This is a genomic window from Streptomyces sp. NPDC002265, from assembly GCF_040296125.1.
Classification (GTDB): Bacteria; Actinomycetota; Actinomycetes; order Streptomycetales; family Streptomycetaceae; genus Streptomyces.
In genome coordinates, this window is the sequence record NZ_JBEOWS010000029.1 from 1 (window position 1) to 47,343 (window position 47,343).

Below are 47,343 nucleotides of genomic sequence, written 5' to 3' on the forward strand. Positions count from 1 at the left end.
ACGGCGAAGGTGCCGGAATCCCGGTCGTAGGCCGCGGCCTTGACCGTGGCGTCCGCGCCCGACGCCTGCACCGGGTGCAGGCGGTAGCCCTTGCCGGCGAGCGCGTCGACGGTCTGCCGCTGGGCGGTCGGCGTCGCGTTGAACACGACGACCAGGTCACCCAGCTTCATGGTGATCACACCGGGCGTCTCGCTCTTCCCGGACAGCGGGAAGGACAGGTCCGACTGCACCTGCGCGGTGCTGCCGAGGGAGAACGCCGGCTCGGTGGTACGGATCCGCAGCAGGTCCTGGTACGCGGCCGAGGCCCCGGTGATCTGCGGGCAGCCCACGCTGACGGAGCTCAACAGCGGCTTGGCGTACGGCCACTTGGAGGCGTTGTCGGCCGCCGGCGGCAGCCCGCGCCCGAAGCCGTTGCCGTCGGCGCAGTTCCAGTGGATGGCGTTGAACCAGTCGCCGCTGTCGAAGGAGTTGCGGTCCAGCGACTTGGAGCGCAGCAGGTCCGAGCCCGCCTGGGACAGGGACGGCCCCTGGGAGAGGGCGGCCGTGGCCATGGCGAGGACCTGCATCCGGGCCCGGTCGGACGCGGAGGTGCCCTGGGGCAGCTTGTAGGTCAGGGCATCGAACAGCGACTCGTTGTCGTGGGCGTCCGTGTAGGCGAGGGCGTCGCCGGGGGCGTCCGCGTAGCCGGCGGGCGCGCCGTTGTAGTCGACCTCGGCGCCGGTGACGTCGTGGCCGTCGGTGTCGGTGAAGCGGTACTTGGCGAGGTTGCCGGTCAGACCGACCTTGATCAGGTCCTGGTAGTGGAGGAGGCGGGCCTTCTGCTCGGCCTCGGTCCCGTTGGCGGTGGAGGAGTTCGGGTCGGTGTAGAGACCGGACGCGAAGCCCTGGATGCCGGGGTCGGAGTCGAACGGACCGCCGCCGCGCACCGCGTCGCGGGCCCGGTCGGAGAAGGTCGCGATGCCGGTGCCGGCCATGTTCTGCTGGGTGGCCTGCACGAACCGGGCGTCGTTGGCGACCTCGCCGAAGTTCCAGCCCTCGCCGTAGAGGATGATCTTCTTGCCGTCGACGCCGTCCTTCGCGAGGGTCAGCGCGTCCAGCGCCTTGCGCACGGCGAGGATGTTCGCCTTGGGGTGGTGGCCCATCAGGTCGAAGCGGAAGCCGTCGACCTTGTACTCCTTGGCCCAGGTGACGATGGAGTCGACGACCAGCTTGCCCATCATGGCGTTCTCGGGCGCGGTGTTCGAGCAGCAGGTGCTGTTGGCCACCGAGCCGTCGGCCAGCAGCCGCTGGTAGTAGCCGGGCACGACCTTGTCGAGCACGGAGGTGTCGGCCTGGCCGCTGGCCGCGGTGTGGTTGTAGACGACGTCCATCACGACCCGCAGGCCGTCGTCGTTGATCGCCTTGACCATGCTGCGGAACTGGACCGTACGGGCGGTGCCGTCCGGGTCGGTGGCGTACGAGCCCTCGGGGACCGTGTAGTGGTACGGGTCGTAGCCCCAGTTGTAGGCGTCCTTCGCGGCGGTCTTCGCCACGCACTCCTGCTGCTGGTCGGAGTCGGCCGGGTAGGCGGCGAGGTCACAGCCGGGGGTGGCCTGGTCGGCCTTCTTCTCGGGGATGGTGGCGATGTCGAAGGCGGGCAGCAGATGCACGTACGAGGTGCCGGCCCCGGCCAGCTCGCGCAGGTGCTTCGAGCCGTCGCTGTTCTTGTCGGTGAAGGCCAGGTAGGTGCCCTGGTCCTTGGCCGGGACGGTCGAGTCGGCGACGGAGAAGTCCCGGATGTGCAGTTCCTGGATCTGCGCGTCCTTCAGCGGTACGGCCTTGGGCTTGACCAGGGTCGACCAGCCGCCGGGGGCGAGGGCCTTGTCGTTCAGGTCGACGACCAGGCTGCGCTCGGAGTTCGCGCTCAGCGCGACCGAGTACGGGTCGGTGACCTTGTTCGTCACGATCTTGCGGACGCTGGGGGCCCAGACCTTCACCACGTACCGGTAGGGCTTGCCCTTCCAGGAGGCGGGGCCGGTGACGGACCAGACGCCGGTCGCCGCGTCGCGGTGCATGGGCACCGTCGCGCCGGCCAGCTCCAGGGAGACGTTCTGTGCGGTGGGCGCCCAGACGGACAGGGTCGGCTTCCCGTCGCGGAAGACCGGGCCCAGGTTCGCCCTGGTCGCGTCGTACAGGTCGTCGAGCACGCCGGCGACCTGGACGCCGGTCGCGGACAGCACCGCGCCGTTGGCGGCGAGCTGGGAGGCCACGAGCTGGCCGCTCAGCGCCTCGCGCACCCGGGCGCGGTCGCGCGGGTCGACGGTCCAGGCGGTGTAGTCCTTCAGGTGCGGGAACTTCGCCTTCTGGGCGTCGGTGAGGGTGGTCTTCGTCAGTCGCAGCCAGCGCTCGTCGTCGCTGGTGAGGGCGCCGTCCTTGACGGTGATCGAGCCGTCGTGGGAGTAGCGCAGCTGGGTGGAGGCGGCCGCGTCGGAGCCGTTCCAGGCGAGGGTGTCCCGGTCGATCCAGACCGCCTTGGAGGTGGTCAGGTCGAGGGCGGCCGCGGAGCCTGCGGGCTGCGGCAGCAGGTACTTCTCCTGGCCGTTCAACAGCCACACCTCGTAGCCGTTGGCCTTGAGGTCCAGGGACTGGTCGGCGGGCAGGTCCTTGTTGTCGCCGTTGTGGATGATGTAGCTGAGGCTGGTGGCACCGTCGGTGAGCGGTACCTCGAAGACCGCGCCATAGGCGTCAGTCTTCACCGGCTTCAGGGGGCTCGGCCAGTCGGTGGGGTTCGCGGCGCCCGTCCAGACGTGCAGGCCCCAGCCGTCGTAGTCGCCGTCGGCGCGGTGGTAGTGGATGACCGCCTTGGTCTTGTCCTGCGCGGGGGCGGCGGGGTTCGCGGTCAGTACGTCCGGCTTCCCCTGCTCGATCCAGACCTCGCCCGTCTTGGTGACGTCGATGCTCCGGTCGGACGCGACGTCCTTGTTGCCGTCCTTGTCGATGACCAGGAAGCCGACGTTCGAGGCACCGGGCTTGAGCTTGACGTAGGCGAAGGCGCCGTAGGCGTCGCGGCCCGTGAAGGGGTGGCTGGCCGGCCAGTCGGTGGCCTCGCCGTCGGCGAGGTCGCCCCAGGCGTACAGGCCCCAGTCCGTGTAGTCGCCGTCCGTGCGCTTGTAGTGGACGACCGCGTAGTCGCGGGAGGACGCGGTGGGGATCTCCGGGGCGGGCGCGGTGCCCGTGCTGGAGCTCGCGGTGGCGCTCGCGGTCCTCCCGGCGGAGTCGATCACGACCGCCTTGTAGCGCAGCGCGGTGCCGGCCGGTACGTCCTTGCCGATGGTCTGGGTGACCTTGTACGGGGCGTGGTCGGCGGAGCCGAGCGTGACCCACTTGCCGTTGCCGGTCTGGGCGGCGAAGACGACCCGGTCGAGCTGGCCGCCCGTGACGTCGGCGGTGAGCTCGACGGTCCCGGTGGCGCCGGCGTCCGGGGCCTTGAGGGTGACCGTCGGCCCGGTGGCGGGCTTGGCGAGGCGTCCGGCCGCCTTGAGGACGACGGCGGATCCGGCGGGGACGGTGACGGTGACCTTGCGGTCGGCGTCCGAGGCGACGACGGCGCCGGTGCCGTACACGCCCCGGTAGGCCATGCGGGCCGAGCCGGTGGCGAAGGTGGCGCTCTGCGCCGTGCCGGCGTTGTTGAAGGCGACGACGTACTCGGCGCCGGTCTTCGCGTCGGTGCGGGTGAAGGCGTAGACGCCGGGGCCGTCGGCCGCGTACCGCTGGGTCTGGACGCCGTCGGTGAGCGCCGGGTTGTCCTTGCGCAGCTTCGAGAGGGCGCTGATCTGCTTGTAGAGCGGCGCGCTCGTGTCGTAGGCGTCGCTCGCGTGGGTACGGGCGGTGCCGATCTCGTCGTCGTCGAGGTAGTCGGCGACCTTGGAGGCGAACATCGTCTGGCGGGCGTCCTTGTCGCCGCCGGAGCCGGTGAAGCCCTGCTCGTCGCCGTAGTAGACGACGGGGTTGCCGCGGCTGAGGAACATCAGCTCGTTGGCGAGCTTGTCCTTCTTGAGCAGTTCGGCGTCGGTGGCCTTCGGGTTGTCCTGGTTCAGGAAGTACCCGATGCGGCCCATGTCGTGGTTGCCGAGGAAGGTGACCTGCTCGTAGGCGTTGGCCTTGTCGGTCGTGTACTTGTAGTCGTCGCCGAAGACGGTGGCCAGCTTCTGCGCGCTGCCGCCCTGGGAGGCGTACTGGCGGGCCGCGTCCTGGAAGGGGAAGTCGAGGGTGGCGTCGAGCCGGCCCTGGGTGACGTACGGTGAGGTGATCGAGGTGTCGGCGGAGTAGACCTCGCCGAACATGAAGAAGTTCTTACGGCCGTGCGCGGCCGCGTACGCGTCCAGCGCGGTCGCCCACTGCGTCCAGAACTCCATGTCCACGTGCTTGACGGTGTCGATCCGGAAGCCGTCGACGCCGAAGTCCCGCACCCAGCGCTGGTAGATCTTCTCCATGCCGCTGACGACCTCGGGACGCTCGGTCCACAGGTCGTCCAGGCCGGAGAAGTCGCCGTAGGTGGCGTTCTCGCCGGCGTACGTCGAGTCGCCCCGGTTGTGGTACATCGTCGGGTCGTTGAGCCAGGACGGCACCTTGGCGTTCTTGTCCGCGGCGGCGACGGTCGGCGTGCGCGGGAAGGACCCGGTGCCGACGGCCGGGAACTTCCGTCCGCCGGCCGCGTAGTCGGCGTCGTCGAAGGGCTGTCCGTCCTTCGTCAGATAGGGGAAGGCGCCCTTGGACAGGTAGTCGTAGGACTTCTCCTGGTAGTCGACGACGTCGGCGGTGTGGTTGGTGATGACGTCGAAGAAGACCTTCATGCCCTTGGCGTGCGCCTTGGCGATGAGGGTGGCGAGGTCCTTGTTGGTCCCGAAGTGCGGGTCGACCTGGGTGAAGTCGGTGATCCAGTAGCCGTGGTAGCCGGCCGAGGCATCGGCGCCGGTCCCCTGCACGGGCCGGTTCTTGAAAATGGGGGCCATCCAGATGGCCGTGGTGCCCAGGTTCTTGATGTAGTCGAGCCGGTCGGTCAGGCCCTTGAGGTCACCGCCCTGGTAGAAGCCCTTGTCGGTGGGGTCGTAGCCGGTGCTCAGGCGGGAGCCGGTCAGTCCGCCCTTGTCGTTGGAGCGGTCGCCGTTGGCGAACCGGTCCGGCATGACGAAGTAGAACTGCTCCCGGGTGTCGTCGTGCCGGGCGGGCTCGGCGGCGAGCCTGGCGTCCGAGGGAGGTGCGGGCGGGGCGGCCGCGTGCGCGGCCAGGGGCTGCACCAGCGCTGCGGCGAGGGTCACGGCGGCGACGGCCGCGACCCGTCTGGCTCTGCGGATTCGGCGCGTCCCGGGCGCCGGCCAACTCGGTATCACAGGCGTGAACTCCTTGCGATTACGGCTCATTTGGGTCCGACCCCAACACCGCGGCTCGGCTTCGATGCCGGGCGCCCGCGCGACCGTATCGCTAACGAAAGGTTTACAGCAAGAGGCTTGAAACTCACAGCAAGAACTTTCACCGGCTGCCTTGACGCCCCTTCCCAACTGCCGCACTCTCCACGGTTGTTGAAGCACGTACCCTTCGTGACCTCATTTCCGGAGCCGCACATGACCAGATTTCGACGCTCGTCCCGGCCGCCCGGCACCCTGCGTCGCACCGGTACCGCGGTGGCCGCCGGCGCCCTCGCGCTGGCCGGGGCGGTGGCCCTGCCGGCCGCCCCGGCGCGGGCCGACGCCTCCGCCAAGGGCGATGTGATCGCCAACCTGTGGGAGTGGAACTGGGACTCGATCGCGTCCGAGTGCACGAACGTGCTCGGCCCGGCCGGGTACGGCGCGGTCCAGGTCGCACCGCCCGCCGAGTCCCTCAAGCAGTCCAGCTACTACTGGTGGGACGTCTACCAGCCGTACGCGTACAACCTGAACAGCCGCTTCGGGACGGCGGCGAAGTTCGCGTCCATGGTGAGCACCTGCCACGCGGCGGGCGTGAAGGTGTACACGGACGCGGTGATCAACCACACCGCCGCCCAGACCGGCACCGGCTACAACGGCACCACGGTGACCAGCAAGTACGACACCCCGGACTGGGACCGCGCGGACTACCACGACTCCACCTCGTGCCCCACGTCCGACCTGACCATCCAGGACTACTCCAGCCTCACCCAGGTGCAGAACTGCGAGCTGCTGGGGCTGCCCGACCTCAAGACCGGTTCCGACACGGTCCGCGCAGGCATCGCCGACTTCCTGAACGACCAGCTCGCGCTCGGTGTCGACGGCTTCCGCGTCGACGCGTCCAAGCACATCCCCGAGGCCGACCTCGCCGCCATCGAGGCGAAGCTGACCGACACCACCTCCGGCAAGGACCCGTACGTCTTCCAGGAGATCTACCCGGGTTCGACCCCGCAGCCGGCCGACTACTACGCCTCCGGCGACGTCCTGGACTTCACCTACGCGAGCAGGCTGAAGTCCGCCTTCCAGGGCAATGTCTCCGATCTCGCCTCGCTCGGGAGCAGCGGCATCCTGCCCGCCGCGAACTCGGTGTCGTTCGTGACCAACCACGACACCGAGCGCAACGGTCTGCACCTGAGCTACAAGGACGGCGACACCTACAAGCTCGCCAACCTCTTCCAGCTCGCCTACAAGTGGTCGACGCCGACCGTGTACGCCGGCTGGGAGTGGACCCAGAGCGACCAGGCCCCGCCGAACTCCGCCGGGTTCGTGACCAACACGGACTGTTCCAGTGGCTCCTGGTACTGCCTGGACCGGGACACCGCCGTGGTCGGCATGGTCGCCTGGCACAACGCGGCCGACACGGCCGCCGTGTCCGACTGGCAGACCAAGTCCTCCGGTGTGATCGGCTTCGGCCGCGGCGGCGCGGGCTTCTTCGCCCTCAACAACGGTTCCTCGGCGGCCACTTACACCTTCACCACGAGCATGGCCGACGGCACGTACAAGAACGTGATCGACGGCGGCGCGAGCACGGTGACGGTGTCGGGCGGCAGCGCGTCGATCACCGTCCCGGCGAAGAGCGCGGTCGCCTTCTACAACTCCTCCTACACCTGCACGGTGGGCTGCGACGACACCGGCGGCGGTGACGGCGGCTCGGCCGCCACGGTCAGCGCCACCTTCGACGAGTACGCGTCCACCACCAGCGGTACCGGCGTCTACGTGGTCGGCTCGCTGCCGGCGCTGGGCGGCTGGGACACCTCCAAGGCGGTCCCGCTCTCGTCCGCCGGGTACCCGGTCTGGTCCGGGGAGGTGAGCGTGCCGATCAACACGTCCTTCACGTTCAAGTACATCAAGAAGGACGCCTCGGGCAATGTCACCTGGGAGTCGAACGCCGACCGGTCGGCCTCCGCGGGGACTTCGGCGATCACCGTGAACAGCTCCTGGAACGTGGCGACAGCCGACGCCACCGACGTCACCTTCAACGAGTACGCGACGACCGACTGGGGCACCAACGTCTACGTCGTCGGCTCCATCGCCTCGCTCGGTTCCTGGAACACGAGCGACGCGATCCCGCTGTCGTCCGCCGCGTACCCGACCTGGAGCAGGCTGGTCATCGTCCCCAGGAGCACGGCCTTCACGTACAAGTACATCAAGAAGGACGGCTCCGGGAACGTGACCTGGGAGTCCGGCACGAACCGCTCGTACACGACGGGCAGTTCGTCCGGCTACACCACGAGTGACACGTGGAAGTGACCTGCCCGGCTCAGCAGCCCGACTTGCCGGAGTAGATCGCCAGGGCCGTGTTGGCGGCCAGGGTGGCGGTGAACTGCCCGCTGGAGTTCACCGCCACCGTCGTGTTGTTCTGCACGTTGCAGTACGTGCCCGCCGCCAGCGACGTCTGGTAGGTCCGGGTGAGGGACGAGGTCTCGTGGTTGATGGCCACGAAGCCCTTGCTGCCGCGGCCGAAGGCGATCGCGTCGTTTCCGTCGTCCCACCAGTTGGAGACGGCCTGGCCCCGGGTCGCGTTGCGGAAGGCGACCATCGACTTGATCTCGGGCCAGGCGTGCTGGCACTTCCAGCCGTCCTGCCAGCAGGCGTTGACCGTGCCGCCGTTGGGCGGGCCGGCGTCCACGTCCGACCACTCGTAGCCGGAGTTGATGTCCGGGGCGCCGTAGGGGTAGGCGAGCATGAAGACGTTGGCGAGGGTGTAGTTCGCGCCGTCCTTGTAGTTGAGCGTCGAGCCGTTGCGCTCGGTGTCGTGGTTGTCGACGAACACCCCGGCCACCGAGCTGCTCATGTAGCCCCAGCCCTCGCCGTAGTTCTTCAGGTAGGCGAGGTTCTCGTTGTTGAAGACCCGCTTGAGGTCGTAGGCGTAGCGGAACTCCTGGACGTCGCCGTTGCCGGTGTACTCGGTGGGCTGGACCGCCTCGCCCGAGCCGTAGATGACCTCCTGCTTCCAGTACACCGAGGGGTTGGTCAGCCGGGACTTGATGTTGGCGAGGTCGGCGCTGTCGATGTGCTTGGCCGCGTCGATGCGGAAACCGTCCACGCCCAGGGTGAGCAGGTCGTTCAGATAGCCGGCGATGGTCTTGCGGACGTACTCCTCGCCGGTGTCGAGGTCGGCGAGGCCGACGAGTTCGCAGTGCTGCACGTTCCAGCGGTCGCTGTAGTTGCTGACCTGGGAGGTGCAGTCGTCGAAGTCGTAGGAGGAGTACAGGCCGGGGTAGTTGTACTTCGTGTACGACGAGCCGCCGGTGCCGGTGCTGCCGGTGCCCGCCGACATGTGGTTCACGACGCTGTCGACGACCACCTTCACCCCCGCCGCGTGGCAGGTGTTCACCATGTTCTGGAACGCGGTGCGGTCGCCGAGCCGGCCGGCGATCTTGTACGACACCGGCTGGTACGAGGTCCACCACTGCGAGCCCTGTATGTGCTCGGCGGGCGGCGAGACCTGGACGTACCCGTAGCCCGCGGGGCCCAGGGTGTTGGTGCACTCCTTGGCGACCGAGGCGAACTTCCACTCGAAGAGGACGGCGGTGACGTCCTTGGTGCCGGGCGGGGAGGCCTGTGCCATGGTCGGGGTCATGACAAGGGTGGTGGCGGCGAGGGCCAGCGCCCCCGAGAGGATTCTGCGTGCCATGTGGGGTTCCTTCGTCACTGAAGGTTCTTGCTGAAAAGTTTCCGCAAACTTGCGGTGACGAAGATGTTAAAGGCCCGCTGCCTGAAAAGGCAGCGGGCCGTGTGAAGTTGATGCAAGAACTTTCGGTGCGGCCGGTCAGGCCGTGGCGAACCAGACGGTCGTGTCGGCCGGCACCTTCGTCTCGCCGCCGGCCTCGGTCACCTCACCGCTGGCCAGCAGGACCCGTCCGTACGCCGGGACGTTCACCGACTCGCCCGTGGTGTTGGTGACGCACACGAACTTCCCGCGCCGGAAGGCGAGAGCGCCCTCGGGGGCTCGCAGCCACTCCACCGTGTCGCCCTCGCCCAGGTCGGCCTGGCCGCGCCGGACGGCGAGCGCGCTGCGGTACAGCTCCAGGGTGGAGCCGGGCACGCCCTGCTGGGCCTCGACGCTCAGCTCGCCCCAGGAGTCGGGCTGCGGCAGCCAGCTGCCGCCGCTGCCGAAGCCGTACGAGGAGCCCTCGCGGGTCCACGGGATCGGCACCCGGCAGCCGTCGCGGAAGCCGTCCTGGCCCGCGCCGCGGAAGAACGCCGGGTCCTGGCGCACCTCGTCCGGCAGGTCCACGACGTCCGGCAGACCGAGCTCCTCGCCCTGGTAGACGTAGGCGGAACCGGGCAGCGCCAGCATCAGCAGCGTGGCCGCCCGGGCCCGGCGCAGACCGAGCTCGCGGTCGCCGGCCGTGCGGATCTGGGTGCCGAGGCCGGGCGGGTTGGCGAACCGGGTGGCGTGCCGGGTGACGTCGTGGTTGGACAGCACCCAGGTGGCGGGGGCGCCGACCGGGCGCATGGCCTCCAGGGTGCGGTCGACGACCTTGCGCAGCTCGGCCGCGTCCCACTCGGTGCCCAGGTACTGGAAGTTGAAGGCCTGGTGCAGCTCGTCGGGGCGGACGTAGTTCGCGGTGCGCTCGACGGTCGGGGTCCACGCCTCGGCGACGAGGATGCGCTCGCCCGCGTACTCGTCGACGACCGTGCGCCACTGCCGGTAGATGGCGTGCACGCCGTCCTGGTCGAAGAACGGCATGACATCGTTGCCCAGCAGCTTGAGCTGATCGTGGGAGCCGAGGTCGGGCAGACCGGGCGCCTTGACCAGGCCGTGGGCGACGTCGATGCGGAACCCGTCGACGCCCATGTCCAGCCAGAAGCGCAGGATCGAGCGGAACTCGTCGCCCACCGCCGGGTGGTCCCAGTTGAAGTCGGGCTGCTCGGGGGCGAACAGGTGCAGGTACCACTCGCCGTCCGCGACCCGGGTCCAGGCCGGTCCGCCGAAGATGGACTCCCAGTCGTTGGGCGGCAGTTCGCCGTTCTCGCCCTTGCCGGGGCGGAAGTGGTAGCGCTCGCGCAGCGGGGAGCCGGGGCCCTCCTCCAGCGCGCGCTTGAACCACTCGTGCTGGTCGGAGGAGTGGTTGGGGACCAGGTCGACGATGATCCTGAGACCGAGCGCACGGGCGTCGCGGATCAGCGCGTCGGCGTCCAGGAGGTTGCCGAACATGGGGTCCACCGCGCGGTAGTCGGCGACGTCGTAGCCGGCGTCGGCCTGCGGCGAGGCGTAGAAGGGGCTGAGCCAGACGGCGTCGACACCGAGGTCGCGCAGGTACGGAAGTCTGGCGCGTACGCCCTCCAGGTCCCCCATGCCGTCGCCGTTGCTGTCGGCGAAGCTGCGCGGATAGACCTGGTAGATGACCGCGTCCCGCCACCAGTCGCGGCTCTGGGCGACGGTGGCGACGGCGGTGCTTTCGGCCGGGTCGGCGGAGTGCTGGCTCATGGCGTCCTTGATGCGATCGGAGTCCCCCCCTCAAGCGGAGCCGAGTGCGGGGGAGGTTCGGGTCGACGGGTCGGTGCTGGTGGGGGGTGACGAGGCGGCCGCGGTGCCTGCGGGGTCGGATGGGGCACCGCGGCCGCCACCCGCGCGGTCAGGCGCGCGGGAGCCGTGGGGGCGTCGAGGGCGTCAGCCCTTCGTGCCGCCCGCGGTGAGGCCGGTCACCAGGTTCTTCTGCACGAGGTAGAAGAACGCGGCGGCCGGTATCGCGATCAGCACGGCGGTCGCTGCCATCAGGTTGCGCTGGGCGTCGTGCTCGCTGACGAAGGACTGGAGGCCGACGGCGAGGGTGTACTTGTCGTCGCTCAGCATGAACGTCGAGGCGAAGGCGACCTCGCTGAAGGCGGTGAGGAAGTTGTAGAAGGCGGCCACCGCGAGTCCCGGCTTGGCCAGCGGCAGGATGAGCCGGAAGAAGGTGCCGAAGGGGGTGAGCCCGTCGACGCGTCCGGCCTCGTCGATCTCGAAGGGGATGGTGTCGAAGTACCCCTTGAGCAGCCAGGCGCTGTACGGGATGACGGTCGTGCAGTACACGAGGATCAGACCGAAGTAGCTGTCGATGAGACCCAGGTCCGAGAGGATCTGGTACATCGGCACCATCAGGACCGCGACCGGGAACATCTGCGTGACCAGCAGGATCCACATGAACTTCTTGTAGCCGGGGAAGCGCATGCGGGAGACCGCGTAGCCGGTGGTGGCGGCGATCAGCACACCGATGAGCGTGGTGCCGAGCGTGACGATCAGCGAGCTCTTCAGCCAGTCGAAGAACTGCGTGTGCTCCAGGACGAACGTGTAGTTGTCGAACGTCATCTTGCCCCAGATGCCGCCGGGGTGGAGGTAGTCGTCCTTGTCCGGTCCGAGGGACAGATAGACCAGCCAGCCGATCGGGAAGAGCGCGATCAGGCTCGCGACGGTCAGCACACCGTGGGAGGCGAGGGAGCCGGCGAGGCTGGTCTCGCCCCGGCGCCGGGTCTTCTTGCGGGGGGCCGCGGCCGGGGTCTGCTCGGTCACCGGGGCGGAGGTCTCGACTGTGGTCGTACTCATGGGATCTCCTGCCTCAGATCGCGAGCTGCTGCTCGTTGCGGTTCAGCCAGCGACGGTAGAACGAGGTGAAAACGATCAGGATGGCCAGCAGCAGGATGCCGTAGGCCGCCGACTGCGCGAAGTCGCGCGGCTGCTGTCCGAAGCCGAGGAAGTAGGCCCAGGTAACGAGGATCTGGGCGTCGGGGGCGGTGTTGCCGAACAGCAGGAAGATCACGGCGAACTGGTTGAAGGTCCAAATGATGCCGAGCAGCACGACGGTGGAGCTGACCGAGCGCAGACCCGGCAGGGTCACGTACCGGAAGCGCTGCCAGGTGCTCGCCCCGTCCATCTCCGCGGCCTCGTACAGGGAGGCGTCGATGGACTGGAGGCCGCCGAGCAGGGAGACCATCATGAACGGCACACCGCACCAGGTGTTGACCATGATCGCGGCGAACCGCTGCCAGAAGGTGTCCTCCAGCCACAGGGGCGAGGGCAGGTGCAGGGCGTCCAGGGCGGAGTTGATGATGCCGCCGTCGGCGAGCATGAAGCGCCAGCCGAAGACGGTGACGAAGGTGGGCACGGCCCACGGCAGGACCAGCACCAGCCGGTAGAGGGTGCGCCCGCGCAGCTTCTGGTTCAGCAGCAGCGCGAGGCCGAGGCCGACGGTGTAGTGCAGCGCCACGCACAGCGCGGTCCACACGATCGTCCAGACGAAGTGCGACCAGAAGCGGTCGTACGCCGTCGGGCCGAACAGGATGTCCTTGTAGTTGTCCAGCCCGATGAACTTGTAGGTGGCGTCGATGTGGTTGACGCCGATCGTGCGGGCCGTGTTGAGGCTGTTGGCGTCGGTCAGGGTGAGGTAGAGGCCGTACACCAGGGGGTAGAGCACGAGGACGCCGAGCACGACGGCCACGGGGGCGATCATCGCGTACGCGTACCAGTGCTTGTGGTATCCGTGCTTCAGGCGTTGGCCCAGCCCGGGCCGTGGCGCGCGGTCACCGTGGCGCTTGCCGGTGGCGCGGTCGATGGCGACTGTCATGTTCGACACCTTCTGGAAGTTCTACGGCTCTGGGAAGCGGCTGGGCGGGGCGGACCGGCCTCGGCCGGTGCAGGCCGGTGGCCGCCGGATCCTTCCCCTGCTTTCACAGGGGGATCCGGCGGCCACTGGTCATCACTTGCTGAAGTCCGGCACCAGCTTGGCGATCGCCAGCTCGACGTTGCTCAGACCCTTGTCGAGGGACTCCTTGCCACCCGCGATCTTGGGCAGCTCGGTGTCCAGCGGACCCCACAGGGAGCTGTACTCGGGCAGCGCGGGGCGCGGCTGGGCGGCGGCGAGGACCGTGCCGTAGCCGGCGATGCCCGGGTCGGCCTTGACCTGGTCGGTGTAGGCGTCGTCACGCGTGGGCAGCGTGGAGTTCTTCAGCGCGATGGTCGACTGGCTCTTGGCCGAGGTCATGAAGTTCACGAACTTCAGCGCGGCGTCCTGGTGGGCCTTGTCCGAACCGGCGTAGACCGAGAGGTTGTGGCCACCGGTCGGGGCGCCCGCCTTGCCGGCGGAGCCGGCCGGGACGGTGGCGATGCCGAGGTTGGACTTGTCGGAGAACGCCGAACCCTTGTAGAAGTTCGTGATCTCCCACGGACCCTGGACGATCGCAGCGACCTTGCCGTTGACGAACGCGTCCTGGATGTGGGCGTAGGCGTCGGCGGTGGTGTCCGCCTTGTGCAGGCCCTTGCCGGAGAACAGGCCGAGCCAGGTGCCGTACGCCTTCTTCGCGGCGTCCGAGTTCACCGTGATCTTCTTGGCGGCGGCGTCGACGGTGTCGGTGCCCTCGCCGTAGAGGAAGCTCTGGGCGTAGTAGGCCTGGGTGGAGCCCCAGTAGCCGTCGACACCGGTCTTGGCCTTGATGGTGGCCGCGTCCTTCTTCAGGTCGTCCCAGGTCTTGGGCGCCTCGGTGATGCCGGCCTTGGTGAAGAGCTGCTTGTTGTAGACCAGCGCGAGGGTGTCGGTGACCAGCGGCACGCCGTAGGTCTTGCCCTCGTACTGGGCCTGCGTGACCAGGTTGGACTTGAACTTGGCCTGGTCCTTGAGGGCCTCGGTGCCGTCCAGCGGCAGGAAGTAGCCCTTCTTGGCGAAGGCGGGGGTCCAGCCGACCTCGGAGCGCAGGACGTCCGGGGCGCCGGAGGCACCGGCGGCCGTGTCGAACTTGTTCTGCGCCTGGTCGAAGGGCACGTTGACGTACTTGACCTTGATGTTCTTGTTGGCGGCCTCGAACTCCTTGACCAAGGCCTGGTACGTCGGCGCCTCGTTGGTGGCGTTGGACGTGTCCCACCAGGTGATGGTGACCGGACCGCCGGCCTTGTCGCCACTGCTGTCGCCACCGCCGCAGGCCGTCGCCGCGAGGGCGAAGGACGCCACCAGCGCGCTGGCCGCTATGCCACGCCGCATGAGTTCTCCTTGAGGGTTAAGCCCGTGTACTGACAGGTGGCGGTCCCGTCCGCCGCCCCTGCCGACTTGCCGACTGCGCCGTTGCGGCCGCCGGGCGACGAGAACGTAACAGCCATGTAAGCGTTGCGAAAGACCTTGCAGAAAAAAAGCGCAAGAGGTCACAGAAGTTACTCCGCCGTGACCTCTCCTCGACCGGCGCGAGACCGCTGTATTGCGGGGCTGAGCGGGAAGCGACCCGGTTGTGCAAGACTCTGCAAGCTCTTGCCATCCATTTCCGGCACGGGGATTATCCGTTGCGGGAACAGGACGCCGACCAGAACTCGAGGACCCGATGACGCAGCAGCCCGCAGGGCGCCGTCCGACCACCCGCTCACGGCGTCCGATTGGTGTGCAAGGTGAGATCCGACCGGTACAGTCCAGTGCCGTGACCACCAGGCTTGCCGACATCGCCGCACAGGCGGGAGTGAGCGAAGCGACCGTCAGCCGCGTCCTCAACGGGAAGCCGGGCGTCGCCGCCACCACCCGCCAGTCCGTGCTGGCCGCACTCGACGTACTGGGCTACGAACGCCCGGTGCGGCTGCGCCAGCGCAGCGCGGGCCTGGTGGGCCTGATCACCCCGGAGCTGGAGAACCCCATATTCCCGGCCCTCGCCCAGGTCATCGGGCAGGCGCTGACCAGGCAGGGCTACACCCCGGTGCTCGCCACCCAGACCCCCGGCGGGTCGACGGAGGACGAGCTGACCGAGATGCTCGTCGACCGCGGGGTCGCCGGCATCATCTACGTCTCCGGACTCCACGCCGACACCACCGCCGACATGCAGCGCTACGAGCAGCTGCGGGCGCAGGGCGTGCCGTTCGTGCTCGTCGACGGCTTCTCGCCCAAGGTGCAGGCGCCGTTCATCTCCCCCGACGACCGGGCCGCCATGACGCTGGCGGTCACGCATCTGGTGTCGCTGGGCCACACCAGGATCGGGCTCGCGCTCGGCCCCAAGCGGTTCGTACCGGTCCAGCGGAAGATCGACGGATTCGTCCGGGCGGTGCAGGACCAGCTGGGCCTGCACGCCGAGACGATCGAGTCCGAGCTCGTCCAGCACTCGCTGTACACCCTGGAGGGCGGCCAGGCCGCCACCAACGCGCTCATCGAGCGGGACTGCACGGCGATCGTCTGCGCCAGCGACATGATGGCGCTCGGTGCGATACGGGCGGCGCGGCAGCGGGGGCTGAGCGTCCCGCAGGACGTGTCGGTGGTCGGCTTCGACGACTCCCCGCTGATCGCGTTCACCGACCCGCCGCTGACCACGGTCCGCAAGCCGGTCCCGGCGATGGGGCAGGCCGCGGTGCGCACGCTGCTGGAGGAGATCGGCGGGACGCCCGCGCCGCACAGCGAGTTCGTGTTCATGCCGGAACTGGTGGTGCGGGGATCGACCGCGTCGGCCCCCGGCGAGCGCAACCGCCCGTAGCCGAGCGCGCCGGATCGGGGCGCACGCCGTCGGGCGCCCCGGCAGGCCCCGCACCCAGAACATGCGCCCCCGCCCCGACCAGCGGATGAGCGGGGGCGGATCCCTTTTCTGGCAGACTTTGCGGTTATGGGCGAACCGACCGTGACGACACAGGAAGGCCGCGAACGGGCGGTTGTTCCGAAGTCGGTCACGGACGGGGCCGTGGCGGATCTGCTGCGCCGGCTGCGCACCCCGCGCCGGCCCCGGCTGTGGTTCGAGATCCTGCTGATCGGCGTGAGCTACTGGACGTACTCACTGATCCGCAACGCCGTGCCCGAGCAGCGGGCGCAGGCCCTGCGCAACGCCGACTGGATCTGGCGGACCGAGCACCGGCTGGGCGTCGCCGTCGAGGAGTCGGTCAACCATGCCGTGAACTCGGTGAATTGGCTGATCGTCGGCATGAACTACTACTACGCGACACTGCACTTCGCGGTGACGCTGGGTGTGCTGGTGTGGCTGTACCGGTGGCATCCCGGCCGCTACGCGGCAACCCGTCTCGCCCTGTTCGCGACGACGGGCGTGGCGCTGGTCGGTTACTACCTGTATCCGCTGGCGCCGCCCCGGCTGATGAAGGGCGCGGGCTTCGTCGACACCGTCATGGTGCACCACACCTGGGGCTCGATGGCGTCCGGCGACCTCAAGCACATGTCGAACCAGTACGCCGCGATGCCGTCGATGCACATCGGCTGGTCGCTGTGGTGCGGGCTGACGGTCTTCGCGCTGGCCCGGGTCCCGTGGGCGCGGCTGCTGGGGCTGCTCTACCCGGCGACGACACTGGGCGTCATCGTCGCCACCGCCAACCACTTCTGGCTGGACGCGGTGGGCGGTCTGCTCTGCCTGGTGTTCGGCTTCGCACTGACACGTGTGTGGTACGGAGAGCTGCCGTACGGTCTCCCGCGCGAACGGGAACGCGAGCGGGAGCCGGAACGGGAGCACCCGGGGGCACGGGAACGCGAGCGGGAGCGGCGCCGGGCCGCCCGGCCGGCCGGGACAGCCGGGGCGGCGGGGACAGCCGGGGCAGCCGGTACGGCCGCGACCGAGACGGCCGGGACGGCCGACGGACCGGCGGACGGCAGCGGCTGACCGGGCCGTCCGGACGTCGGCCACCGACCGGGCCGGGCCGCAAGGCGGCAGCGGCACACCGGGCCGTCCGGCCGTCAGCGCGGCTGCCGCGCGGGCGCGGTCACCGTCACCGCTCGCCCGCAGCCCCGTAGAACAGCTCCTCGACCACGGCCCGCGCCCTGCGTGTCGTACGCCGGTAGTCGTCGAGCATGTCGCCCGCGTGACCGGGGCTGTAGCCCAGGTAGCGGCCGACCGCGGCCAGCTCGCGGGGGTCGGAGGGGAAGGTGTCCCCGGCCCGGCCGCGTACCAGCATGACGGCGTTGCGCACCCGGGTCGCCAGGATCCACGCCTCGTCGAGGATGGCGGCGTCCTCGCCGCCGAGCAGCTCGGCGGCGCGGGCTGCGGCCAGCGCCTCCCGGGTGCGGGTGGTGCGCAGACCCGGCTCCGCCCAGCCGTGCCGCAGCTGGAGCAGTTGCACGGTCCACTCGACGTCGGACAGCCCGCCGGGACCGAGCTTGGTGTGCAGCTTGGGGTCGGCGCCACGCGGCAGCCGCTCGGACTCCATCCGGGCCTTCAGCCGCCGGATCTCGCGCACCGCCTCGTCGCCGAGCCCCTCCGCCGGGTAGCGCAGCGGGTCGACGAGGTCGAGGAAGCGGAGGCCCAGCTCCGGGTCCCCGGCGACCTGCTCGGCCCGCAGCAGGGCCTGCGACTCCCAGACCAGGGACCAGCGGCGGTAGTAGGCCTCGTAGGACTTCAGCGTCCGCACCAGCGGGCCGGACTTGCCCTCCGGGCGCAGGTCGGCGTCGATGAGCAGGGGCGGGTCGGCGCTGGGGACCTGGAGCAGCCTGCGCATCTCGGAGACGACCTTGTTGGCCGCGTCGGCGGCCTCGCGCTCGTCGACGCCCTCGCGCGGCTCGTGCACGAACAGCACGTCGGCGTCGGAGCCGTAGCCCAGTTCGTGGCCGCCGAAGCGGCCCATGCCGATGATCGCGAAGCGGGTGGGCAGCTGATCGCCCCAGCCCTCGCGCACCACCGCGCGCAGGGTGCCGGCCAGCGTCGCCGCGGTCAGGTCCGACACCGCGCCGCCCACCCGGTCCACCAGGGCGCCCTGGTCGGCCTCGGCCGGCTGGGTCTCGGTGCCGTAGGAGCCGACGATGTCGGCGGCGCACGTACGGAACAGTTCTCGGCGGCGGACACCGCGGGCGGCCCGGACACCGTCCTCGGCGTTCTCGGCCCGGCCGACCGCGGCCAGGGTCTCCTGTTCCAGGTGGGCGCGGGGGCGGGGTTCGAGTCCGCCGCCGTCGCCGTCGCCGAGCAGGGCCACCGCCTCGGGCGCGCGCATCAGCAGGTCCGGGGCGAGGCGGCCGGCGGACAGCACCCGTGCGAGGTTCTCGGCGGCGGCGCCCTCGTCGCGCAACAGCCGCAGGTACCAAGGGGTCTTGCCGAGCGCGTCGGAGACGTTGCGGAAGTTGAGCAGACCCGCGTCCGGTTCGGCGGAGTCCGCGAACCAGCCCAACAGGACGGGCAGCAGGGTGCGTTGGATGGCGGCCTTGCGGGTGACGCCGGAGGCGAGGGCCTCCAGGTGGCGCAGGGCCGCGGCCGGGTCGGCGTAACCGAGCGCGACCAGCCGTTCGCGTGCCGCCTCGGGGCTCAACCGGGTCTCGCCCGGCGCGAGTTGGGCGACCGCGTCGAGCAGCGGCCGGTAGAAGAGCTTCTCGTGCAGACGGCGTACGACGCTGGTGTGCCGCTTCCACTCACGGATCAGCTCGGCGGCCGGGTCGGTGCGCAGGCCCAGGGAGCGGCCGAGGCGGCGCAGGTCGGCCTCGGCCTCCGGGACGAGGTGGGTGCGGCGCAGCCGGTGGAGCTGGATGCGGTGTTCCATGGAGCGCAGGAAGCGGTAGGCCTCGTCGAGCTGGACGGCGTCCGCGCGGCCGACGTAGCCGCCCGCGGCCAGCGCGTGCAGGGCGTGCAGGGTGGTGCCGCTGCGCAGCGAGACGTCCGCCCGCCCGTGCACCAGCTGGAGCAGCTGGACGGCGAACTCGACGTCCCGCAGGCCGCCGGGACCGAGCTTCAGCTCGCGGTCGACCTCGGCGGCGGGGATGTTCTCGACCACCCGGCGGCGCATCTTCTGCACGTCGGCGACGAAGTTCTCGCGCTCGGCGACCTGCCAGACCAGGGGTTCGAGGGCTTCGACGTACGCCTCGCCGAGCGCGAGGTCCCCGGCGACCGGGCGGGCCTTGAGCAGCGCCTGGAACTCCCAGGTCTTGGCCCAGCGCTGGTAGTAGGCCAGATGGCTGGCGAGGGTGCGCACCAGCGGACCGTTTCTGCCCTCGGGGCGCAGATTGGCGTCGACGGGCCAGATGGAGCCCTCGACGGTGGTCTCGGAGCAGATCCGCATCATGTGCGAGGCCAGTCTGGTCGCCGACCTGAGGGCCTTGCCCTCGTCGGCGGCTCCGTCGGCCGCCTCGCCGACGAAGATGACGTCGACGTCGGAGACGTAGTTGAGCTCGTGACCGCCGCACTTGCCCATCGCGATCACCGCGAGCCGGCACGCGGCGGCGTCCTCGGGCGCGGCGGCACCGGCGATGCGCAGGGCGGCGCGCAGCGTCGCGGTGGCCAGGTCGGCGAGCTCGGCGGCGGTCTCGGCCAGCTCGGTGGTGCCGCACACGTCACGGGCGGCGATGGACAGCAGGCAGCGGCGGTAGGCGACGCGCAGCGAGACGGGGTCCACGGCCTGCGCCAGGCCGCGTTCGAACTCCTCGACCCCGGGGTGGAGATCGCGCGGCTCGTAGGTGACGAGCTCCTCCCAGTCGCGCGGGTGCCGGGCGAGGTGGTCGGCTAGCGCGGCGGAGGCGCCGAGCACGCCGAGCAGCCGGTCGCGCAGCGGCTTGGCCGCTATCAGCGTGTCGAGCAGCTCGCGGCGGGCCGCGGGGCCGGGCTGCGCCTCCAGCATCCGGACGAGGCCGTGCAGCGCGAGGTCGGGGTCGGCGGTCACGCCCAGCGCCTCCAGGAGCACCGGGTCGTCGCGGACGCCCGCGAGCTCGGGGCTGTCCAGAAGCCGTTCCGCGGCCGAGGGATCGGTGAAGCCGTGCCGCAGCAGCCTGGTGAAGGTGCTGCTCCTGCGCCCCGGCGCCGTCATCCCCGGCCTCCCGTCGGATCGAGCCATCGGATCAAGGTCGTACTGGCCCGAGCCTAACCGGAGTCCCTGGCCGAAGCTCCGGGGCCGACGCCTGCGAGTCACGCCGACGGGCGGTGTGCGCCCGCCCGGGGGAGGATCGTGACCGGATTCCGGCGCCCCGGCCGGAGGGCTCGATTCCGTAATGGCCGCAGTAGTTCATCCGATCTTCATCCACCGGGTTTCACGCCGTGGGACAGGGGAATTTTGGCGTGCGCATGCTCTGTCCGCACCGCCACCCCGTTCCTTCCCATCGGAGGTAGATGTGTCCGGCAGTTCCGTGTACCGCCGCAGTCGCGCCGCCGTGGCGTCCGGGCTGGCCCTCGCGGCCGCCGCGGTCGGCCTGTGGACCGGCCTCGGCGGCTCCTCGACCGCGCAGGCCGCGGCCTCGGTGCCGACCCCGGACCACGTGGTCGTGGTGGTCTTCGAGAACCACGCCTACAGCCAGGTCATCGGCTCCTCGAGCGCCCCCTACATCAACTCGCTCAGGACGGGCGGCGCCAACCTCAGCCAGTCCTACGCCATGACCCACCCGAGCCAGCCGAACTACTTCGCCCTGTTCTCCGGCTCCACCCAGGGCATCACGGACGACAGCTGCTACACGCCCGGCTTCTCCTCGGCCGCCAACCTGGCCTCGGAGGTGATCGCGGCCGGCCGCACCTGGGCCAGCTACAACGAGACGCTGCCCAGCCAGGGCTCGACCACGTGCAGCAGTGGCAACTACGCCCGCAAGCACAACCCGTGGTTCGGCTTCAGCAACGTCCCGACCTCGACGGCGAAGACCTTCGCCCAGTTCCCCACCGACTACACCACCCTGCCGAACGTCTCCTTCGTCGTCCCCAACCTGTGCAGCGACATGCACGACTGCTCGGTGGCGACCGGTGACACCTGGCTGAAGAACAACCTGAGCGCGTACGCCACCTGGGCCAAGACCCACAACAGCCTGCTCGTCGTCACCTTCGACGAGGACAACCGGCTGGCAGGCAACCGCATCCCGACGGTGCTGTACGGGCAGCCGGTGACGGCCGGGTCCAGCTCGTCGACCACGTACAACCACTACAACCTGCTGCGCACCCTGGAGGACTCGCAGGGGCTGAGCGCCCACGCGGGCAACGCGGCCTCCGCAGCGGACATCACGGGCATCTGGGCGTCCTGACATGTACGTCGCGGACAGCCGCGCCGGGGCTCCCGGCGCGCCGGTGTCCGCGGACGGCGCCGTCCGGCCTTCCGCCGGGCGGCGCCGCGCCGCGGTCGCCCCCACGGTGCTGGCCCTCGGCACGGTCAGCCTGATCACCGACGTGTCCTCGGAGATGGTGACGGCGGTCCTGCCGCTGTACCTGGTGGCGGGCCTCGGCCTGTCCCCGCTCGGCTTCGGGCTCCTGGACGGCGTCTACAACGGCTTCTCGGCCCTGGTGCGGCTGGCCGGCGGGCATCTGGCCGACCGGGGCGGGGGCCGCCACAAGTGGGTGGCGGGCATCGGCTACGGCCTCTCGGCCCTGTGCAAGCCGCTGCTGCTGCTGGCGCACACGCTCACCCCCATCGGCCTGGTGCTGGCCGCCGACCGCACCGGCAAGGGGCTGCGCACCGCCCCGCGCGACGCGCTGATCTCGCTGTCCAGCACGCCCGAGACCCGCGGCCGCGCCTTCGGCGTGCACCGGGCGATGGACACGGCGGGCGCGCTGCTCGGTCCGCTGGTGGCGTTCCTGATCCTGCGGGCGACGGTGGACGGCTACGACGCCGTGTTCACCGTGAGCTTCTGTGTGGCGGTGACCGGGGTGCTGGTCCTGGTCCTGTTCGTGCCGAACGGCGCTCCGGCGCCCCCGACGGCTCCCCCGGCACCACAGCCCGCCACGACCACCCCGGCACCGCAGTCCACCACAGCCGGCCCGGCATCGCAGCCCGCCCCGGCCGAGCGTCCCACCCTGCGGGCCGCCCTGGGCCTGCTGCGTCGGCGCGACCTGCGCCGGATCACGCTCTGCGCCCTGCTGCTGGGCCTGGCCACGGTCAGCGACTCCTTCGTCTACCTGCTGCTGCAACGCCGTCTGGGCGTCCCCGACCGCTGGTTCGCGCTGCTGCCGCTGGGCACCGCGGCGGCCTTCCTGCTGCTGGCGGTGCCGCTGGGCCGGCTGGCGGACCGGGTGGGCGGCCGCCGGGTGTTCCTGGCCGGACACGGCGCGCTGCTCCTGGCGTACGGCGTCCTGCTCTCCCCCTGGCACGGCACCGCGCTGCCGTACGCCGTCCTGCTGCTGCACGGCGGTTTCTACGCGGCCACCGACGGGGTGCTGATGGCGGCGGCCTCGGAGAGCGTGCCGCCGGCCCTGCGCTCCTCCGGTCTGGCCCTGGTCCAGACGGGCCAGGCACTCGCCCGTTTCACCTGTTCCCTGGGGTTCGGGGCGGCCTGGACACTGTGGGGCGACCGGACGGCGCTGCTGGCGTCGACGGTGGCGCTGGCGGTGTGCGCGGGCTGCTGCGCCCTGGCCCTGCGTCCCGCCCGGAAGGGCACCTCATGACCGTACGCAACCGCATCCTGGTGCTGCTCTCGGCCGTCGCCGTGCTGGCGGCGGTGGCGGCGGGCGCGGTCCTGCACGCCTCGGCCCGGGCGGAGCGCCGGGACCGGACCCAGGCGGGCGGCCCCACGGTGACGCCCGGCCCGGTCACCCTGACCGCCCGCGGCCGCCTGGTCTTCCGCAACATGGCCTGGGGCCCGCACCGCGACGAGCTCACCGCCGTCCCGGCGTCGGCCCCGGCCGGGGCGCGGACCGCCTCGGGCGTCAAGTGCCTGCGCTTCTACGCCGCCGCCGGCACCGGCGTGTGCCTCCAGGCGGTGCACGGCGCGGTCTCGGACACCTACCGCGCGCTGATCCTGGACGCCCGGCTGAAGGAGACCGCCCGCTACGACGTCCCCGGCATCCCCTCCCGCGCCCGGGTCTCCCCCAGCGGCCGCTTCGCCGCCTGGACGGCGTTCGTCGGCGGCGACTCGTACGCCGGTACGAACTTCTCCACCCGGGCGGCGATCGTGGACACCAGGACGGGGAGGCTGATCCCGTCGCTGGAGGAGTTCGGGATCGAGAAGGACGGCCGGCGCTACCGGGCGGCCGACGCGAACTTCTGGGGCGTGACCTTCGCGGCGGACGACCGCACGTTCTACGCGACGATGGCGACGAAGGGGAAGACCTACCTGGTCCGCGGCGACCTGGGGGCCCGTACCGTGACGACCGTGCGGACGAACGTGGAGTGCCCGTCGCTCTCCCCCGACGGCACCCGGATCGCCTTCAAGAAGCGCGTCGCCGGCCTGCCCGCCGACGCCCCCTGGCGGCTGTACGTCCTCGACCTGCGCACCCTGCGCGAGACCCCGCTCGCCGAGTCCCGCAGCGTGGACGACCAGGCGGTCTGGCAGGACGCCCGCACGCTCGTCTACGCCCTGCCGGGCGACTACGGGGCGGACCTGTACACCGTCCCGGCCGACGGCACGGGCCGCCCCCACCGGATCAGCACGGCGGCGGTGTCCCCCGCCTACCTCGGCTGACCGACCGGAGCCGGATCGGCTGGCCGGGCCACGTGACCCCTGCTACACCAGAGGGGAAGGAGGTACGCATGCCTCGTGGCCCAGTCAAGGGGTTGACCTCGCTCCTTGTGGCAATCGCAGTCCCACTCGCCGTGTGCGCGCTCCTGGCGACCGACCGGGCCACCTTGTCCCAGGCGAACGTGGCCCTGATCCTGATGTTCGTCGTCGCGGCCGTGGCCGCCCTCGGCCACCGGTGGGTCGCGGTCCTCACGGCACTCTCCGCCTCCGCATGGTTCGTCTACTTCTTCACGACTCCGTACAGAAGCTTCGTCCACTTCAACAACGCGGACGACGTCGTCACCGCCGGGCTGCTGCTCGTCGTCGGCCTGGCGGTCTCGCAACTGGCCCGCCGCTACACCCGCGAGCACTCCATCGCCACCACGTTGCAGCGCAGCCTGCTGCCCCGTGAGCTGCCGGAGTCCAGCACCGTCCGGTCGGCGTTCCGGTACGTGCCCGCCGAGGCGGAGGTCGGCGGGGACTGGTTCGACGTGATCCCCCTCCCGGGATTCCGCACCGCCCTGGTGGTCGGGGACGTGGTCGGCCACGGCCTGAGCTCCGCGGTCACGATGGGGCGGCTGCGCACCGCGGTCCGCAATTTCTCCACCCTCGACCTGCCGCCCGACGAGCTGCTGGCCCGCCTCGACGACCTGGTCCTCCAGATGGACGCGGAGGCGGGCGACTGCGAGGAGGGAATCGTCGCGGCCACGTGTCTGTATGCGATCTACGACCCGGTCTCCCGTGACTGCACGATGGCCAGAGCCGGTCATTTCCCGCCCGCCCTCGCCTATCCGGACGGCCGCGTGGAGCTGGTCGATCTGCCCGCAGGCCCCCCGCTCGGCGTAGGCGGCCTGCGTTTCGAGTGCGCCGGCCGGAAGCTGCCGGAGGACACGCAGCTCGTGCTCTACACCGACGGGCTCATCCACAACCGTCACCGCGACATCGGGTCCGGCCTGGAGCTGCTGAGCGACACGCTCTCCGGGGTGGGACCGGAGCCGGAGAAGACGTGCGAGACGATCCTGGAGGCGGTACTGCCCGCCCGTGCGATCGACGACGCCGCTCTCCTGGTCGCCCGGACCCGCGCGTTCCCCCGGGACCGTGTCGCCGAATGGGAGATCCCGGCCGAGCCGGCCGCGGTGTCCGCCCTGCGCACCGAGGTGCTGGCGAAGCTGGCCGACTGGAACCTGGAGGAGACCGCGTTCGCCACCGAGCTGATCCTCAGCGAGCTGGTCACCAACGCCGTCCGCTACGGGACGCCCCCCATGCGCCTTCGCCTGCTGCGCGACACGAGCCTGGTCGTGGAGGTCAGCGACGGCAGCAGCACCACCCCGCATCTGCGCTACGCGACGGACACGGACGAGGGAGGCCGCGGGATCTTCATCGTCGCCCAGCTCGCCGACCGGTGGGGAACCCGCTTCACCCCCACCGGGAAGATCGTCTGGGCCGAGCAGTCGGTCCCGTCGGTTCCCGTCGGTCCCGTCCTGGCATCGGTCGCGTGACCCCGAGTCGACCTCACACCATCGCAATGCCGGCAGCACTGATAGCCGCCCAGGCAGTCGTCCAAGGTCGTCGTCGGTCGCTGTGGGTCCCACTCCGAACGAGCAGAGGGATCGTCAGCAAGCTGACGATCCCTCATGCAAGATCGAGCCTGCCGACACCCCTTCGACTGCGTCGGGCCCTTCTGCGTGAAAGGCCGAGCCCGACCGGGGCGGGGCCCGACGGCGAACTGTCGATCAGCGTGACGCGGGCGGGATGCTCTGCTCGTACTGGAAGACGTTGTAGGGGTCGTACTTCGCCTTGATCTCGCGCAGCCGCTCGAAGTGGCGTCTCCCCCAGTAGGCGGTCTCCCACTCCTGCATGCCGACGTTCGGCACGTTGACGTAGGCGCCGTCCACGAATCTGCGCATCGCCTGGCTGAATTCGGCCGTCCAGGCCTGGCACGTCGAGGTGAGCGGGTCGCAGACGCCTGGTGTCGTTGAAGGAGTCCCCCAGGCTGCGCCGATCTCGCCGTAGAAGATCGCGTCGCGGTGCACGAACGCGGTGCCGCCACGGGGCTCCTTCTTGATGGCACCGCCGAAGGCATCGACGAAGTAGTTGCTGTCCTCCGTGGGAGCGTGTCGCATGTAGTGGCCGATGACGTCGATCGCCTTCTTCGGGAACAGCTTCTTGGCGAACTGCGAGAAGAACTTGACGTTGGCGGGCTCCTGCGAGCGCGGGACCTGGGCTCCGGCAAAGATGGGGCCCCAGTTACCGACCTGCACCTTCACATCGGGCGTGCCGATCGACAGGATCGGGGCCAGCAACTTCTTGGCCTCTGCCGCCGTCCCCTCCGCGAGCCACGCGAACAGCAGGATCTGGGACTTGTGGATCTCGACCTCGGATCCGAGGCGGTTGTCGGCGAACGGTACCGTGCGCTGCCATGCGTCGAAGATCCCATGCAGGTCCCTCAGACCGTCCCAGGTCGCCTGCACGTAGGCGATGCGCTTGAGCGGGTGCACCTTGTAGGTGAGTTGCGTGACGATTCCGAAGTTGCCGTTTCCCGCCCCACGGAGCGCCCAGAGCAGGTCTGAGTGGTCCTTCATGTCGGCACGGATCACCTTGGCGCATTCGCGACCCGACGGGACGACGACCTCGGTCCCGATCAGGCTGTCGCAGGCCATGCCGAGGTAGCGGTTGAGGGGGCCGAGGCCGCCGCCGACCGTCGCACCGACCAGGCCGACGCTGCCCTCGCTTCCGGTCGTGACCGCGAGGTCCTGCTTGGCGAGCGCCGTCACCGCTTCCTGCTGGGTCAGGCCGGCGCCGACCGTCGCGATACGAGCGTCGGCGTCGATGTGGACCGACTTGAGCTGGCTGACGTCGATCACGATGCCGTTGTCGATGTTCGACCAGCCCTCCAGGGCATGGCGGCCGCTGCGTACCCGCAGTGCGACGTTGTGCTGCCGCGCCCAGGTGAGGGCGTTCACCACGTCCTGGGTCTTCTGGGCGAAGACGATGACCAGCGGGTAGTGGGAGAACAGCTGGTCGTAGTCGATGCGATCATCCGTGTACGAGGCGTCACCGGGGCGGACGATGCGACCGGTCAGCTTCGCCGGCCGACATCCCGACGACCCTTTGGTCGGGTCGCTCGCGGCCAGAAGGTCCAAGGTGCTCGCGGCCGCAATGTCCGGCGCGCCTGCGGCCGTAAGGCCCGGGACGACGACCGCCCCGGCGCCGGCGGCCGCCGACGCCCTGAGCAGGTAGCGGCGGGAAAAATCGCTCAAGGTCCAGATCCTCTCGATCGGGCTACACCGGTATGCGGCTGAGGGAGCCTTTACCCGCCAGCCGCCGGGCAGTCCTTTGTGGTCGACCTCCGCACGGTAACGGGGCGACCATGCGGTGTTTCCCGACACGCCAATTGAGGACGATGACGACAGCCTGAAGGCGTAACTCGGCGGGATCCCGTCATAACCGGTTTGGGATGCACCGGATCCCGCTCGAAGCCAATCCCTGGTCCAGGCGGTCAGAATGCGCGGGTGCTCTCAAAGATGACGGGCTCGCCGATCTCGCTGGTCAGACCGGCATCTCGCAATGGCCCGGCGAACCACCTTTCTGATAAGAATTTGTGGGCGAACCCCGGAATATCCTGCTCCTACTTCCCGCGTTGTCAGTGAGCGCCTATACGATCCCGAGCTTTCCCCACGGCTACTGATTCCCAATGCGGTTGTCAACGTCGGTGTGAACGATGGCCCAGCGTGTTGGACCGATGGCGATGCCGAACGAGTTCTCCGGGATGTCGGCGCCCCGCCACAGAAAGACGCCGGCCAAATAATCGGTTCCGTTTGCGCGGTAGAGCTGCGCGGCCCGGTCCGCGTGCGCGACGACCTCCGCGATGTCTGTCACATGGCATCCGATCTCCAACCGGTCGGTCGGCTGCCAGTACCTGAGGCTCCCGGACCGCGCAGAACAGCGCGTCAAGGCTCCGAGCAGCTACCTCGGGCACAACGATCCGGGCTTCACGCTCCGTGTCCACACGCACCTCATGCCGAGCAGCGAGGCGCGGGCCCGGAAGGCCGTCGACGACCGGAAGGCCGTCGACGACCTCTACGACGGCGCCGTTCCGGGGCCGGACGGCCCAGGGACGGCCCACGAACGGCCCAGGGCCGGTGAGACGCGGCGGGGCCGACGGTCCACGACCGTCGGCCCCGTTCGTCGCATCGGCGGGAAACCCGCCCCGACCGGCGCTTACAGCACCGGCAGGTTCTTGCGCAGCTCGAAGGCGGTGACCTCGCTGCGGTACTCCTCCCACTCCTGGCGCTTGTTGCGCAGGAAGAAGTCGAAGACGTGCTCGCCGAGGGTCTCCGCGAGGAGGTCGCTGCGCTCCATCAGGCTCAGGGCCTCGCCGAGGTTCTGCGGGAGGGGCTCGATGCCCATCGCGCGCCGCTCGGCGTCGGACAGCGCCCAGACGTCGTCCTCGGCGCCGGGCGGCAGCTCGTAGCCCTCCTCGATGCCCTTGAGGCCGGCCGCCAGGAGCACGGCGTAGGCCAGGTAGGGGTTGGTGCCGGAGTCGAGGGAGCGAACCTCGACGCGGGCGGAACCGGTCTTGCCGGGCTTGTACATCGGGACGCGGACCAGGGCCGAGCGGTTGTTGTGGCCCCAGCAGATGTACGAGGGGGCCTCGCCGCCGGCGCCCGCGGTGCGCTCGGAGCCGCCCCAGATGCGCTTGTAGGAGTTGACCCACTGGTTGGTGACGGCGGAGATCTCCGCGGCGTGCCGCAGCAGGCCCGCGATGAAGGAGCGGCCGACCTTGGAGAGCTGGTACTCGGCGCCGGACTCGTAGAACGCGTTGCGGTCGCCCTCGAAGAGGGAGAGGTGGGTGTGCATGCCGCTGCCCGGGTACTCCGAGAACGGCTTCGGCATGAAGGTGGCCTGCACGCCCTGCTCCAGCGCGACCTGCTTCATGATCAGCCGGAAGGTCATGATGTTGTCGGCCGTGGAGAGCGCGTCGGCGTAGCGCAGGTCGATCTCCTGCTGGCCGGGGGCGCCCTCGTGGTGGCTGAACTCGACCGAGATGCCCATCGACTCCAGCATGGTGATGGCCTGGCGGCGGAAGTCCTGGCCGACGTTCTGCGGGGTGTGGTCGAAGTAGCCGGAGTTGTCGGCCGGGGTCGGGCGGGAGCCGTCGAGGGGCTTGTTCTTCAGCAGGAAGAACTCGATCTCGGGATGGGTGTAGAAGGTGAAGCCCAGGTCGGAGGCGCGGGCCAGGGCGCGCTTGAGGACGTAGCGCGGGTCGGCGAAGGACGGGGAGCCGTCCGGCATCAGGATGTCGCAGAACATCCGGGCGGTGCCCGGGGCCTCGGCGCGCCACGGCAGGACCTGGAAGGTGGACGGGTCCGGCTTGGCGATCATGTCGGACTCGTAGACCCGGGCGAAACCCTCGATCGCGGAGCCGTCGAAGCCGATGCCCTCGTCGAAGGCCTGCTCGAGCTCGGCAGGGGCCACGGCCACGGACTTGAGGAAACCCAGTACGTCCGTGAACCACAGCCGTACGAACCGGATGTCGCGCTCCTCCAAGGTCCGGAGCACGAACTCCTGCTGCTTGTCCATCTTCCGCTTCCCCATCCTTGCTGGTCAGGCCGCCTGTCCCCCGCATCGCGGGAAGCGGTCGGGCACCTGAGCATCCCACCACAACACCATTTCATGCGCGTTGCAGACCTTGATCGTCCCGTCGTCATCGGGCTGAACGCCTCACGTACAGCAGATGTACTGCTCTGAAGCCCATCTTGCCTGCTCGGGGCGACATCCGTAATGGCCGCCCCCGGTCGTCTCGAATCCGGGCCCTAAATTTGCATCTCAAATGCAAGTTTTACTACCGTGTGCCACACAGCCGAGCGATCGATCATCGATTCCGAGGAGTACCCGATGCTGTCCGAACAGTCCGCCGCCACCGTCCGCGCCACTCTGCCCGCCGTGGGCGCGTCCCTCGGCGAGATCACCGACCGCTTCTACACCGGGCTGTTCGCCGCCCACCCCGAGCTGCTGCGCGACCTGTTCAACCGCGGCAACCAGGCCGCGGGCACCCAGCGCCAGGCGCTGGCCGGGTCCATCGCCGCCTTCGCGACGCACCTCCTGGAGCACCCGGACCGGCGGCCGGACGCCATGCTGGGCCGCATCGCCCACAAGCACGCCTCACTGGGCGTCAAGCCCGAGCAGTACGCGGTCGTCCACGAGCACCTCTTCGCCGCCATCGCGGGCGTGCTCGGCGAGGCCGTCACCCCCGAGGTCGCGGCCGCCTGGACCGAGGTCTACTGGCTGATGGCGAACGCGCTGATCGCGATCGAGCGACGGCTGTACGAGGAGAGCGGCACCGCCGAGTGGCGGACGTGGGAGGTCGTGGAGCGCGTCGCGGAGACGGAGGACGTCGTCACCTTCCGGCTGCGCCCGCTCGACGGGGGCCCGGTGCGCGACTTCCGGGCCGGCCAGTACGTCTCCGTCCGCGTCGGACTCCCCGACGGCGCCCGTCAGATACGCCAGTACAGCCTCTCGGGCGCGCCCGGCTCCGGCACCCTGCGCCAGATCAGCGTCAAGCGGGTCCCGGGCGACGCCACGACGCCGCAGGGCGAGGTCTCGAACCACCTGCACGCGCACGTGCGGGAGGGCGACACCCTGGAGCTCTCGGAGCCGTACGGCGACCTGGTGCTCGACGGCGCCGCGGACACGCCCCTGCTGCTCGCCTCGGCCGGCATCGGCGTGACCCCGATCGTCGCGATGCTGGGCCGGCTGGCGGAGACGGGCCACAGCGCCCCGGTCACGGTCGTCCACGGGGACCGCTCCCCGGCGCACCACGCCCTGCGCACCGAGCACGAGGCGTACGCGGCGAAGCTCCCGCAGGCGCCCGTGCACTTCTGGTACGAGAGCCAGGCTCCGGAGGGGACCGCCCGCACCGGCCTGGTCGACCTCACGGACGTGACCGTCCCGGCGGGCACGCACGCGTACCTGTGCGGGCCGCTGCCGTTCATGCGGGCGGTGCGCAGCCAGCTGATCGAGAAGGGCGTGGCCGCGGCGGACATCCACTACGAGGTGTTCGGGCCGGACCTGTGGCTCGCGGGGGCCTGAGCGGCGGAACCGGGGCGGGCCTGCCTCCGGGGCCGGCCCGCCCTGCCGGTCCGGCCCGTCGGTCCGTCCCGTCGCACTGTGCCGCGTCCGGCCCTGCGGGCCTGTCGAACAGAGATAGTGACTCGCCATCAGGTTTTGTCGTTGACCGGCGGGCCCGGGCTGCGCAAGGTGGGTGGATCAACGGCTCGTCCGCTCGTCGCCTCACCGCCCCAGGGGGACCACACGCATGAGGAAGATCCTCTACACCGCGCACATCTACATGATCGTCGGAGTGCTCAGCGGCCTGTACTACCGCGAGCTCACCAAGGCCGAGGACTTCACCGGCGACACCCAGCTCGGCGTCGTGCACACGCATCTGCTGACCCTCGGCATGCTGTTCTTCCTGATCGTGCTGGCCCTGGAGAAGCAGTTCGACCTGACCTCGCACCGGCTGTTCGGGTGGTTCTTCTGGATCTACAACGCCGGTCTCGTGGTGACGTGCACCATGATGACCCTGCACGGCACCCTGACGGTGCTGGGGCACGCGAGCAACGAGGGGATCGCCGTCGTCGCCGGGATCGGCCACATCCTGCTCACCGCCGGTCTGGTGCTCCTGTTCATCACCCTGGGCAAGCGCCTGCCCGCCTCGTCCGCGGCAGCCAGGGCCGGCGGCGAAGCCGACGGCACCCCGCTCCCGGTCGCGGTGGGCCCCGAGGGCTCCTGACCGCCCCGGTCAGCCCGGCCTGGAGATCTGCAGCAGCAGCGGCCCGGTCGGCCCGGCGATGATGTCCTGCATGGTGAGCGGGTCCAGGGTGGCGTAGAAGGCCTCCTGGGCCCGGCGCAGGGCCCCGCGCAACCGGCAGGCGGTGTTGAGGGGGCAGGGCGTGGCGCCCTCGCACTCCACGACGTCGCCCTCGCCCTCGAAGCTGCGCACGACGGCGCCCACCGACACCGTGCGGCCCTTCTCGGTGAGCGAGAGTCCGCCGCCGCGGCCGCGGCGGGCGTCGAGCAGCCCCATGTGCTGGAGCTCGGCCACGATCTTCGCGGTGTGGGTGTAGGGGACGCCCATGTCCTCGGCGACCTCGCGGGTCGTGGGTGTGGGCCCGCCGACGACGGCCAGGCGCATCAGAACGCGCAGAGCCAGGTCGGTGGAGCGCAGCAGCCTCATGCGCCCAGGGTAGATAATACGCATCCAGGCTTCAAATTATCTGGCCGGATCGTATCGTTCCGGCCTTTCCCGTGCCCTCGCTACGAGAGCGGGCATCTCTCCCCTTACGATCGGCGCACCCGAACGGTCTCACCGTCCCGCCCCCCTTTCCCCAGAAGGACAGATCTCATGGCTTCCGCCAAGAAGAGCAGCGGCGCGGCGCGCCAGGCCCGTATAGCGGAGATGCGGCGCGCCGAGCAGGCCCGCGAGCGGCGCAACCGGATCCTCGTGATCGCGGCTTCCGCGGTGGTCGTCGCGGGGCTGGTGGCCGGCGGTGTCTTCGTCGTGCGGTCGCAGTCCGACGACACCGCGGCGGCCGGCGCGAAGACCTCGGGGCACTTCACCACCGGCAAGGACGGCGTGCAGACGTGGCAGGGCAAGCTGGGCCGCACCCATGTCGCCAAGACCGTCACGTACCCGGTGGAGCCGCCGGTCGGCGGGGACCACAACCAGGTGTGGATGAACTGCAACGGCGACGTCTACGACAAGGCGCTGAACAACATGAACGCCGTGCACTCGCTGGAGCACGGCGCGGTGTGGGTGACGTACAACAGCAAGGCCGCCAAGGCCGATGTGGACGCGCTCGCGGCGAAGGTGAAGAAGACGCCGTACACGCTGATGAGCCCGGACGACAAGCAGAAGGACCCGATCATGCTGACGGCATGGGCGCACCAGCGCACGGTCAAGAGCGCGAGCGACCCGGACGTCGACGCCTTCTTCGCGAAGTTCGTCCAGGGCGAGCAGACCCCGGAGCCGGGTGCCGCCTGCACGGGCGGGCTGTCGCAGTGAGGCACGTCGGACTGATCGCGGGGGCCGCGGCGGCGGCCCTCGTCGCGGCCGGCGCGATCACCTACGCGGTCGCCGAGGACCACGGCCCCACCGCCGCCACGCCCTTGGCCGGCTCCGCGGACGCCGGGTTCGCGCGGGACATGGCGGTCCACCACCAGCAGGCCGTCGAGATGTCGTACATCGTGCGCGACCGCACGGAGGACCCGGAAGTACGGCGCCTCGCCTACGACATCGCGCAGACGCAGGCCAACCAGCGCGGCATGCTGCTGGGCTGGCTCGACCTGTGGGGGCTGCCGAAGGTCTCCGCCGACGCCCCGATGACCTGGATGGGCATGGGCGACATGGCCTCCGGCAAGGACGGCTCGCTGATGCCGGGCATGGCGACGAACACCGAGATGAAGAAGCTCGGCACGCTCGACGGCAAGCAGGCGGAGGTCTTCTACCTCCAGCTGATGACGGACCATCACAAGGGCGGCATCCACATGGCCGAGGGCTGTGTCTCGGCGTGCACGGTCGGGGTGGAGAAGCGGCTCGCGCAGGGCATGGTCGACGCGCAGCAGTCCGAGATCGCCCTGATGGCGGACATGCTCAAGGCGCGGGGTGCGCAGGCGCGTCCATAACCGCGTCCGTAACACGCGGGGGGCGTGGTCCGTGGTCGGGCCGGCGGATCTACGCCCCAAATCCCTCCGGACAGAGCGTCCTTGGGATCTTCTTGGCCTTTTCATTCCCCTGGCATGAACGGTTCATCGAAAGAGTGGGCCCATCGTGTGATCCATTCGCGGGCCGAACGCCGCGGGCTCCGCGCGGATCGCATGACGGCCAACCACTACATGCATGCGAACCGCAATGCAGGGGGTTCTATGAGATCCAACCGCGCCAAGATGCGCGCCGGAGCGAGCCTGGCGGCGACACTGCCGATGCTCGCGGGCGCGCTGGCGTTCGGCATACCCGCGGCACACGCCGTGGACAACCCGGGCCGCGACACGCTCGCGGGCACCAAGCCCCTCTGGGCCACGGCCAAGGCGGACAAGGGCGCGACCGCGGACACCGCGCAGGTCTCCGCCCGGGTCTACCTGGCCGGCCGGAACGCGGCCGGCCTCGCGGCCTACGCGAAGGCGGTGTCCGACCCCGCCTCCGCCGCCTACGGCAGGTACCTGAGCGCCGACGAGGCCCAGGCCCGCTTCGGCGCGACCGAGGCCCAGGTGAAGGCGGTCAAGGCCTGGCTGGCCTCGGCCGGGCTGAAGGTCACGGGCACCACGGCGCACTACGTCTCCGTCAGCGGTGACGTGGCCGCCGCCGAGAAGGCGTTCGGCACCCAGCTGCACAACTACGCCAAGGGCTCGAAGACCTACCGCGCGCCGTCGAAGACGGCCTCCGCGCCGGAGAGCCTCCAGGGCGCCGTCCTGACCGTCACCGGCCTGGACAACGCCCCGCACCGGGCCAGCGCCAAGGAGCAACTGCCTCCGCCGGACGCCGTGTTCAAGAACTCCGGGCCGTTCTCCTCGTACTACGGCTCGAACACCGCGAAGACGCTGCCGGACGCGTACGGCAAGAAGATCCCGTACGCCGTGGAGGGCTACACCGGCAAGCAGCTGCGTGCCGCGTACGGCGCGGGCGACTACACCGGCCAGGGCGTGCGCGTCGCCATCACCGACGCCTACGCCTCGCCGACCATCGCCTTCGACGCGGCCACCTACGCGAAGCAACACGGCGACGCCGCGTGGAAGACCGGGCAGCTGCGCCAGGTGCTGCCCAAGAACTACACGAAGACCGAGGAGTGCGGGGCGGCCGGCTGGTACGGCGAGGAGACCCTCGACGTCGAGGCCGTGCACGCGGTCGCGCCGGACGCCCAGATCACCTACGTGGGCGGGGCGTCCTGCTACGACGACGATCTGCTCGACTCGCTCAGCAAGGTCGTGGACAACCACCTGGCCGACATCGTCTCCAACTCCTGGGGCGACATCGAGGCCAACCAGACGCCCGACCTCGCGGCCGCCTACGACCAGGTCTTCCAGTTCGGCGCGGTCGAGGGCATCGGCTTCTACTTCTCCTCCGGCGACAACGGCGACGAGGTCGCCAACACCGGTACGAAGCAGGTCGACACCCCGGCCAACTCGGCGTGGGTGACCGCGGTCGGCGGTACCTCGCTGGCGGTCGGCAAGGGCGACAAGTACCTGTGGGAGACCGGCTGGGGCACCCAGAAGGCCGTGCTGTCCGCGGACGGCAAGAGCTGGACGGACTTCCCCGGCGCGTTCACCTCGGGCGCGGGCGGCGGCACCAGCGCGACGGTGGCGCAGCCCTTCTACCAGAAGGGTGTCGTCCCGGACTCGCTCGCCAAGGCGAACAACGCCGCCGGCAACCGCGTCGTCCCGGACATCTCCGCGATCGCCGACCCGAACACCGGCTTCAAGGTGGGCCAGACGCAGACCCAGGCGGACGGCACCGAGGCGTACAGCGAGTACCGCATCGGCGGCACCTCGCTGGCCGCGCCGGTCATCGCGGCCGTGCAGGCGCTGGCGCAGCAGGCCGGCGGCGGCAAGGCGCTCGGCTTCGCCAACCCGGCGATCTACGCCAAGTACGGCACGAAGGCCTACCACGACGTCACGGACAACCCGACCGGCTCCGGCCTGGCCGTGGCCCGCGTCGACTTCGTGAACGGCTACGACGCCGCCGACGGCCAGGTCGTCTCGGTCCGCAGCCTCGGCAAGGACAGCTCGCTGTCGGCCGTGAAGGGCTACGACGACGTGACCGGCGTGGGCACGCCGGCGGACGGCTACGTCCGCTCGTTCGGCCGCCGCTGAGGCACCGGCAGTACGCGTGAAGGGACACGGGAACTGAGCTGTTCCGTGTCCCTTCCGCACGGCGGGGGCGGGCCACGGCCCGCCCCCACCCCCCATCGTGTCGCTCTGACGATTACACTGGGTCCGTGCCTCCTCTGAACTTCAGGTCGCTCTACCAGCACGGCTTCGCACGCGTCGCCGCCTGCACGGGCCACACCGCCATTGCGGACCCGCACGCCAACGCCGAGGCGGTCCTGCGCCAGGCGCGCAGTTGCGCCGAGGACGGTGTCGCCGTCGCCGTCTTCCCGGAGATGGTGCTGTGCGGCTACTCGATCGAGGACCTGCTGCTCCAGGACGCGCTGCTCGACCGGGTCGAGGAGGCGCTGCGGACGGTGGTGGCGGGGTCGGCCGACCTGCTGCCGGTCCTGGTCGTGGGCGCCCCGCTGCGCCACCGCAACCGGGTCTACAACTGCGCGGTGACCGTGCACCGCGGCCGGGTCCTGGGTGTCGTGCCCAAGTCGTACCCGCCGAACTACCGGGAGTTCTACGAGCAGCGGCAGATCGCCGCGGGCGACGACGAGCGCGGCGGCACCATCCGGGTCGGCGGCGAGCAGGTGCCGTTCGGCGTGGACCTGCTGTTCGCCGCGGACGACGTCCCGGGGCTGGTGCTGCACACGGAGATCTGCGAGGACATGTGGGTGCCGGTGCCGCCGAGCGCCGAGGCGGCCCTGGCGGGCGCCACCGTCCTCGCCAACCTCTCCGGCAGCCCAATCACCGTCGGCCGGGCCGAGGACCGCAAGCTGATGTGCCGCTCGGCGTCCTCGCGCTGCATCGCCGCGTACGTGTACGCGGCGGCCGGTCTCGGCGAGTCGACCACCGACCTGTCCTGGGACGGCCAGACCATGATCTACGAGAACGGGGCGCTGCTGGCCGAGTCCGGCCGCTTCCCGCTCGGGGACCAGTCCGCGATGGCCGACGTCGACCTCGATCTGCTGCGCCAGGAGCGCAGCCGCACGGGCACCTTCGACGACAACCGGCGCACCCACGGCGCCCGCACCGCCGGTTTCCGCACGGTGCCGTTCCGGCTGGACCCGCCGGCCGCCGACCTGGGCCTGCGGCGGCGCGTCGAGCGCTTCCCGTTCGTGCCCGCCGACCCCGAACGGCTGGCCCTGGACTGCTACGAGGCGTACAACATCCAGGTCGCGGGGCTCCAGCAGCGGCTCGCGGCGATCGGTGACCCGAAGGTGGTCATCGGGGTGTCCGGCGGTCTCGACTCCACGCACGCGCTGATCGTCGCCGCCCGCGCGATGGACCGGGCGGGCCGGCCGCGCAGCGACATCCTGGCCTGGACCCTGCCCGGCTTCGCCACCAGCGACCACACCAAGGGCAACGCGCACGACCTGATGCGCTCGCTCGGCGTCACCGCGGCCGAACTGGACATCACGCCGACCGCCCGGCTGATGCTGGAGGAGATGGACCACCCCTTCGCCGCGGGCGAACCGGTGTACGACGTCACCTTCGAAAACGTGCAGGCCGGACTGCGCACCGACTACCTGTTCCGGCTCGCCAACCAGCGCGGCGGCATCGTGCTGGGCACCGGCGACCTGTCGGAGCTGGCGCTCGGCTGGTCCACGTACGGCGTGGGCGACCAGATGAGCCACTACAACGTCAACTCGGGTGTGCCGAAGACGCTGATCCAGCATCTGATCCGCTGGGTCATCGGCAGCCACCAGTTCGACGAGGACACCGACCGCACGCTCGCCGCGATCCTCGACACCGAGATCAGCCCCGAGCTCGTGCCGGGCGAGGAGATGCAGTCCACCGAGTCGAAGATCGGCCCGTACGCGCTGCACGACTTCACCCTCTTCCACGTGCTGCGCTACGGCTTCCGGCCGTCGAAGATCGCCTTCCTGGCCTGGCACGCCTGGCACGACCCGGACACCGGCGCCTGGCCGCCCGGCTTCCCCGAGGCCGAGCGGGTGGCGTACGACCTGCCGGAGATCCGGCGCTGGCTGGAGGTGTTCTGCCGCCGCTTCTTCGGGTTCGCGCAGTTCAAGCGCTCGGCCATGCCGAATGGGCCGAAGGTCTCGGCCGGCGGTTCACTCTCGCCGCGCGGCGACTGGCGCGCGCCGTCCGACAGCACGGCCCGCTCCTGGCTGCTCGACCTGGCCCGCTTCGACCCCGCCGGGCCCGGTCACTGACCGGCCGCCGGCCGCCACGGAAACCGGCCCCGGCCCCGGCCCCGGCCCCGGCCCCGCGACTTCCGTTCTAGTGGTCGTCGCAACACCCCAGCTCAGGGGGTGCGATGGACTTCAGGATTCGGGAGAACCGGCAGGAAGTCGTGGGCCGTAAGGCCCTGGTCCGTGAGCGAGCTGAATACTTCCGGCTCATGGACCAGGGCTTCACCAACGCAGAGGCTTGCCGGATCGTCGGGATCAACCGGCGGACTGGCAAGCGATGGCGGCACGGCCGCCGGGCCACGGGAGTGACACGGGGTGCTCCACCGGTCCGTAGACCGCTGGCGCCCGACAGGCCGTCCCGGTATCTGCGGGAACCCGAGCGCATCCACATAGCCGATCGGCTGCGAGACAGGGCGTCGATCCGGCAGATAGCCGCTGAACTGGGCCGCAGTCCGTCGACGATCAGCCGGGAGATACGCCGCAACGGCATGCCGGTGCGCAAGGGCACCTCACGCTGGGCCTACCGGCCACACGCCGCGCAGTCCCGTGCCGATGCCCGGCGGCCTCGCCCAAAGCCGGGAAAGATCGGCCAGAACCCCGAACTGCGCGACTTCATCCAGGAACACCTCGCGCGCCGCTGGAGTCCGGAACAGATCTGCCAGACGTTGCGGACTCACTTCCCCGACCGGCCGGAGATGCACGTGGCCCACGAGACCATCTATCAGGCCCTCTACGTCCAAGGCCGCGGAGAACTCCGCCGCGAGCTGGCCAAAGCACTGCGCACCGGACGGGCCATGCGCCGGTCACACCGCCAGTCCTACAAACGCCAGCCGCGCATGTCCAAGAACATGGTGATGATCAGCGAACGGCCGGCCGAGGCCGCCGACCGGGCGATCCCAGGTCACTGGGAGGGCGACCTCATCATCGGCAAGGCTCACAAGTCCGCAATCGGCACCCTGGTCGAGCGTTCCAGCCGCTTCGTCACACTCGTCCATCTCCCCGAGGGCCGTCAGCCTGCCCAGATGCGCGACGCGCTCATACAGACCGTCTCCGCCCTTCCCGCCCAGCTGCGACGCTCTCTCACCTGGGACCAGGGCTCCGAGATGCATCTCCACCAGGACTTCAGCACTGCCACGGACATGCCGGTCTACTTCTGCGACCCGGGCAGTCCGTGGCAGCGCGGGTCCAACGAAAACACCAACGGCCTGCTGCGGCAGTACTTCCCCAAGGGCACTGATCTGGCCCGCTACGGGCGTACGGAGCTGGACGCCGTGGCTGCCGAGCTGAACAGCCGCCCACGCAAGACGCTCGGCTGGGAAACCCCAGCCGAGCGTCTCGCTAAGCTCCTGGCCACAGCCAGTTGATCACTTGTGTTGCAACGACCTCTGGAATTCGCCCGAACGGGGGCGGGGCCGGTTCCGGTGGTGCGGGGCGCCGCCCGCTCAGTGGTGCAGGGCGCCGGGGCGGTCGAGCAGGTGGGTGGCGACGACGCGCTCCCGCCCGGCCGCCGGGGCCGCGCGCCGGACGTCCACCAGGTGGGCGACGGCCGCCACCGCGAGGCCGAGCAGCGCGAGACCCGCGCCCGCGAGGGCCGGTGACGTCACGCCGAAGCCGGCGGCCAGGGCCAGGCCGCCGATCCACGCGCCGCCCGCGTTGGCCAGGTTGAACGCGGCCTGGTTGGCGGAGGAGGCCAGGGACGGGGCCGCCGACGCCTTCTCCATGACCATCAGCTGGAGCGGCGAGCCGGTGACGAACGCGGCGACGCCGAGCAGGACGACCGCGAGTCCCGCGCTCCACCCGGTGCGCATCAGCAGCGGGAAGACCGCCAGGACGACGGCCAGCGAGACCAGACCGCCGAAGAGGGTACGGCGCATGGCGTGGTCCGCGAGGCGTCCGCCGAGCAGGTTGCCCACGGTGGCGCCCACGCCGAACAGGGCCAGCAGCAGCGTCACGCTGGAGTCGGCGTACCCGGCGGCGCCGGTGAGCATCGGGGTGATGTAGCTGTACGCGGCGAACAGCGCGCCGAAGCCCGCGACCGTGGTGCCGAGCGCCAGCCACACCGGCAGCGACCGCAGCGCGGCCAGTTCGCCGCGCAGCCCGCTCGCGGGGGTGTGGGTGCGCTCGTGCGGGATCAGCAGCGCCAGCGCGACGATCGCCGCGAGGCCGATCGCGCTGACGCCGAGGAAGGTGGCACGCCAGCCCAGGTGCTGGCCCATGAGGGTGGCGACCGGGACGCCCGCGACGTTGGCGACGGTCAGTCCGAGGAACATCAGCGAGACCGAGCGGGCCTTGCGATCCGGGGCGACCAGGCCCGTCGCGACGACCGCGCCGACGCCGAAGAAGGCGCCGTGCGGAAGGCCGCTGAGGAAGCGGGCGGCCAGCAGCCAGTCGTAGTCGGGGGCGAGGGCGGAGAGGGCGTTGCCGGCCACGAACAGGGCCATCAGGGCGATGAGGACCCGGCGGCGGGACAGCCGCGCGGTGGCCGCGGCCAGCAGGGGGGCGCCGACGACGACACCGAGGGCGTAGGCGGAGACGAGATGTCCGGCGCCGGGTATGGAGATGCGCAGGTCGTCCGCGACGTCGGGGAGCAGCCCCATCATCACGAACTCGGTCGTACCGATGCCGAAGGCGCCGACAGCGAGGGCGAGCAGGGCCAGGGGCATGAGGAGCCTTTCCGAACGAAGTTGCGTCCATCTTATGTTCAATGACGGAACAAAGTCTCGCGCGTCCGGTATTCCTCAGGATGAAGACGAGGTTACGAAGGGTCGCGGCGGCCCCGGGAACCGTGCGGGGCGGCCTCGGAAACCGCACTCGGTGGCTCAGGAGACCGCTCGCGGCGGCCGTGACGGCCCTTCAGGGGCGGCTCGGAGCAGCCCTGTCAGGAGCCGCTCGTGGCGAGGTCCACCCGCGCGGCGACCGGCAGATGGTCGCTGCCGGTGGCCGGCAGCGTCCACGAGCTCACCGGGTCGACGCCCTGCACCATGATCTGGTCGATCCGCGCCATCGGGAACGACGCCGGCCAGCTGAACCCGAAGCCGCTGCCCGCCGCGCCCTGAGTGGAGCGCATCTGGGAGGTGACGGCGTTCAGGGCGCGGTCGTTCATGGTGCCGTTCAGGTCGCCGAGCAGGATCTTCCGGTCGAGCCGCTCGTCGGCGATGGCCTCGCCGAGCGCGTCGGCGCTCTTGTCGCGCTCGCGGGCGGTGAACCCGGCGTTCATCTTCACCCGCACCGACGGCATATGGGCGACGTAGACGGCGACGTCGCCGGCCGGGGTCGCCACGGTCGCCCGCATCGCCCGGGTCCAGCCCAGCTTGATGTCGACGGCCGCGACGGACGAGAGCGGGTACTTGCTCCACAGCCCGACCGTGCCCTGCACCGAGTGGTACGCGTACGTCGGGGCCAGCGCCTTCTCGTAGGTCCCGACCTCGGACGCCTTCAGCTCCTCCAGGGCCAGGACGTCCGCGCCGGACGCGGCGACGGCGCGGGCGGTGCCCGAGGGGTCGGCATTGTCGGCGTTGACGTTGTGGGTGGCCACCACGAGGTCCCCGCCGGTGCCCGCCTTGTCCGTGAGCAGCCCCCCGAACAGGTTCAGCCACACGATCGCCGGCAGCAGCACCGCGATCAGCGCGGTCGCCGACCTGCGCACCAGCGCCAGCACCAGCAGCACCGGCACGAGCAGGCCGCACCAGGGCAGGAAGGTCTCCGTGAGGGAGCCGAGGTTGCCGACGGTGTTCGGGATCCGCGAGTGCAGCAGCATCACCAGGGCCAGCAGCAGCGCGATCGCCGCGAGGACGATGCCGCGCCGCCAGATCCGCGGGTCGCCGCGCCAGCCGCCGAGCAGACGCCCCGTCAGGCGGCGGAGCCGGGAGCCCGGACGCTCGTCTTCCGAGACACCGTCGTCCGTCTCCGTCACATACGCCTGCTGCGCCATACCGTCGCCTCACTACCCGCCAGCACACCGTCGTCCCCTACGTCCCTATGACCCTAGGGGATGATCGGCTCCGATCCCCGCCGCCCCATGACGGCCGTACGGGCACGAGGACGTCCGTGGCGGCACCGGGAGTTCCGCTTGCGGACCGGGGCGAGCGGTCTGTGACGAAACGCGCACATTCGGGCGGTGGGCACAGCGCCTAGGAGACGGACGAGCCGGCCGGGCGCAGTCCCTCCAGCAGGGTGTCGACCACCCGCTCCGCGAGGTCCTCGGGGAGGTCGCTGTCCGGCCGCATGACGGACCGGACGAGGAGCGGGCCCACGAAGATGTCGTTGGCCAGCTCCACGTCGACGTCGGCGCGCAGTTCGCCGTTGCGCTGGCCGCGGCGCAGGATCTCCAGGCCGAGCCGGCGCCGGGGCGCTATCACCGTGCTGTCGTAGACGGCCCAGAGCTTCGGGCTGCTCTTCATCTGGACGTGGACGTTGTGCAGGATCGCCGAGGAGCGGCTGGCCAGGCCGCGCAGGCGCAGCGACTCCAGCAGGACGATCAGGTCGTCGCGCATGGAGGTGCCGGGGAGTTCGGGGTCGGGGGGCTCGGCGGCGCGCAGCACGTCGACGAACAGCTCCTCCTTGCCGCTCCAGCGACGGTAGATGGTGGCCTTGCCGACCCCGGCCGTCCGGGCGATGCGCTCGATGGAGAGCTCCGCCAGGGGCACGCCGTCCTCCAGGAGTTTCATCGCTCCTTCGAGGATGGCGCGCTCCACGGCCTCGCTGCGGGGGCGTCCCCTCACGGGTGCTCCCGAAGCGTTGATGTCGGCGAGGCTCACTGTCGTCCGTCCCTTCGTTGCGCTGGGGTGAATTCTCCGTGATCCCCCGCCCCCCGGGTCTGCTCCCCCTCCCGACGCCTTTCTACTCCGCGGCCACCACCAGCTCCGGCTCCGGCTCGCCCTGCTGACCGGCCTTGGGCCGGCCCGGCAGGAACACCGCGACCACGACGGCGCCGACTAGGGCGATGACGGAGCCGCACAGCGCGGTGACGTGCATCGCGTGCAGGAACGCGTCGTCGGCGGGCTTGACCAGGGCCTGGCCCCGGGCGCCCAGCTTGGCGGCGATGCCCAGCGTGGCCTCGATGGACTCGCCCGCGGTGTCGCGCAGCCCGGCCGGCAGCGCGCCGAGGCTGTCCTCGACGCCGCTGCGGTAGGACGCCGACAGGACCGAACCGAGGACGGCGATGCCGAGCGCGCCGCCGACCTGCCGGAAGGTGTTGCTCAGCGCGGAGGCGGAGCCGGCCTTCTCACGGGGCAGCGCCTGCATGATCACGACGCTGGTCGGCGTCATGATGTGCGCCATGCCGGTGCCCATGAGGAAGAAGACGACCTCCAGCAGCCAGATCGGGGTGTCCTTCTCGAACGAGGCGAACGCGGCGAGCGTCGCGGCGATCAGGAGCATGCCGCCGGTGGTCGTGGCCTTGACGCCGAAGCGGTCGACGACCAGCCGGGCCCGCGGCGCGAAGATCATCTGGGCGGCGGCGAGCGGCAGCATCAGCAGGCCGGTCTGGAGCGGCGAGTAGCCGCGCACGCTCTGGGTGTAGAAGACGGAGAAGAAGGTCACGCCCATCAGGGCGAAGAAGACCAGCGCGATGACCGCGATCGCGGCCGAGAAGACCTTGTTCTGGAAGTACGTGATGTCGATGGACGGGTGGTCGCTGCGCTTCTCGACCACCACGAAGAGGGCGAGGACGGCGAGACCCGCGGCGATGGTCGCCAGCACGGTGGCATCGGTGAAGTCGGCGAGCTGGCCGCCCTTGATGATGCCGTAGACGAGCAGGACCAGGCCGACGACGGACAGGACCACGCCGGCGGGGTCGATGCGGCCGGGGTTGGGGTCGCGGGAGTCCGGCACCAGCCACACCATCAGCGCGATCGCGAGCAGCACGATGGGCACGTTGATGAGGAAGACGGAGCCCCACCAGAAGTGGTCGAGCAGCAGACCGCCGGTGATCGGGCCGATGGCGATGGCGAGGCCGACGCCGCCGGCCCAGATGCCGATGGCCTTCGGCTGCTCGTCGCGCTCGAAGACGTTCATGAGGACGGCGAGGGTCGCGGGCATCACGAAGGCGGCGCCCAGACCCATCACCGCGCGGAAGACGATCAGCTCGGTCGGCGAGCCGGACTCGGCGGCGAGCGCCGAGCCGATGCCGAAGACGGCGAGCCCGCCGAGCAGGACCAGCTTGCGGCCGAGCCGGTCGCCGAGCAGACCCGCGGTGAAGAGCAGACCCGCGAAGACGAGCGTGTAGGCGTTGATCGCCCACTCCAGCTCGCTCTGCGTCGCGCCCAGACCGGTCGGGGCGGGGGTCGAGATCGTCTTGATGGCGACGTTCAGGATGGAGTTGTCGAGGACGACGATCAGCAGGCTGAGCATCAGCACGCCGAGGATCGCCCAGCGGCGCCGGTGCACCTCTTCCGGTATCCGGGAGGCAGGGACGGCAGGAGTAGTCATGGGGACGAGCCTAGATTCTTTCCGATACGAGACCGTCTCGTATCGGAAATCCTTTACCGAGACCTTACGCGCGGGGAATGTCACGCGGGGTGCCCTGGCCCTCACCGGCACGAGGTGCCACCATGGATGCGGTCCGGGGACACCGTGAGGGTGCCTCGAGATGACATAAGGAGTTCGTTCCCATGACGCAGCTCTCGGCTGCCCAGACAACGCCTTCAGGCGGCAGCAACGCACTGTACGGGGGCAAGGGCACCCGCCGTGTCACCGTCCGCGACATCGCCCTCGCCAAGGAACGCGGCGAGAAGTGGCCCATGCTCACCGCGTACGACGCGATGACCGCGTCCGTCTTCGACGAGGCCGGGATCCCGGTCATGCTCGTCGGCGACTCCGCGGGCAACTGCCACCTCGGTTACGAGACCACCGTCCCCGTCACCCTCGACGAGATGACCGTGCTGTCGGCCGCGGTCGTGCGCGGCACCCGGCGGGCCCTCATCGTCGGCGACCTCCCCTTCGGTTCCTACCAGGAGGGCCCGGTCCAGGCGCTGCGCTCGGCCACCCGGCTGGTCAAGGAGGCGGGGGTCGGCGCCGTCAAGCTGGAGGGCGGCGAGAGGTCCCACGAGCAGATCCGGCTCCTCGTGGAGTCCGGCATCCCGGTGATGGCCCACATCGGCCTCACCCCCCAGTCCGTCAACGCCATGGGCTACCGGGTCCAGGGCCGCGGCGAGGAGGCCGCCCAGCAGCTGCTGCGCGACGCCAAGGCCGTCCAGGACGCGGGCGCGTTCGCGGTCGTGCTGGAGCTGGTCCCGGCGGAGCTGGCGGCCGAGGTGACCCGGGTCCTGCACATCCCGACGGTCGGTATCGGCGCGGGCCCCGAGACGGACGCCCAGGTGCTGGTGTGGACGGACATGATGGGGCTGACCGGCGGCCGGGTGCCGAAGTTCGTCAAGAAGTACGCCGACCTGCGCGAGGTCATGGGCAACGCGGCGAAGGCGTTCGCCGAGGACGTCGTCGGCGGGACCTTCCCGCTGGAGGAGCACTCCGTCCACTGAGCCACTGCCGCACCACGCAGCCCCGCCGATCTTCCCCCGTCGGCGGGGCTGCGCCTTTTGCACGGGCCGGCAACCCCCGGCCGTACCGATGACGACCGCCGGTGAATCCCGCCCGTATCGATAACGACTGTCGGCGACTGTCGTTCGAGTGTCGGCGACTGTCGGTGGAATGTCGGCGGCTGTAGGCCGGGTGTCGGTGGTTTGTCGGTCGGGGCTGGCACCGTCGTCTGCATGACGCGAATCGACAAGAACCCCCACGGCGGAGGCGCCGCCGTCACCGTCCGGGGGCTGGTGAAGCACTTCGGGGAGACCAAGGCGCTGGACGGCGTCGACCTGGACGTGCGGGAGGGCACCGTGATGGGGGTGCTCGGGCCGAACGGCGCCGGGAAGACCACCCTCGTCCGCATCCTGTCCACGCTCACCGCCCCCGACGCCGGACACGCCGTCGTCGCCGGCTACGACGTCGTACGGCAGCCGCGGCAGCTGCGCCGGGTGATCGGACTGACCGGCCAGTACGCCTCCGTGGACGAGAAGCTCCCCGGCTGGGAGAACCTCTACCTGATCGGCCGCCTGCTCGACCTGTCCCGCAAGGACGCCCGCGCCCGCGCCGACGAGCTGCTCGAGCGGTTCTCGCTCACCGAGGCGGCCAAGCGGCCGGCGGGCACGTACTCCGGCGGTATGCGCCGCCGGCTGGACCTCGCGGCCTCCATGATCGGCCGGCCGGCCGTCCTCTACCTGGACGAGCCGACCACCGGGCTCGACCCGCGCACCCGCAACGAGGTGTGGACCGAGGTCAAGACCATGGTCGGCGACGGCGTCACCGTCCTGCTGACCACCCAGTACATGGAGGAGGCGGAGCAGCTCGCCACCGAGCTGACCGTCGTCGACCGCGGCAAGGTCATCGCCGGCGGCGCCATCGACGAGCTCAAGGCCCGGGTGGGCGGACGCACCCTGCGCGTACGGCCGCTCGACCCGCTGGAGCTGCGCCCGCTCGCCGGGATGCTCGACGAGCTGGGCATCACCGGGCTCGCCGCGACGACCGTCGACACCCAGAACGGCGATCTGCTCGTACCGATCCTGAGCGACGAGCAGCTGACCGCCGTGGTAGGCGCGGTCACCGCACGCGGGATCACGATCTCCTCCATCAGCACCGAACTGCCCAGCCTGGACGAGGTGTTCCTGTCGCTGACCGGCCACCGCGCCAGTGCCCCGCAGGACGCCACGCCCGCCGAAGACCGCGAGGAGGTCGCCGTATGAGCGCCACCACTCTGCCCCCGACCGCCCTCCAGGCCGACGCGCCGATCACGCTGCGCGCCCATCTGCGCCACACCGGCGCGCTGATCCGCCGCAACCTGCTGTGGATCCGCCAGGACCCGGAGTCGATGTTCGACGCGATCCTGTTCCCGGTCATCTTCACGCTGCTGTTCGTCTACGTCTTCGGCGGCTCCATCGGGCAGTCGCTCGGCGGCGGACAGCAGGCGTACGTGCAGTACGTCGTGCCCGGCCTGATGGCCATGATGGGCATGAACATGGCCCAGGGTGTGGGCACCGGCTTCAACACCGACTTCAACTCCGGTGTCATGGACCGGTTCCGGTCCCTGCCGATCGGACGCGGCTCGGTGCTGTTCGCCAAGATCGCCGTCGAGGTGATGCGGATGCTGATCGCGACCGCGGTCCTCATGGTCGTCGGTGTCCTGGTCGGCTTCGACATCACCAACTGGCCCGGTCTGTTCGCCTCCGTGGGCCTGTCGGCGATATTCGGCTCCGCCCTGATGTGGGTGTTCCTCACCCTCGGCGTGATCATGAAGAGCGCGCAGTCCGTGCAGGCGATGGGCTTCCTGGTGCTGATGCCGCTCCAGTTCGGCTCGTCGATCTTCGCGCCGACCAGGTCGATGCCGGGCTGGCTGCAGAACTTCACCGAGTACAACCCGCTGTCCTCCCTCGCGGACGCGGCACGCGGGCTGATGGTGGGCGGCCCGGTCGCGCACGGCCTGTGGGTGACGCTCGGCTGGTCGCTGGCGCTCACCCTGGTGATGGCGCCGATCGCGATCCACAAGTTCCGTACCAAGAGCTGACGCCCGTCCGGCACCAGGACGCGCGTCCGCTGCGCACCGAGCCGTGCCGCCCTGACCCGAGTCGTTTC

Annotated in this window: 32 protein-coding genes; 17 read left to right on the forward strand and 15 right to left on the reverse strand. The window is 70.4% G+C overall.

What is annotated here, in order from left to right:
* Nucleotides 1-5,369: pullulanase-type alpha-1,6-glucosidase (gene pulA, locus ABT085_RS07950; protein WP_351603377.1), on the reverse strand; the 5,369-nt coding region annotated here is incomplete at its 3' end.
* A gap of 231 nt (nt 5,370-5,600) precedes the next feature.
* Here pulA and ABT085_RS07955 point away from each other — a divergent pair.
* A complete protein-coding gene (locus ABT085_RS07955) occupies nt 5,601-7,691 on the forward strand; it encodes a carbohydrate-binding module family 20 domain-containing protein (RefSeq protein ID WP_351603382.1) in 2,091 nt (696 codons plus the stop codon).
* 10 nt (nt 7,692-7,701) lie between these two features.
* Here the strand turns inward: ABT085_RS07955 and ABT085_RS07960 are convergent, their stop codons facing one another.
* From ABT085_RS07960 to ABT085_RS07980, 5 genes are all read right to left on the reverse strand, one after another.
* Nucleotides 7,702-9,078, reverse strand: coding sequence for an alpha-amylase (locus ABT085_RS07960; RefSeq protein WP_351603384.1), 1,377 nt, complete (start codon nt 9,076-9,078; stop codon nt 7,702-7,704).
* Between the two features lie 135 nt (nt 9,079-9,213).
* Entirely contained in the window at nt 9,214-10,878 is a 1,665-nt protein-coding gene (locus ABT085_RS07965; RefSeq protein WP_351603386.1) for a glycoside hydrolase family 13 protein, read from the reverse strand.
* A 183-nt stretch (nt 10,879-11,061) separates the two neighbouring features.
* Nucleotides 11,062-11,973, reverse strand: a complete 912-nt coding sequence (locus tag ABT085_RS07970; RefSeq protein ID WP_351603388.1) for a sugar ABC transporter permease — start codon at nt 11,971-11,973, stop codon at nt 11,062-11,064.
* A gap of 13 nt (nt 11,974-11,986) precedes the next feature.
* A complete protein-coding gene (locus ABT085_RS07975; protein ID WP_351603390.1) occupies nt 11,987-12,991 on the reverse strand; it encodes a carbohydrate ABC transporter permease in 1,005 nt (334 codons plus the stop codon).
* Between the two features lie 132 nt (nt 12,992-13,123).
* Complete coding sequence (locus tag ABT085_RS07980) at nt 13,124-14,398, reverse strand: extracellular solute-binding protein (RefSeq protein ID WP_351603392.1); 1,275 nt, start codon at nt 14,396-14,398, stop codon at nt 13,124-13,126.
* Nucleotides 14,399-14,822: 424 nt separating this feature from the next.
* Between ABT085_RS07980 and ABT085_RS07985 the strand changes: the two genes are divergently transcribed.
* Nucleotides 14,823-15,857: a LacI family DNA-binding transcriptional regulator gene (locus ABT085_RS07985; RefSeq protein WP_351603394.1), complete on the forward strand. Its 1,035-nt coding sequence runs from the start codon at nt 14,823-14,825 to the stop codon at nt 15,855-15,857.
* Nucleotides 15,858-15,983: 126 nt separating this feature from the next.
* Nucleotides 15,984-16,979, forward strand: a complete 996-nt coding sequence (locus ABT085_RS07990; RefSeq protein WP_351603396.1) for a phosphatase PAP2 family protein — start codon at nt 15,984-15,986, stop codon at nt 16,977-16,979.
* A 106-nt stretch (nt 16,980-17,085) separates the two neighbouring features.
* Here ABT085_RS07990 and ABT085_RS07995 read toward each other — a convergent pair whose 3' ends face one another.
* Nucleotides 17,086-20,097 (reverse strand): bifunctional [glutamine synthetase] adenylyltransferase/[glutamine synthetase]-adenylyl-L-tyrosine phosphorylase, encoded by a 3,012-nt coding sequence (locus ABT085_RS07995; protein ID WP_351603398.1) that lies wholly within the window; start codon nt 20,095-20,097, stop codon nt 17,086-17,088.
* Nucleotides 20,098-20,398: 301 nt separating this feature from the next.
* On the opposite strand from ABT085_RS07995, the gene ABT085_RS08000 reads away from it, so the two are divergent.
* The 4 genes from ABT085_RS08000 to ABT085_RS08015 all read left to right on the forward strand — a co-directional run bounded on the left by ABT085_RS08000 (nt 20,399) and on the right by ABT085_RS08015 (nt 25,194).
* Entirely contained in the window at nt 20,399-21,289 is an 891-nt protein-coding gene (locus tag ABT085_RS08000) for an alkaline phosphatase family protein (protein ID WP_351603400.1), read from the forward strand.
* 1 nt (nt 21,290) lies between these two features.
* Complete coding sequence (locus tag ABT085_RS08005) at nt 21,291-22,643, forward strand: MFS transporter (protein ID WP_351603402.1); 1,353 nt, start codon at nt 21,291-21,293, stop codon at nt 22,641-22,643.
* Nucleotides 22,640-23,659, forward strand: coding sequence for a TolB family protein (locus ABT085_RS08010; protein ID WP_351603404.1), 1,020 nt, complete (start codon nt 22,640-22,642; stop codon nt 23,657-23,659). The genes ABT085_RS08005 and ABT085_RS08010 overlap by 4 nt, the downstream gene beginning before the upstream one ends.
* A 68-nt stretch (nt 23,660-23,727) precedes the next feature.
* A complete protein-coding gene (locus tag ABT085_RS08015) occupies nt 23,728-25,194 on the forward strand; it encodes an ATP-binding SpoIIE family protein phosphatase (RefSeq protein WP_351603406.1) in 1,467 nt (488 codons plus the stop codon).
* Between the two features lie 234 nt (nt 25,195-25,428).
* Here the strand turns inward: ABT085_RS08015 and ABT085_RS08020 are convergent, their stop codons facing one another.
* The 3 genes from ABT085_RS08020 to glnA2 form a co-directional block, all read right to left on the reverse strand.
* On the reverse strand, nt 25,429-26,955 hold the full coding sequence (locus tag ABT085_RS08020) for an FAD-binding oxidoreductase (RefSeq protein ID WP_351603408.1): 1,527 nt from the start codon (nt 26,953-26,955) through the stop codon (nt 25,429-25,431).
* 421 nt (nt 26,956-27,376) lie between these two features.
* Nucleotides 27,377-27,574: a hypothetical protein gene (locus ABT085_RS08025; RefSeq protein ID WP_351603410.1), complete on the reverse strand. Its 198-nt coding sequence runs from the start codon at nt 27,572-27,574 to the stop codon at nt 27,377-27,379.
* Between the two features lie 342 nt (nt 27,575-27,916).
* Nucleotides 27,917-29,278, reverse strand: coding sequence for a gamma-glutamylpolyamine synthetase GlnA2 (gene glnA2, locus ABT085_RS08030; RefSeq protein ID WP_351603412.1), 1,362 nt, complete (start codon nt 29,276-29,278; stop codon nt 27,917-27,919).
* A 315-nt stretch (nt 29,279-29,593) separates the two neighbouring features.
* On the opposite strand from glnA2, the gene ABT085_RS08035 reads away from it, so the two are divergent.
* Nucleotides 29,594-30,787 carry a globin domain-containing protein gene (locus ABT085_RS08035; RefSeq protein WP_351603414.1) on the forward strand — a complete coding sequence of 398 codons (1,194 nt, stop codon included), beginning with the start codon at nt 29,594-29,596 and terminating at the stop codon, nt 30,785-30,787.
* A gap of 226 nt (nt 30,788-31,013) precedes the next feature.
* A complete protein-coding gene (locus tag ABT085_RS08040) occupies nt 31,014-31,490 on the forward strand; it encodes a DUF2871 domain-containing protein (RefSeq protein WP_351603416.1) in 477 nt (158 codons plus the stop codon).
* A gap of 9 nt (nt 31,491-31,499) precedes the next feature.
* On the opposite strand, the gene ABT085_RS08045 is transcribed toward ABT085_RS08040, so the two are convergent.
* The gene (locus tag ABT085_RS08045) at nt 31,500-31,934 is read right to left on the reverse strand and encodes an RrF2 family transcriptional regulator (protein ID WP_351603418.1); all 435 of its coding nucleotides are present in this window, start codon (nt 31,932-31,934) and stop codon (nt 31,500-31,502) included.
* Nucleotides 31,935-32,102: 168 nt separating this feature from the next.
* Between ABT085_RS08045 and ABT085_RS08050 the strand changes: the two genes are divergently transcribed.
* From ABT085_RS08050 to ABT085_RS08070, 5 genes are all read left to right on the forward strand, one after another.
* Nucleotides 32,103-32,762 (forward strand): thioredoxin-like domain-containing protein, encoded by a 660-nt coding sequence (locus ABT085_RS08050; RefSeq protein ID WP_351603420.1) that lies wholly within the window; start codon nt 32,103-32,105, stop codon nt 32,760-32,762.
* On the forward strand, nt 32,759-33,382 hold the full coding sequence (locus tag ABT085_RS08055) for a DUF305 domain-containing protein (RefSeq protein ID WP_351603422.1): 624 nt from the start codon (nt 32,759-32,761) through the stop codon (nt 33,380-33,382). The genes ABT085_RS08050 and ABT085_RS08055 overlap by 4 nt, the downstream gene beginning before the upstream one ends.
* A gap of 240 nt (nt 33,383-33,622) precedes the next feature.
* Complete coding sequence (locus tag ABT085_RS08060) at nt 33,623-35,563, forward strand: S53 family peptidase (RefSeq protein WP_351603424.1); 1,941 nt, start codon at nt 33,623-33,625, stop codon at nt 35,561-35,563.
* A gap of 134 nt (nt 35,564-35,697) precedes the next feature.
* On the forward strand, nt 35,698-37,743 hold the full coding sequence (locus tag ABT085_RS08065) for an NAD(+) synthase (RefSeq protein ID WP_502982679.1): 2,046 nt from the start codon (nt 35,698-35,700) through the stop codon (nt 37,741-37,743).
* Between the two features lie 104 nt (nt 37,744-37,847).
* Nucleotides 37,848-39,086 carry an IS30 family transposase gene (locus tag ABT085_RS08070; protein WP_351603428.1) on the forward strand — a complete coding sequence of 413 codons (1,239 nt, stop codon included), beginning with the start codon at nt 37,848-37,850 and terminating at the stop codon, nt 39,084-39,086.
* A 78-nt stretch (nt 39,087-39,164) separates the two neighbouring features.
* Here ABT085_RS08070 and ABT085_RS08075 read toward each other — a convergent pair whose 3' ends face one another.
* The 4 genes from ABT085_RS08075 to ABT085_RS08090 all read right to left on the reverse strand — a co-directional run bounded on the left by ABT085_RS08075 (nt 39,165) and on the right by ABT085_RS08090 (nt 44,151).
* The gene (locus tag ABT085_RS08075; protein ID WP_351603430.1) at nt 39,165-40,385 is read right to left on the reverse strand and encodes an MFS transporter; all 1,221 of its coding nucleotides are present in this window, start codon (nt 40,383-40,385) and stop codon (nt 39,165-39,167) included.
* A gap of 215 nt (nt 40,386-40,600) precedes the next feature.
* Nucleotides 40,601-41,653 (reverse strand): endonuclease/exonuclease/phosphatase family protein, encoded by a 1,053-nt coding sequence (locus ABT085_RS08080; protein ID WP_351603432.1) that lies wholly within the window; start codon nt 41,651-41,653, stop codon nt 40,601-40,603.
* 199 nt (nt 41,654-41,852) lie between these two features.
* Complete coding sequence (locus ABT085_RS08085) at nt 41,853-42,479, reverse strand: TetR/AcrR family transcriptional regulator (protein WP_351603434.1); 627 nt, start codon at nt 42,477-42,479, stop codon at nt 41,853-41,855.
* An 82-nt stretch (nt 42,480-42,561) separates the two neighbouring features.
* The gene (locus ABT085_RS08090) at nt 42,562-44,151 is read right to left on the reverse strand and encodes an MFS transporter (protein ID WP_351603436.1); all 1,590 of its coding nucleotides are present in this window, start codon (nt 44,149-44,151) and stop codon (nt 42,562-42,564) included.
* A 182-nt stretch (nt 44,152-44,333) separates the two neighbouring features.
* On the opposite strand from ABT085_RS08090, the gene panB reads away from it, so the two are divergent.
* The 3 genes from panB to ABT085_RS08105 all read left to right on the forward strand — a co-directional run bounded on the left by panB (nt 44,334) and on the right by ABT085_RS08105 (nt 47,275).
* Nucleotides 44,334-45,200 (forward strand): 3-methyl-2-oxobutanoate hydroxymethyltransferase, encoded by an 867-nt coding sequence (panB, locus tag ABT085_RS08095; RefSeq protein ID WP_152885677.1) that lies wholly within the window; start codon nt 44,334-44,336, stop codon nt 45,198-45,200.
* 231 nt (nt 45,201-45,431) lie between these two features.
* A complete protein-coding gene (locus ABT085_RS08100; RefSeq protein WP_351603439.1) occupies nt 45,432-46,457 on the forward strand; it encodes an ATP-binding cassette domain-containing protein in 1,026 nt (341 codons plus the stop codon).
* On the forward strand, nt 46,454-47,275 hold the full coding sequence (locus ABT085_RS08105; protein ID WP_351603441.1) for an ABC transporter permease: 822 nt from the start codon (nt 46,454-46,456) through the stop codon (nt 47,273-47,275). Before ABT085_RS08100 ends, ABT085_RS08105 begins: the two co-directional genes overlap by 4 nt.
* Nucleotides 47,276-47,343 lie beyond the last annotated feature (68 nt).

Bases quoted from the DNA above. Each gene is read 5' to 3' on its own strand.
- ABT085_RS07955 (WP_351603382.1), top strand. From the start codon at position 5,601: ATGACCAGATTTCGACGCTCGTCCCGGCCGCCCGGCACCCTGCGTCGC.
- ABT085_RS07960 (WP_351603384.1), bottom strand. From the start codon at position 9,078: ATGGCACGCAGAATCCTCTCGGGGGCGCTGGCCCTCGCCGCCACCACC.
- ABT085_RS07965 (WP_351603386.1), bottom strand. From the start codon at position 10,878: ATGAGCCAGCACTCCGCCGACCCGGCCGAAAGCACCGCCGTCGCCACC.
- ABT085_RS07970 (WP_351603388.1), bottom strand. From the start codon at position 11,973: ATGAGTACGACCACAGTCGAGACCTCCGCCCCGGTGACCGAGCAGACC.
- ABT085_RS07975 (WP_351603390.1), bottom strand. From the start codon at position 12,991: ATGACAGTCGCCATCGACCGCGCCACCGGCAAGCGCCACGGTGACCGC.
- ABT085_RS07980 (WP_351603392.1), bottom strand. From the start codon at position 14,398: ATGCGGCGTGGCATAGCGGCCAGCGCGCTGGTGGCGTCCTTCGCCCTC.
- ABT085_RS07990 (WP_351603396.1), top strand. From the start codon at position 15,984: ATGGGCGAACCGACCGTGACGACACAGGAAGGCCGCGAACGGGCGGTT.
- ABT085_RS07995 (WP_351603398.1), bottom strand. From the start codon at position 20,097: ATGACGGCGCCGGGGCGCAGGAGCAGCACCTTCACCAGGCTGCTGCGG.
- ABT085_RS08005 (WP_351603402.1), top strand. From the start codon at position 21,291: ATGTACGTCGCGGACAGCCGCGCCGGGGCTCCCGGCGCGCCGGTGTCC.
- ABT085_RS08010 (WP_351603404.1), top strand. From the start codon at position 22,640: ATGACCGTACGCAACCGCATCCTGGTGCTGCTCTCGGCCGTCGCCGTG.
- ABT085_RS08015 (WP_351603406.1), top strand. From the start codon at position 23,728: ATGCCTCGTGGCCCAGTCAAGGGGTTGACCTCGCTCCTTGTGGCAATC.
- glnA2 (WP_351603412.1), bottom strand. From the start codon at position 29,278: ATGGACAAGCAGCAGGAGTTCGTGCTCCGGACCTTGGAGGAGCGCGAC.
- ABT085_RS08035 (WP_351603414.1), top strand. From the start codon at position 29,594: ATGCTGTCCGAACAGTCCGCCGCCACCGTCCGCGCCACTCTGCCCGCC.
- ABT085_RS08040 (WP_351603416.1), top strand. From the start codon at position 31,014: ATGAGGAAGATCCTCTACACCGCGCACATCTACATGATCGTCGGAGTG.
- ABT085_RS08045 (WP_351603418.1), bottom strand. From the start codon at position 31,934: ATGAGGCTGCTGCGCTCCACCGACCTGGCTCTGCGCGTTCTGATGCGC.
- ABT085_RS08050 (WP_351603420.1), top strand. From the start codon at position 32,103: ATGGCTTCCGCCAAGAAGAGCAGCGGCGCGGCGCGCCAGGCCCGTATA.
- ABT085_RS08060 (WP_351603424.1), top strand. From the start codon at position 33,623: ATGAGATCCAACCGCGCCAAGATGCGCGCCGGAGCGAGCCTGGCGGCG.
- ABT085_RS08070 (WP_351603428.1), top strand. From the start codon at position 37,848: ATGGACTTCAGGATTCGGGAGAACCGGCAGGAAGTCGTGGGCCGTAAG.
- ABT085_RS08075 (WP_351603430.1), bottom strand. From the start codon at position 40,385: ATGCCCCTGGCCCTGCTCGCCCTCGCTGTCGGCGCCTTCGGCATCGGT.
- ABT085_RS08080 (WP_351603432.1), bottom strand. From the start codon at position 41,653: ATGGCGCAGCAGGCGTATGTGACGGAGACGGACGACGGTGTCTCGGAA.
- ABT085_RS08090 (WP_351603436.1), bottom strand. From the start codon at position 44,151: ATGACTACTCCTGCCGTCCCTGCCTCCCGGATACCGGAAGAGGTGCAC.
- panB (WP_152885677.1), top strand. From the start codon at position 44,334: ATGACGCAGCTCTCGGCTGCCCAGACAACGCCTTCAGGCGGCAGCAAC.
- ABT085_RS08100 (WP_351603439.1), top strand. From the start codon at position 45,432: ATGACGCGAATCGACAAGAACCCCCACGGCGGAGGCGCCGCCGTCACC.
- ABT085_RS08105 (WP_351603441.1), top strand. From the start codon at position 46,454: ATGAGCGCCACCACTCTGCCCCCGACCGCCCTCCAGGCCGACGCGCCG.